Source organism: uncultured Sulfitobacter sp. (assembly GCF_947500075.1).
Classification (GTDB): domain Bacteria; phylum Pseudomonadota; class Alphaproteobacteria; order Rhodobacterales; family Rhodobacteraceae; genus Sulfitobacter.
This window is the reverse complement of record NZ_CANMQS010000004.1, coordinates 390,205-447,875: the sequence shown is the minus strand read 5'-3', so window position 1 is coordinate 447,875 and position 57,671 is coordinate 390,205. Positions and strand designations below refer to the sequence as shown.

Sequence of the window (57,671 nt, the reverse complement as noted above, 5' to 3'; positions counted from 1 at the left end):
GTCTGAAACCCAAAGAGGCTGGAGATGGCTGTGGTGATCGGTTTGCCATCGGTGATGGTCAGCGTGCGGGCAAAGACGACTTCTACCCAGGAGAACATGAAGCAGAAGAAAGCCGCCGCGCCGATGCCCGGCGCAATCACCGGGATCAGGTGTTTGATGATGAAACCGGGCGTGGAATACCCATCAAGGAAGGCTGTTTCGTCCAGCTCTTTCGGCACGCCCCTGATGAAACTTTCGAGTATCCAGATGGCAATCGGCACGTTGAACACGCAATGGGCCAGTGCCACGCCGACGGGGGTGTTCAGCATGTCGATCTGCGCAAAAAGCAGGAAGGCCGGCAGCGACAGCACCACAGGTGGCGTGACGCGAAAGGCCAGCAGCGCAAAGAACGTCGCACGGGCGCCACGGAACGGGAACCGGGCGAAGGCATAGGCGGCAGGCAAGGCGACGATCAGCGTGAGGGCCACGTTGAGAGAGACGTAGATGGTGGAGTTGAGGAACGACGCCACCAGCCGGTCCGTGCGGAAGATGTTGGCGTAGTTCAGCAGCGTCAGGCTGCCTTTGGGAGCCGTCTCATGGTGCAGCGTAGACAGAAAGCTCAGCACGATCACCTGCACCAGCGGCAGCAGGATAAACACCGTCAGCGCCAGAAATCCAAAGGTCCCCAAGATGCGCTTGAGGGTCATCCCGCGTCCTCGCGCCGGGCGGAGAGCAACCGCCAGAAGGCGTGCACGATCAGCAGCGTGATGGCGAAATAGATCACCGACCGGGCAGCAGCGGGACCGTAGTTGAAGGCCTTGATCTCTTCCCCCAGATCAAGGGACAGGAAGGTGGTCGCCCCGCTTGGCCCGCCTGCATTGATGCCGAAGGCTTCGGTGTAGATCATGAAACTGTCCATGAACCGCAGCAGCAGCGCCATGGTCAGGGCCCCCGTGAGTTTGGGCAATTCAATGAACCGGAACACCTGCCAGCGGCTGGCACGGTCGATGGCGGCGGCCTGGTAGTAGGCAGGCGCGATGCCTGCAAGGCCAGAGCACGCAAGGATCGCCACCAGCCCGACCCAATGCCAGGTATCCATCACCACCAGCAGGAGCCATGTGTGCACCGGGTTGAACTTGTAATCAAAGGGGATGTCGAAGGCGGTGATCAGCTGACCGATGGCCCCTGTCTCAGGGTTGATCAGGCTCAGCCAGATGGCGGGGATCATGTTCCAGGGCACCACCAAGGGCACGGCCAACAGGATCAGCCCCAGCGACCGCACCCAGCCGCCGCGCGGCAGGGACAGGGCAATCAACAGCCCCAGCGGGAATTGCACGCAGATCACCACGGTTGAGAACAGCAGGCTGCGCATCAGGCTGTCGTAGAACCGCTCTGACGTCAGGATGCTGACATACCATTCGCCCCCCACCCAGAATTTGTTTTCGAGCGAGAAGATATCGAAGAACGAATGATAGGCGTTGATCGCCAGCGGGATGCCGCCAACCAACAGCAGCAATACAGCCGCCGGCGCGATGTAGAGCCATGCGCGTGCGTCGCTGGTCATTGCCCCTCCCCCGTTAGCTGGCGATCCAGTTGGCCACCTGGGCCTGTTCAGCCGCGCTCATCAAAACGCCATGTTTGGTGCGGCGCAACAGCATGTCGTCAGCGGTCTGCGCCCATTCCTGCGCGCGCAGCCATTCGGCTTCACGGGTGTAGAAAAGCCCGCCGAAACGGGGGCCGAGATCCTCCAGCGCCTCAGCGCCTTTCAACATCTCATCGGCTCGGGTGCCGTAACAGCGGGCGTAATGACGGGCCAGATCGGGCGGCAGCCACGGCCAGCGGGACTGGAACCCGGCAAACCATGTGTCAAAATCCGCATTCAGCAGATTACCGCCCGGCAAAGGCGCGTCCGCCGTCCAGGGTCGGCCCATTTGGGGAAAGGTAGTCTCCAGCTTGCGCAGTGCGGCTTCGGACAGCTTGCGATAGGTGGTCAGCTTGCCACCAAATGCCGACAGGATCGGCGCGCGGCCCGGCTGCCCGCCATCCAGCTCAAACGTGTAGTCCCGCGTGACCGCAGAAGCGCCTTTGGCCGCGTCATCGTCAAACAAGGGCCGCACACCGGAATAGGACCAGACCAGATCACCCGACGTCAGGTCGGTTTTGAAATGCGTGTTCAGGATGCCCAGCAGATAGTCGATCTCATGGTCTTCGATCTTCACCTCTTCCGGTGCGCCTTCGAAGGGGATGTCGGTGGTGCCGATCAGCGCCAGATCGTCCATATAGGGGTTCACGAAGATCAGCCGATTGTCAGGCGCTTGCAGGACATAGCCATGGTCGCCCTGCCACCAGCGCTTCATCACGATATGGCTGCCTTTGACCAGCCGGATGCGTTTGGTGGAATTGACGCCGGCGACATTGCCCAGCACCTGCTCCACCCACGGCCCAGCGGTGTTGACGATAGCGCGGGCATGGACCTCTCGCGCCGTGCCGTCAGACTGGGTCAGCTGCGCGACCCACAGATCGCCGTCACGCCGGGCGGAGGTGACGGCCGTGCGCGTCAGCACCTCGGCCCCCAGCCGTGCGGCATCCAGCGCGTTCAGCACCACCAGCCGCGCGTCATCGACCCAGACGTCGTAGTAGGCAAAGCCGTTGGGAAAGGTATCGCGCACCATCTGCCCTTCGGGGGCGCGGTCCAACCGCACGGGTTTCGTCGCGGGGATGCGTTTGCGCCCGCCCAGATGGTCATAGAGGAACAACCCAAGCCGGATCAGCCATCGGGGCCGCTGCGCAGGTGAATGCACCAGCATCAACCGCAGGGGCCACGCCAGATGCGGTGCGGCGGACAGCACAACCTCGCGTTCGATCAGCGCTTCGCGCACAAGACGGAATTCGTAGTACTCCAGATACCGCAGCCCGCCATGAATGTATTTGCCGGACCGCGAAGACGTCCCCTCCCCCAGATCATCCTTTTCGGCCAGCACCACAGACAGCCCCCGACCTGCCGCATCGCGGGCCACACCAACACCGTTGATGCCCCCACCGATGACCAGCAGATCAACAGGCGCTGCCATCACTCAGCCCTTCTTGCCGGATGTGCCTGCGGCGACATCCTTGTAGTCGTCCTGCACGCCGTAGGATCCGAACCCCGCCATGGTCTGGGCGATCTCATCCTCATTCAGCAACACAGGACCACCGATGCACAGCGACAGGTAATACTGCCGGGCAATTGTCTCCAGTTCGACCGCGCGCCACATGGCTTTGTCCAGATCCTCTCCCATCGCGATGGAGCCGTGATTGGCCAGCAGGCAGGCGGTGCGGTCTTGCAGCGCCTCAATCGCCAGTTCGGACAGGGCCGCAGTGCCATAGCAGGCAAAGGGCGCGCAGCGCACGTGGGAGCCGCCGAAAACCGCGATCATGTAATGTGCGGCGGGGATCTCCTTGCGGGCCATGGCCAGCGCCGTGCAATAGGTCGGATGGGCATGCACCACCGCCGTCATATCCGTGCGGTTCTTGAGAATATCAAAGTGAAACCGCCATTCGGTGGAGGGTTTCAGCGGCCCGTCCCAGGATCCGTATTCCCCGTCAAAGGGCATCGACGCGATCATCTCCGGCGTCAGTTGGTCATAGGGTGTGGCGGAGGGGGAAATCAGCATCCGGTCCTTGTAACGGGCCGAGATATTGCCCGATGTCCCCTGATTAAGCCCAGAGGAATTCATGAACCTGCATTGGTCGATGATCGCCTGTCTGAGATCTTTTTCTGCTTTGTCCATGGGGGCTCCTGTCAGCAAGGGTTAAGCGGTGGCGCGCCGTCAAGCCAGCGCTGGACTTCTGCTGCGACCTTGGCCGCAGCAATGCGAATGGTGGTACGCGACGCGCCGGCGATATGCGGCGTCAGCGTCACGTTGGGCAGTTTAAGCAGGGGCAGGTTCGCCGGCGTCGGCTCCACCGCGAAAGTCTCCAGCATGGCACCGCGCAGATGGCCTGCGCTCAACGCGTGATAGAGCGCATCATAGTCCATCAGCGGGCCACGCGCAGTGTTGATCAGAATGGCATCGGGTTTCATCGCCGCGATGGCATCCGCGTTGATCAAATGGCGCGTCTCTTCGGTCACGCGCGGGTGGAGGGAGACAACGTCAGACGTGGTCAAAAGCGTCTCCAGGGTACATTGGGTGATGTCCGGATCGGTGGCATGCTCTGCCGACAGTTCAACGTAAGGATCCGTGACAAGGACGCGGGTGCCAAAAGCGCGCAGCAACTGCACCACCCGGCGGCCGATATCGCCGTAACCGATCACGCCCACGGTCATCTCTGACAGTTCATCCCCCGCCATATCCGCGCGGTACAGATCACCACGGTAGACCCCACGCCGCAGCGCATCATGACCACGGGTGATGTTGCGCGTCTCGGCCAGAATGGCCCCGATGGTGAATTCCGCCACGGCAGAGGCATTGCGTCCGGGTGCGTTCACCACTTTGACACCGTGATCGGCGGCGGCTGTCATGTCGATATTGACCGGCCCACCCCGCGCGACAGCAACCAGCTTCAGCGCGGGCATGGCGTCGAACATGGTGCGGGACAGAGGGGCAAGGTGCGTCACCAACACAGGGGCGGTGCCCACGTGGGCGATCACATCCTCTGGCACGCCCATGTATTCGTGTAGGCCCGCCAGATCAGCACGCCCGGCCTTGTGTGCCATGGGCTCATCCGGCCACCCCAGATCAAGGGTCCGGCACGCCACCCGGTCGCCGCATGCCGCCTGCACAGCGTCCACAAAGAAATCCGACCGCATGAAGCGGTCCCCGATGATTGCAACCTCGGTTGTCATGTCAGTTTTTCCCGCATCTGCGCCTGCGCCGCCCAGACGGGGGACAGGGCCGCGCGTGTGGTGGTGTAGGCTTCAAAGAGGGTTTCAAACGTGTCGGCAAGCGCCGCGTCGGGAGGCTCGGGAGCCTGCAACAGCGGGCTGATCCAAGCCTCTGTTGCGGCCTGCGCATCCTCAAACACGCCCAGCGCAATCCCGGCGATCATCACAGCGCCTGCGGCTCCTGCCTCTTCCTGCGCCACCGTGCGCACGGGCACGCCCAGCGCCGCTGCCAGCATCTGTCGCAACGCAGTGGACCGCGCGCCACCGCCGCTCAGCCGGACTTCGGCAGGCATTGGACCCATTGCGGCGTAGCAATCGCGCGTTGCAAGGGCGAGGCTCTCGAACACCGCGCGCATCATCCCGCCCCAGCTTGTGGTCGCATCCAGCCCGGTGAAGCTGGCCCGCGCGGATGTGTCGGTGAAGGGTCCCCGCTCTCCCGCCGCAGAGATATAGGGGTGGTACATCGCAGCACCGGCGGGCGCGGCCATCACCTGCGCATCCAGCCCGGCCAGTATGGCATCCCGCGCCGGTTCAATGCCCTGCGCACGCATCATGTCGGCGGCAAGCCCCAGCATCCAGTCGATGTTCAGCGTTGCCGCCATGTTGGTCTGAAACTGCGCCAAAGCGCCACCGGGCATCGCCAGCGTGTAGCCCGTGCGCTCCGGGTTCAGCGTGACGCCTGCGACATCCCGCACAAACCGCAGATGCGCACCGGTGGAGCCCAGCACCGAGACGCCCGCCTGCACCTGTGGATCATAAAGCCCAGCCCCCAGCCCCGTGCAGGCAATGTCCACATAACCCAAGGAAACGGGCAACCCTTCAGGCAGGCCCGTGGCAGCGGAGGCCTCTGCCGACAGCGGATGGGTCTGCGCCGAACCATCCAGAATGGGCGGGAGAAGATGGCGCTGTTTCTCCAGACCCAAGGCTTCGAGAACGGCGCCCGAATAGTCCCGCGTGCGAAAGTCGCCGAAGGTGAAGACCCCTTCGGTCGGGTCAGTGGCGCGCACATTGGTCAGTTTGAAATGCAGCCAGTCCTTGCAATGAAACGCCGTTGCCGCGCGGTCCAGCAAGTCAGGCGCATGGGTTTGCATCCACTTGAGGTGGCTGCGCATCTGGCAGACGTTCACGCCAGTTCCCGTGGCCTGATAAATCGTGTCTTTGCCCGGTCCGCTGGCAATCTGCGCCGCTTCATCGGCCGCCCGCGCATCCAGCCACAACCAGCCGTCATGCACCGGATCGCCCGCATCATCGATCAGCCAGGTCCCGTCCCCCTGTCCGGTCACACCAATGCCGATCACGCGGCTGCTGAGGTTGGGCACCTCCTTCACCAGATCGGCCAAGACCGACGCTGTGTCGGCCCAGGTGCGCTGCATGTCCTGCTCCACCCCGCCCCCCGGCAGGGTTGTGTAGCTGTTGCGCCGTGTTGCGATGCCTGCCCGCGTGCCATCAAGCTGAAAGGCAACCGCCTTGATCACAGAAGTGCCCGCATCAATGCCAATGAGGATGTCCTTGCTCATCCCGCTGCATCCTCATCCAGCGCTCTTGCTGTGGCTTCATCCGTGATCAGCCCGGTCAGCAGACCACTGCGCAGCGCGCCCCGGATGGCTTGGTGCTTGGACGTCCCGCCGGCAATTGCCACCACCTCCCTGCCGCGCAGCGCGCTCAACGGATGCGCCATGACCCGACGATCAAACGGCGTCTCAACCGGGCGGCCATCGGCTTGCAGGAACTGCCCCAGCACTTCGGCGACGGCCCCCGCTTCGGCAAGCGTTTTGCAAGCCGCGGCCCCATCCTCCATCGCGGATATCGCGCCATAGCCGCTTTCCAGATCGCCGATGCCGACAACCGCAAGGGTGGCCTGCGCCATCCGCTCTGAAATCTCCCGCAGCATGGTCTGGGACATCATCACGGTGCGGTCTGCCTCACTGTCCACATAGAGCGGCACCGGCATCAGCCAGGCATCCGCGCCCGTGCGTTGGGACAGCATATGTATCACGTCGTAGGGGGCCGCCGCGAAGGACCGGGTCAGCCCGCCAAGCAGCGACACGAAACTGGTGCGGGTTGCCCGCTCCCGATCAGCCAAAGCATCCACCGTCGCAGCCAGCGTCCGCCCCTGACCGATGCCAATGACCTGATGCGCGCCCCGGTCAAGCACCTTGGCAAACCAGTCTGACCCGGCAGACGCCAATGCGCGCAGCGGCAAGGCCTCCTGCCCCGGTATGTCCATTGCAACGCGGCAGGTCGACAGATTGAACCGTTCTGCCAGACGGCTCTCAAGAGCAAGGCAACCGGTTTCCGCGACATCCACGGTGATCCGCACCATGCCCAGCGTCTGTGCGCGGGCGATGTGACGATGGGCGCGCGTGGTCGGCACGCCAAGACGCTTTGCAACTTCGTTCTGGGTCAACCCACCAACAAAGTGCATCCAGGCGGCACGTGCGACAATGTCGGCATCCTCCGCTCTGTTCTGCTTGACACTGGCCTGAGACATCGCTCCCCCACCCGACACTCAACCGCTCTGATTGGCGGGATTGAAATAAATTTCACCAATGGATTATTTTTCAATTTGGAGGTTCTGTCAACAACCCATCAGGACGAGTTGGACACCACGAACCGCAGACGCGCCCGGTCACTGAGGTAATGCGCCTGATAATATTCGATGGGGATCTGCGTGTCGTTCGACCCCACCGACTCGATACAAAGCGCGGCCTTGCCCTCCTCCACGCCCAGCAATTCGGCATCTTCGGCCGACAGTGACACCGCCTCAATCCAGCGCTCCGCCTGCACCAGCCGGATGCCATACTGGCGGGAGATCGTATCATAGAGCGACCGATTGCTCATCCGCAGCCCCACCAGACCCGGCACCATCCGCTCCAGCATCGCCCAGCGCACAATCGCGCGCGGCGCACCATCCACGCTGAGCACGCGGTCGATGATCACCACCGGCTCGCTTGAGCCGATCTTCAGAAACCGTTGCATCCGGTGGGTGGGCAGGATCACCTGCTGGCGCAGGATGCGCCGTGTGACATCATGCCTTTTCTCCGCCAATTCGCCGCTGAACCCCACGGTGGACCCGACAAAGCTCTGAACTTCGCGACGTCCACGCACAAACGCGCCCTTGCCCTGATGGCGATAGATCAGTTCTTCGTTGACCATCTGCGCGAGCGCTTCGCGCACCACCGTGCGGGAGACGCCGAATTGCTTGCACAGCGTTGCCTCGGATGGCAGGCGATCGTGGTCGGCAAGCCCTTTGTCCCGGATCATCGCGGACAGGTACTGTTTGACCTGAAGCCAGAGCGGCACGGCACCTGTGCGGTCCATCCTGTGTGGCGCGGCCCCTTCGTTGACCTCGTGCTTGTCCGCGACCGGCTCGTCTGGAGTGGCTGGTGGTTTCATAGCCCCGGCACCATATGTGTGTCCTTCAGGGTGGAGATGACGCTTTGCACCTCACTGTCGCGCCTGTCGTCAGACCATTTCAACGCATCTGCGGCGACGGCCGCGACGTCTTCCAGAGCGGCGCGGCTGGTGCGGCCCTCGAACCCCATCAGGGTCCGCCGCAAAACGATATCCTCAAGACGCGACACCCGTTCGGTTTGGCAGATCAGACCGATCTCCGCCGGGGTATACCCGTCCAGCGCCTCAAACCGGCGGTTGTCGCCTGCTTCAGCTTTTGCAAAAGCCTGCGCGCCGCTGCCATAGCGCGCAACCAGATCACCGCAGCGCGCCGGACTAACGCCCGTTTCCGCGGCCAGCGCCCTTGTCCATTCCGCACGTTTTGAAGGGGGTGTGGGCAGGTCTTTTGCCCCGCCTATAGGAGTATCCCCTGTGCCTTTGACACGCGGCTTACCCAGATGTTTGAGCACATCATCCACCGCTTCTTCCGCCAGCGCCCGGTAGGTGGTCCATTTCCCCCCGACCAGCGTGAAGGTCTCAAACGGGCGATCTGTTGTCCGGGCAAAATGGTCAATCCGGTGATCGCGGCTGATCGCACCTGCGGCCCCCACCTTGTTGTCCTGAAACGGCAACGGCCGAATGCCCGCCATGACAAAGACGACATCTTCCCGCCGCCACAGAACCTTGGGCAAAACAGGCCGCAGGACATCAAAGATGTAGTCGACCTCAGCTTCCGTGTATCGCGTGTCATCGGGATCATCCGTGCGAATATCCGTGGTGCCGACATAAACGTGGTCTGCATCCAGCGGCAGGGCCAGACAGGCGCGGAAATCCTTCGTCTCAAAGTACAGCATCCGGCCCTTGAGTTCCGCCAGAAGGGCAGGATTGCCGATGACCAAATGCGTGCCCCGCGTGCCCCCCATGAGCCTGCCGGAAAAGCCAAGGCCGGATTGCACCTGATCGACCCATGCACCCGCAGCATTTACGACGATCTTCGGCGTGACGGTGATCTCTTCTCCCCGCTCCCGGTCGGTCAGGGTCAACGTGCCGCCCGATTGCTTACCGGCTGCAAGATAGGGCAACGCCATGGCATCCGGGCAGTCCGCCTCCGCGTCGGCGATCAGCTCCAGCACCAGCCGTTCGGGATGACTGATCCGGGCGTCATGGAACTCCCCCACCATGATGACATCGGGTGCAAGGCTTGGCATGGCCGCCCGCGCCTTTGCGGCAGAGATGATCCGGTGCTTTGGCATCACCCGCGTTTTGCGCCCGAAGATATCGTAAAAGCGCAGCCCGAGCGCGACGGGCAAAGCCCCTTTTCGCCCCGGCGTCTTCTTCAGCTTGAAGAACCGCAAAGCTGCATCAAACGACCCGGCAAGGTAGCTTTTCAAGGGAATCCACACCGGTTGCGGGTAAACCATGTGGCGCGCGTTGTGCAGCAATCGGTCGCGTTCCAGCAACGATTCCCGCACCAGCGCGGTCTCTCCGGTTTCAAGATACCGCAGCCCGCCGTGGATCAATCGTGAGGGCGCTGCACTGGTGCCGGAGGAAAAATCACCCGCATCAACCAGTAGCGCAGGAATGCCTTGAGCAGCCAGATCCCGGTAGATCCCAACCCCGTTTATGCCGCCACCGATGATCACAATATCGGGTGCGCCACGCGCCCGCAGGCGTGTCAGCAGCTCAGACCTAGTACGCATCCCACCTTCCTTTTGACCAGCCGGACAGATCAGAACGCAGCGCCTGACCTGCCCGGCTGAGGCCTCTCTACTTGTAATGATAAGTTGTCTAACGGCAAGAGAATGTTATGCCGCGCCGCAGCGCAAATGCTTTATTTCCAAGGGCCCGATTCTGTTGCTTGACATGTTGTCGCAGTTCCTTACGCTCACTCGTAATGACAAGTTGTGGGCCGCTTTGCGACTCAACAACGGGGGGAGGAAGCCATGGGAGAGTGCGTGATCGGCATTGATGCCGGTGGCACAATGACAAAGGCCGCACTTTTCGACCTCACCGGGGCCGAGAAAGCCTGCGCCCGCAGCCGCAACGTGACATACTTTCCCACCCTCGGCTGGACCGAACGCGACCCCGATGCCATGTGGCGCGCGGCTGCCGAAGCGATCTCCACCGTTCTGCAACACTCCGGCACCGATCCGGGGGATGTTCTGGCGATCAGCGTATCGGGATATGGCAGTGGATTGTACCTTCTGGACAGTGACAACAACCCCACCCGGCCGGGTATCGTATCCACCGACGGGCGCGCTGCGGAGATGGTGGGGCAATGGGCGGTGGATGGCCGTGCTCAGGAACTCGCAATGCTCGTGAACCAGGTGCCATGGCCGGGGCAAAGCGCTGCATTGATCGCGTGGCTTCAGGACAATGAGCCTGAGGTGATGGCGAAGACGCAGACCATCACGTTCTGCAAGGACTACCTGCGCGCGCAGCTTTGTGGTGACCGCTCCACCGATTTTACCGATGCAGGTTCTGCGGCGCTGATCGACGTGGCCAAGGGCTCCTATTCAGAAGACATGTTGCGCCTTTTGGGGCTGGAACAGATGATGCCCAAACTGCCTGACATTGGCCCCTCGGACGACGTCGCAGGGTATGTCACCGCCGAGGCTGCCGCCCTGACCGGCCTCAAGCAAGGCACGCCCGTGGTACGCGGCACGGTTGATATGTCGGCTTCCGCGATGGCGTCTATGGTCACCCGGCCTGATCAGATGAGCATGGTCGCGGGCACGTTTTCCATCGCGGCAACCCTGCATGATCAAGCCCCCAAGATGGACGCGGTCCCGATGCTGCAATTCGCCTATCCGCTGGGCGGTTGGCTGGCGGTGCAGGGCTCCCCCACCTCGGCGTCCAACCTTGAATGGGTCGTGAAAACGCTGCTGCTGCACGACGACACGCTGGAAGGCATGGACAACATTTACGACACGGTCAACGCCGCCGTCGCGCGGGCCAGGGGGCAGCACACCAATGCGATGTTCTTCCCCTACCTTTTTGGCGGTCCGGAAGGCGCCCCCGCAGGACTGGTCGGGATGAGCGCGCGCACCGATCTCGACAAGACCCTGCTCGCGGTGTTCGAGGGTATCGTATTCTCACACAAGGCTGATCTGGACATCGCCCTGACGGGCAAAGACGCCGCACGGCCCGAAGTCATCCGCATGACGGGTGGTGCCACGCAAAGCCCGCTCTGGACGGAGATGTTTGCCGACATTCTGGGATTGCCGATTGAAGTGCCCAGGGGTTCAGAGTTTGGCGCGCTTGGGACCGCGATGTGTGCGGCCTCCGGTGTGGGCGCGTTTGACACGCTGTCAGATGCCGTGACTGGCATGGGCGGCATCGCCCGCCGCCACGACACCAACGCAGAGCGCGGCGCGGTCCATCTGGCCAAATACCCCCGCTACGCTGCCCTGCGCGACGCGATGGCATCAGCCATGATCGCCACCCAAGACACCGCCCCTGCCCCCGAACTGGAGATGGACCATGCTTGAACTGCGCGATGTCTCCATGAAGGTGCGCGGACGCACGCATATCTACAACACCGATCTGAAGCTGGAACCGGGCACGATGAACGTGCTGTTGGGTCCAACGCTGGCGGGCAAGACCACGCTGATGCGGCTGATGGCAGGCCTGGACAAGCCCACCACCGGGCAAGTGCTGGCCCATGGCAAGGACGTCACTGGTATGCGGGTACAGGACCGCAAGGTGGCGATGGTCTATCAGCAGTTCATCAACTACCCGTCGATGACCGTCTTTGATAACATCGCCTCTCCGCTGAAACTGATGGGCAAGAGCAAGGCAGAGATTGACGCCGCCGTGCGCAAATCAGCAGAGATGCTGCGCCTCACGGAAATGCTCGACCGCAAGCCGCTGGAACTGTCCGGCGGGCAGCAGCAACGCTGCGCGCTGGCCCGTGCCTTGGTCAAGGAAAGCGATCTGGTGCTGCTGGATGAGCCGCTGGCGAACCTTGATTACAAACTGCGCGAGGAACTGCGCGCTGAAATTCCGCGCATCTTCCGCGACAGTGGCGCGATCTTTGTCTATGCCACAACAGAACCTGAAGAGGCACTGCTGCTGGGTGGCAATACCGCAACCCTGTTCGAAGGGCGCATCACCCAATTTGGCCCCGCGACAGATGTCTACCGCCACCCCAAGGACGCCACCACCGCGCGTGTCTATTCCGATCCGCCGATGAACTTCACGCCTTGCCGCAAGGAGGGCGGGCAGCTGATCATGGCGGATGGCACCTCTGCCCCCGTGGGCGGGGCGTTTGCTGATCTGGCAGACGGGGACTATCGCGCAGGCTTCCGGCCCAACCACCTGAACCTGAACGCTGAATCCGACCAATCCATGGCGCTGACCTGCACCCTTGGCATTGCAGAGATCACAGGCTCTGAAACCTTCCTGCACCTCCATCACGGCGACGACAAATGGGTCGCGCTGGTCCACGGTGTGCATGACTTTGAGGCAGGCAGCGACATCACGCTCTGGCTCGACCCGAAACACATCTATCTTTTTGACGCAGACGGTCAGCTGGCATTGCCTGCGGCCTATGCTGCCGCTGCCTGAGGCGTCCATGGCTCGTATTGAACTCAAAGACCTTGCCCACAGCTACCTGCCCAAACCGGGCGGGGAGGACGACTTTGCCCTCAAGACCATTGATCTGGATTGGGACGATGGCGGGGCCTATGCGCTGCTGGGCGCATCGGGTTGTGGCAAATCCACGCTATTGAACATCATCTCCGGCCTGCTGGAGCCCACCCGCGGGCAGATCCTGTTTGACGGCGCGGACATGACCCACGCGCCGACCACCGCGCGTAACATCGCGCAGGTGTTTCAGTTTCCGGTGGTCTACGACACGATGACCGTGCGCGATAACCTGGCCTTTCCGCTGCGCAACCGCGGGATGCAGGCCAGCTACATCAAGGACCGTGTGCAGCAGATTGCTCAGATGATCGGCATGGACAGCCAGCTTTCGCGCAAGGCGCGCGGGCTGACGGCGGATGAAAAGCAGAAAATCTCCCTCGGACGCGGCATGGTGCGCGAGGATGTGAATGCCATCCTCTTTGATGAGCCGCTGACGGTGATCGACCCGCACATGAAGTGGGAGCTGCGCACCCAACTCAAGCAGCTGCACCGCGAGTTCGGGCACACGATGATCTACGTCACCCACGACCAGACAGAGGCGCTGACTTTTGCCGACAAAGTGGTGGTCATGCACGACGGCCGTGTGGTGCAACTGGGCACGCCGGAAGAGCTGTTTGAACGGCCTGAGCATACCTTTGTGGGCTATTTCATCGGCTCGCCGGGCATGAACCTTCTGGATGCCAAGATCGACGGGAACATGGCGACCATCGGCAGCCATCAGATTCCCCTGGGTGCCGGATACAAATCGCCCGAAGGCCACACGCAGATCGGCATCCGGCCGGAATTTGTCACCTTCACCACAGATGCCAGCGGCCTGCCCGTGCAGGTCACGCAAGTAGAAGACGTGGGCCGCCACCGGATCGTCCGCGTCGGGTTCGAGGGCAACACGCTCTGCGCGGTGCTGCCCGAAGGCACACCCCTGCCGGAGGGCACACAGCACATCGCCTTCATGCCCGAACAGATCGGCGTCTTTGCAAACGACTGGCGCGTAACGCCGCAAACCGGGGGAGCTTCCTGATGGATAAGCCACAGAACAACCGCGCATGGTTCATGGTGCTGCCCGTGCTGCTGCTGGTCGCGTTTTCCGCGATCATCCCGCTGATGACGGTGGTGAACTATGCGTTCAACGACACCTTCGGGAACAATGCGTTTTTCTGGGTCGGGGTGGAGTGGTTCAAGGAAACCCTGGAATCCGACCGCATGTGGGGCGCGCTGCAACGGCAGCTGATCTTCTCTTTCACCATCCTCGCCATCGAAGTGCCGTTGGGCATTGCAGTTGCTTTGGCCATGCCGAAGAAGGGCGTCTGGGCCTCGGTCTGTCTGGTGCTCTTTGCCCTGCCGCTGCTGATCCCGTGGAACGTGGTGGGCACGATCTGGCAGGTGTTCGCGCGCATCGACATCGGCCTGCTGGGTTATTCGCTGGGGCTGATCGGGATTGACTTCAATCTGGGTCAGAACGCCAGTGCGGCTTGGGTGTCAGTGATCATGATGGATGTCTGGCACTGGACGTCGCTGGTGGTGCTGCTGGCCTATGCCGGCCTGCAATCCATTCCGGATGCCTATTACCAAGCCGCCAAGATCGACCAGGCCAGCCGCTGGGCCGTCTTCCGTTATGTGGAGTTGCCCAAGCTGAAAGGCGTGCTGTTGATTGCGGTGCTGCTGCGCTTCATGGACAGTTTCATGATCTACACCGAACCTTTCGTCGTCACCGGCGGCGGGCCGGGTTCTGCCACGACGTTCCTGTCGATTGATCTGGTGAAAATGGCCTTGGGGCAGTTCGACCTTGGACCTGCGGCGGCGTTCTCCATCATGTACTTTCTGGTGATCCTGCTGGTCAGTTGGGCGTTCTACACGATCATGGTCAATCTTGACCGCGAAGAGGAGCGCAACGAATGAGCACCTCAACCGTACAACCCACCGACAAGGCAGGCCTGCGCCGTCTGGCCTCCTACGCGATGCTGATCGTGTACCTGCTGTTCCTGATCCTGCCGATCTACTGGCTGGTGAACATGAGCTTCAAACCCAACGTGGAGATCCTCAACCAGCTGACGCTGATCCCGCAGAACCCCACGTTGGGCAATTACGCCAACATCCTCACCGACCCCACGTGGTACATGGGCTACGTGCATTCCCTGACCTATGTGATCCTGAACACGGTGATCAGCGTGACGGTTGCACTGCCCGCCGCTTACGCATTTTCACGCTACAGCTTCATCGGCGACAAACACCTGTTCTTCTGGCTGCTGACCAACCGGATGGCGCCACCTGCGGTGTTTGTGCTGCCGTTCTTCCAGCTTTATTCCTCCATCGGCCTGTTTGATACGCACCTTGCGGTCGCACTGGCGCATTGTCTGTTCAATGTCCCCCTCGCCGTGTGGATCCTTGAAGGGTTCATGCGCGGCGTGCCCAAGGAGATTGATGAGACCGCCTATATCGACGGCTATTCGTGGTTCCGCTTCTTCACGCGGATCTTCATGCCGCTGATCTCTTCCGGCATCGGGGTGGCGGCGTTCTTCTGCTTCATGTTCTCATGGGTCGATCTGCTGATCTCCCGCACGCTGACGTCAACAGAAGTGAAGACCATCGGTGTTGCGATGACCCGTACATCATCGGCCACCGGCCTTGATTACGGCACATTGGCGGCGGCAGGTGTACTGACGATCATTCCGGGCGCGCTCGTGATCTGGTTTGTCCGCAACTACATCGCCAAGGGCTTCGCCCTGGGGAGGGTGTGATCATGACCAAGACCAACTGGACCCCCATCTACCTCGGCGCAGTTGCGGTGCTGGGCATTGCGCTTGGCCTGCTGATCATGGCTGTGCCGCGGGATGGCAGCGAATTTCTGTGGACCGATCAAATGGTGCAAGGCGGCTGGATGGCGTGGTCCTTCCCCGTGGCATTGTTCTTTTGGTGCATCGCGGCGTTGCTGACGTTCTTTACCATCCTCGCCATCCGTTTCCCTGAAACCCCGCGTGTCGGCATCCTCGGGATTGAAACCACACGCGGCGATCGGCTGTTTATCACGCTCCTCGGCTCTGCCTTTATCAACATCGCCTGGCTGGGGCTGGAATACGGCCCGCAACCCTGGGCGCTGGCCATCTGCGCGGCCTATGCCGCACTCGTTTTCTGGAAGGTCTGACACGCATCTGACCTTCCCCCATCCATTCAAGAGGCACTCGTCGGCCACTCGCACAAGAACGACGCACGTCGACGCCTGCAAAACCCGTAGTTTCACTTTTAGGGAGGACCAAAATGAAACGACTACTCAGTACAACAGCAGCGCTCTCGCTCCTGCTGAGCGGACCGGCGTTCGCGGATATGGAGGCGGCGAATGCGTTTCTCGACAACGAGATCGCCGGCCTGTCCACGCTGTCGCGCGCCGAACAGGAGGCGGAGATGCAGTTCTTCGTCGATGCTGCCAAACCGTTCGAAGGGATGGAGATCAAGGTGGTCTCCGAAACCATCACCACCCACGAATACGAAAGTCAGGTGCTGGCACCCGCCTTCACCGCCATCACCGGCATCAAGGTCACCCATGACCTGATTGGCGAAGGTGACGTGGTGGAACGTCTGCAAACGCAGATGCAGTCGGGCGAGAATATCTATGACGCCTACATCAACGACTCCGATCTGATCGGCACACACTGGCGCTATCAGCAGGCGCGCAACCTGACCGACTGGATGGCCGGCGAAGGCGCGGATGTGACCTTGTCCACGCTGGATCTGGATGACTTTATCGGGACGTCGTTTACCACTGGCCCGGATGGCAAGCTCTACCAGCTGCCCGACCAGCAGTTCGCGAACCTCTACTGGTTCCGCTACGATTGGTTCACGGATGAGAAGAACATGGCCGACTTCAAGGCGCAGTTCGGCTACGACCTTGGTGTGCCCGTGAACTGGTCCGCTTACGAGGACATCGCCGAATTCTTCACCGGTCGTGATCTCAGCCACCTTGGCCATGACGGTGACGTCTGGGGCAACATGGACTACGGCAAGAAGGACCCGTCGCTCGGTTGGCGGTACACCGATGCGTGGATGTCCATGGCAGGCATGGGAGACAAAGGTGAGCCCAACGGTCTGCCTGTCGATGAATGGGGCATCCGTGTGAACGAGAACAGCCAGCCCACGGGCTCCTGTGTCGCGCGCGGTGGTGCAACCAACTCTCCCGCGGCGGTCTATGCGATCACCAAAGCGGCGGAATGGCTTGCCAACTACTCGCCTCCTGCGGCGGCTGGCATGAACTTTGCCGAAGCGGGCGCATTGCCCAGCCAAGGCACCGTGGCCCAGCAGATGTTCTGGTACACGGCGTTCACCGCATCCATGGTGGATCCTGATCTGCCGGTGATGAACGAGGACGGCACGCCCAAGTGGCGCATGGCCCCCTCCCCGCACGGTGTGTATTGGGAAGAAGGCACCAAGATCGGCTATCAGGATGCCGGTTCCTGGACATTGATGAAATCCACTCCCGTGGACCGTGCCAAGGCCGCATGGCTCTATGCACAATTTGTCGTGTCCAAGACGGTGGACCTGAAAAAGTCCGACGTCGGTCTGACCTTCATCCGCGAGTCGACCATCGACAGCGAGCATTTCACCGAGCGCGCACCGCGTCTGGGTGGTCTGATCGAATTCTACCGCTCTCCTGCGCGTCTGCAGTGGTCGCCTACGGGCACCAACGTGCCAGACTATCCAAAGCTGGCGCAGCTGTGGTGGCAGAACATCGGTGATGCACTGTCCGGCGACAAGACCGCTCAGGAAGCCCTCGATTCCCTGTGCTCCGAGCAGGAGAAAGTGCTCTCCCGTCTGGAGCGTGCAGGCATCATGGGTGACATCGGTCCAAAGCTGAACGATGAACAGGACCCCGAGTACTGGCTCAGCCAGCCCGGTTCCCCAAAGGCCAAACTGGCCAATGAGGATGAAGAACCTGTCACCGTCGCCTATGACGAGCTGATCAAATCCTGGAACAACTGATCCGGGACGTTTGAAACCAAAAGCATTGGCGGCCTGTGTCGCCAATGCTCCCCAGAATTTCCAGCTGCCGCTGACCCTGCCCTGCACCCCGATTGATCCACCCGACAGGACCTTCCCGTCGCAGGTGCGTGGGACCGGCATGCCAATCGACCCTATTGTAGCCCCGCCGCGCGGGACACCCGACGAAACAGGAGAACAGGACCATGCCCAACCTTCACGCAGGCGACCTTCTGGTCCAGATGCTGATCGAATATGGCGTCGAGCGCATCTACGGCATGCCAGGTGGGCAAACCACCGCCCTGCATGACGCGATTTCCCGGAACGAAGGCAAAATCCGTCACATCCTGATGCGCGATGAACGCAACGCTGCTTATGCTGCGGATGGCTATGCGCGGGTGACCGGCAAGGTGGGGGTCTGTGACGTGACCGTCGGCCCCGGCACCAACCTGCTGCCTGCGGGGTTTCTGGAGGCGATGAACGCCTCGATCCCGATGCTGGGCATTGTGGGGGATGTACCGCTCGACTGGCTGTCGCTGAAGCAGAAAGGCATTGCGAGCCAAGGCTTCGATCAGGTCGCCTTCCTCAAGACCTGCTGCAAGGATGCGTTTCAGGTGCCGTCGCTCACCGCTTTCCCCGAACTCATCCGCACTGCGTTCCGCATCGCCACGGCGCCGCGCCCCGGTCCGGTGGCACTGGTCATCCCGCATGAGATTTTCGATGCCGATTGGGACCCCGATACACTGAAGGCTGTCACTGACAACCGGACGGTGCACATGCCCTACCTGCGGTCCGTCGCACCGCCCACAGGCATTCAGCAAGCCGCCGATCTGATCGCCAAGGCCAAACGGCCTGCGCTGGTCTGTGGCGGCGGCGTACATGGCTCGGATGCTGCCGCTGAAGTCACCGCTTTCGCCGACCGTCTGGGCGCGCTGGTGGCGACATCGCTGTCGGGCAAAGGGTCGGTGCCGGAAACCCGCGACTACCACGCGGGCGTTCTGAACCCGCTGGGTTCCGAAGCGGCGCTGAAGCTGGTGCCGGAGGCGGATCTGATCATCTGGTGCGGCTCCAAGGTCAGCCAGAACACCGGGCTGAACTGGACCCTGCCCACCGCCGAGCAGGCCACCATCACCATCGACATCGACCCGCTGGAACACGGCCGCACCTTCCGGCCCACCGTGCCGTTGCTGGGGGATGTGCGCGAAACCATTCTGGCCCTCGATGCCGCAATGGGCGACAGCCGCGTAGACACCAACCCCGACTGGCACAAGCGCATCGCAGAGGTGAAAGCCGACTGCACCGCCACCCGCGAAACTGAAATGGCATCTGACCAGATCCCCATCCAGCCGCCCCGCGTGATGGCAGAGATCGCCAAACGCCTGCGCGCAGATGACGTGATGGTCTCTGACGCGTCCTTCTCGGCGGGCTGGATATCGGGTTACCTGCTGGCGCAAAAGCCCGGTCGGCAATTCGTGTTTGCCCGCGGGCAAGGTGGTCTGGGGTATTCCGTCCCCGGTGCCATTGGCGCCGCCGAAGTGATCCCGAAAGGGGCCAAGGTCGTCACACTGGCCGGTGACGGCGCGTTTTCCTATACTGTGGGCGAACTGGCAACGCAGGCGCAGTACAACCAGCCCATCATCAACGTGGTCATCAACAACGGCAAACTGGGCTGGATCAACATGTGGCAAAAGCTCTACTTCGACAAAACCGTGTCGGTTGATCTGGAGCGACAAGGCAGCGTGCCCGGCTATGCGGATGCAGCCAGCGCGCTTGGGCTCAAAGGCATCTACGTCGACAAACCCGATCAGATCGGCGCGGCATTGGACGAAGCCTTTGCCCATGACGGCCCCTGTGTGGTCGAGGTCCGCATCGATGAAGACGCCACCCCGATCCATTCCTTCAAACGCCGCTTCTCTGAACCCTCCGACACCAAGCGCGCGCGGCCCGGCACCGTTTACAAGCTGCGCGAGTGGAAAGTATCACCGGACCTATGACGCCCTTTTCCCTCACCCTGCCCCCTCGTCTGCGTTTCGGCCGGGGGGAGGCCCTGGCAGCCGTGCCGGACATCCTGTCCTTTGGCACCCGGTTTGTCTTTGTCACTGGGCGCAGCCAGACACGTGCCGGGCCGCTGATGGAAGCGCTAAAGGCACAGGGCGCGACCTTGCATCATGAAACCTGCGCAGGTGAACCCGATCTGGACATGTTGGTGGCAGCATTGGCCCGCGCCCGCGACATGCAGCCTGACGCGGTGATTGCGATGGGCGGCGGTGCGGCGGTTGATCTGGGCAAAGCGCTTGCCGCCCTGATCCCCGCGCCCGATCCCGATCCGCTGGAACACCTTGAAGTGGTCGGCAAGGGCCTGCCGCTCACTGCCGCGCCGCTGCCCTGTGTTGCCTTGCCCACGACCTCCGGCACCGGATCGGAAGCCACCAAGAACGCCGTGATCAGCGTGCCTGCCGAAGGCCGCAAGGTCAGCCTGCGCGATGCCGCGATGGTGCCATCGCTTGCCATCATCGATCCTAGCCTGACCGATGGCACGCCACGCGCAGTGACGATGGCCAGCGGCATGGACGCGGTCACCCAGGTGATTGAGCCCTATCTCTCCGCCCGTGCAAACCCGGTGACAGACGCCTTGTGCCGGGACGCCATCCCAAGGGGGTTTACGGCGCTCGCAACGCTTGCAACTGCCGAGGACCCCGATGCCCGCGACACGCTTGCGCTGGTTGCGCATCTCAGCGGCATTGCCTTGGCCAATGCAGGGTTGGGGGCCGTTCACGGGATCGCCGGTGTTCTGGGCGGCCAGACAGGCGCGCCCCATGGTGCCATTTGCGGCCAGCTGCTGGCCCCGATCCTGCGCGCGGTCCGCGCTGCCGCGCAACCAGACAGCACAACGGCCCGCCGCATCGCAGAGATTGACGGCTGGTGCCTTGCCGCCCTTGGCTGCGATATCGACGGGCTGGGCACCTGGGCGCGTGACTACGGCCTGCCCGAGCCGGAGGCGCCGCTCTCTCCCGCGCTGCTGCTTGAGATCGCGGAAAGCTCCGCTGCGAGTTCATCAATGAAATCAAGCCCCGTCGCCCTGCCCGCCGCTACGCTGGTAGACGCGCTGCGCGAAGCGGGCTGGGGGTGATCCCAACGGGTTGGCGCTGCTGCATCTACGAAATGACTTCGGGGTCAGTCGTCAGGCCATGCCTCCCCCTTCTCCCGGCAGACGGCATCGTTGGCATGGATCTGCGTTCACCGCGCACCCCATGACGCCCCAATCTCAACCGCAAGGCATCTGCCACCAGGCCAACCTGTGGTGCCCGGTTGTGCGCCTGATGCACGGAGATGACGACCTCTGACAGCGCAGGAAATCCCGTCTGCCCGTCGATGACCTTGAGGCTGGCGGGAATGACCGATGCCTCCATCACCGAAACGGATGGCATTTCAAGCATCGCCTGCTCCATCAACCCGATGCTGCGGGTGGAATAGGCGATGCGCCAGGGCCGGTCGATCTGCTTGAGAGCGTCCAGCGCAATGTCCCGGCACACACAGCCTGTTGGAAACAGCACCATCGCCAATTCCGCATCCGGATCATCCACATAGGTCGGAGCGGCCACCCAATGCAACGGCTCATGCCGCGCGATCTGGCCCAGGGCTGCATCCGCGTGGTGCGTGGCAACCACCACGTCCAGATCGTCACTGTCCAGTCGTTTCAGAAGGTCCACGGCATTGTCACATGTCACCTCGAATTGCAGGCGTGGATGGTCTTTGGCGATAGCGGACAGTATGGGCGGCAACAGGTAGGTGGCATAATCATCCGGCGCGCCAATGCGCACGCGGCCTTCGGCCTCTGGCCGCTGGATGTGAGAGAGTGCCGCATCATTGGCAGCCAGAATGCGGTGGGCATAGACCAGCAGGCTCTCCCCTGCATGGGTGATGGAAACCGATTGTCTGCTGCGGTCAAAGAGCCGCTTGCCCACGATCTCTTCCAACCGCTTGATCTGGAGACTGACCGCCGATTGTGTGCGCCCCACATCGCGCGCGGCGTGGGTGAAATTCTGGTGTGCTGCAACCGCAACGAAAGCGCGCAGCAGGTCGATCTCAAGATCCCGTTTCATGGCCATACATTAGATTTTCTCATCACGTTGAACAATATAATTCGTTTCTGAAATATATAGAAACCCTCTATCCAAGGGGTGGAGGTACGTCCCATGCTCACTCTTCTGGCCCGCTCGATGTTTGAAGCCACCCGGATTAAACCCATTGGAGGGGTTGCAGCGCATACCTGCGCAGCTGCCCCGCTTCACCACCCACTCCCTCGGAAGGAACGGACAATCATGCCCCCAGACCAGCACGCCTCCAGGCGGACCTTGTTCCGGCGAATGCACAAGGGTCCGCAGGCTCTTGTGATGCCAAACGCCTGGGACGCCGGGACCGCCCGCATTCTGGCAGGGCTGGGGTTCAGCGCATTGGCGACCACCAGTGCAGGCCTCGCCTTTTCCATGGGGCTGCGCGATTCCAGTGGGTCCCTGTCTCGGGAACAGGTGCTGGATAATGCCAGATCCATTGTGGAGGCGACCGTATTGCCCGTTTCTGCCGATCTGGAAAACGGGTTTGGGGCATCCCCCGACGCCTGCGCGCAGACCGTCAAAGAGGCCGGAGACATCGGCCTGTGCGGTGGCGCGATCGAGGATGCAACCGGCGATCCAGACACCCCGATCTACGGCTTTGACCACGCCGTTGACCGCATTGCCGCTGCCGTGGCGGCAAAGACATCACCCGACTTTCTGGTGACTGCGCGGGCAGAGAATTTCCTCTATGGCCGCCCGGATCTGGACGACACGATCCGTCGGCTTCAGGCCTTTGAAGCGGTTGGCGCGGACGTCGTCTATGCCCCCGGCCTGCCGGATCTGGAAAGCATCCGCCGAGTGTGCCAATCCGTTTCCGTTCCGGTCAACGTGGTGGTCGGGCTGACAGCGGGAACCGCATCGGTGGCCGACCTCTCTGCCGCGGGTGTCCGGCGGATCAGCACGGGGGGCTCTCTTGCCCGTGCCGCCTTGGGCGAAATGGTCCGCGCCGCCACAGAGCTTCGAACAGAGGGCACATACGGATACGCGGAGCGGGCCATTTCAGATGCGGATGCCGCGCGCCACATGCGGATCAAGCCAGCAAGCTGAGGGCGCAGGCCTTACTCAAACAGCGCATCTTCGGGGTATTGGATGCTGCAAGCGGCCCCCGTGGCCCCTTGCGCCGCATCGAGCCTCTTGCGCTCAGGTTTCTTGACATCAAAGATCCCAATCCATGAAGACGACAGATCATCACCCTTGGGCATGCGCGCCGCGCCAAGTCAGCCTGCGCGTGGAGCAAGTCACCCCTAACGCTTTGATCAGAAGACAGAGCAGATCGTCGCTGCCTTGCCCGTCACCTTCGGGCTGAGATGCCGGAGGAATGGCTGGCCCAGCTGGAAAACCGGTTCACCCGGCAGCCGCCGTTGACCTACAGCACTCAGAAGCCGGAGATCTGGGACGGCATCAGCGCCTGCATGAAATGCCTTGAGCGTCCCTTACCCCTCCACCGGCGGCTGCATCATCTGCGCCACTTCCCCCTGAACAAGCTTTACAAACGCGCTGGCCATGCCGGCAAAGGGCCTGTGCGGTTTCTTCTTTTCCATAAGCCGCGCGATGGCCCGGTCGGCGGTTGCCTTGAAGCGGCGGCGGGCATCTTCATCCTCAACCTCGATCCAGTTGTTGATGGCGGCGATGATATCATTGCGGTCTTCGCGCATCTCCAGCAGATGAATGCGCCTGTCTTCCTCCAGCCAGCGGCGGTTCAGGCCCAGAATGCTGCGCGTCGCCTCCCCTTCGGGGCTGTTGTTTCTGGCCCGCACGGTGGAGGCGCCTTTGAACAGCACCCATTCAAGATGGTCCTCCGGCGTGTCATCCACCGGGTTCAGGATCAGCGGTTTTTCGTCCCTTAAATCCCCGTCCGGGGTCGTGACCCAGACATTACCCTGTGTTGGAAAGGCGTTCTTCTTTCCTGCCCGGCTTTCCGGCGCGCGCATGAGAAACTCCCTGAATTCCTCCTCCGTCTCCAGATCATCGGGGATAATCACGAGGGTGGAGCGCATCTGATTGCAATGCATGCACGACAGCACAAGGTTTTCCCAGACCATCGCAAGCCACCAATAGCCCTCATGGGCGATCCCGGCCTTGTCGGCCTCGGTCACCCCTTTCTTGGGGCGGTAGTGTTCCACATCCGTGTCCTGCGACCCTGCGATCTTGCTCTCGCAATAAACGCATTTGCCAAAGCTCATTTCCCGCAGCGCCTCGCGCACATCGGGATGGCGGTAGGCCCGGAAATCATCCCCCAGCAGCTTTTCGCCCCGCGCCATCTTGTCGGTCACCTTGCGCAGCTCGGTGGGGCCGATCTGATTGTGCATCGCCGGGTTCAGCTGGTCGGGGCATCTGGTGCGTTCGACCTTGATCATGGCTGCGGATCCGTCTCAAACAGGCTGGCAAATTCTGTCTTCAGATCCGCGCGGCGGGGCGAGCGCGCCTTTGTCGGGCGGACCTGCCGCTGCGCGTTACGCTCCTTCAGGGCTTCGGCATAGGCCTGTTCGCGCAAGGTAGAGCCCAGCACCATGCCGTCGTCCAATTCTGCGCGCAAACGCTCCAGTTCCCGCCGCTCGGTCTCTGACAGCGTTTCAATCTGTGCGGCCAGATGATTATAGCGCGCCAGCCGTGCATCGGTTTCCGGGTCCGTGGATCCCAGTCCGAAGAATTCAGACGTCAGGATCTGTTCCGCCCGCATGCCGCGGATCGACGGCAGATCACTGACCGGTTCCACATGGTCCGTCTCCGGTGCGCGGTGCAGCACGAAAACCTCCCCGTCGTACATGCCTTGCAGGCACAGGGGGTCATGGGTGGTGACGATGAACTGCACCTTGGGGAACGCGCGGCGCAGCAGGGTCATGATGCGCATCTTCCAGCGCGGATGCAGGTGCGTCTCGATCTCATCGACGAAAACCACACCGCTGGCAAATTCCAGATTGTCGAAGTGATAGAGCATCTCGCGGATGATATCAGTGACCATCGCAATGACGGATTTGAACCCGACGGAGAGGTCCTTCATCGCCACCCGCTGGCCATTCTGCGAGATGTAGATCTGGCCGGGCGTATCGGGATCATCATCGCGCTCAAAATCGTCCTCATCATCCAGCATCAGCACCTCCCGCAAGGCGCGGGCCGCGGCGAAGAATTCCGGGTCCTTGAGCGTGGTCAGCCAGTGGATCGGGTTTGCGATCATGTCCATCGGATCAAACAGGGACCGCACCCTGTAGGCGGGCGCGCGCAGACGGCGGGTCTTGCGCGAGGTGAAATAGCGGCGCGGGCCGTAGGCCAGCACAACCTTGGCGCAGTCCTGACTGCCTGAAAAAGCCGCATCACCCGCTTTGGCGTCGAGGCTGACATCAGCCGTCGAATCCAGAAACCCAAGCTGGACACACATGCTGTCCGCCGTCTGGTCCCAGAAATAGGGATCAGGCCGGTGGATCAACCCCATGGGCGAGATATCCTCGTCCTTCAACGCCTGATCCAGTTCTCCGGCTTCCCGCGCGCCAATCACGGCCAGCGCCATCGCCTCCAGCACAGATGACTTGCCCATGGCGTTTTCCCCCAGCAGCAACATGCAGGGAGACTGCTCTGTATCCGGCACCTTGTCAGGCAAGGCAAAGGCAATGCTCCGCAGGGCCTTGAAGTTGTCGATCTTGACCCGCGTGATGGGTTTGAGCGCGTTGGGCAGGGTTTGGACGTTTGGGGTGCGATTATGCTTTTTGAATTGGCCTGTTGCTTTCCCCACCCCAACCTTAGAGCGAATCCCCGAACTGCTAGTCTTGTAGCTCACAGGCTCACTGGTTTCTTTTTCATCGTGAGGCGTCCAGAGGATCGTTTGATCCTTCAGATCGTTGACGAAGGCGGTTCGTCCGTCCGTGCCAAGTTCCTCAAAGGCTGTCAGGAACCCCACAACTCCATCAAAAACCATGGACCGGTTGGCAGCGAATTCGAAAATGGCCCATGTTGCGGCCCCTGAGTGCGGCGGCAGTGGGTCCGGTGTATCCGGATCCCGCAGCGCCCCTGCCAGCGTATCACTTTCTCCGTGCCACGACGTCAGATCAGCAAGCTGTTGGGCCACATCCCTGACCGCATCACGCCGCCGATAGAAAAGCTCGCTCCGGTTCAGCTCAAGCGTATCCATCGTCGCGCGCCCGCTGCTTGTCTTCCACGAGATCGCGCCGCCAACATTGAAAATCAGATGCTGCTGCGGGTGATAGAAACACGGGTCCAGCATCAGCTCGCCTTCGGTCTCGCGCAGAACCGCGACTGGCATTGAGGGTTCCCCGCGCGTGTTCTCAACGTAAAAGAGGTTGCCCTTGCGGCGCGCGCACTCCGGGCAGAGCCACAGCAGGTTCTCCCAATCATACATCAGCCAGGCATAGGCCAGCAGTTCCGTGTTCCCTTTCTCATCCTGCGCCAAGGCCTGCGGCCGGTGCCGGCCAATCACCCCGCCAGAGCCGTCCGGGTCAAACGGCGCCTCACTTTCGCAATAGGCACATTGATGATGAAACTGCGCGGCCATCGCCTGCTGAAATTCGGCGTCGTCATCCAGCCAATAGGGCTCCGGGGCGCGGCGTGTGCCGCCTTTGGAGTAGGTCTGCTCAATGAAGGCCTGCACATCCATCCGCGCCTGCTCCGCACGGTCACCAAACAGGATTTCCGGCGGTGTCAGAGCCTCACGTTCAATAAATCGCATCCCCGCCCCCTACTGCAAAATCCGCAACGCCCGGCGCAGCTCTGAGATATGATGCGGCACCTCCACGCGGCCCGTTTCCGTGCCCTTGTCCAGCGCCCAATAATTGTTGTGCGAAAAGAAGCTGCGTTTGTGCCCTGCGGCGACCCCGCCCTGCCCGTCCAGCTTGGGCAGGACCGCAATGTCGCGCACCCCTTGCAGGGTCGTGCCGTCCATTTCCAGCCCGAACACATCCGCCACCGGGCCTGAGATCAGATCCCCGGTCAGAATCGCTTTCTCCTCGGAGTACAGGTTCGTCCAGCGCGTATAGGCAAAAAGCGCTGCATGATGCGGCACGCGGCGCTCTTCGGGTGTGCGGTCCTTGTGCCCCGCGTAGGTGAAATGCCGCAGCTTGGTGGTCCCGTCGTATTCCAGCACCGGGGGGCAGGTCGGCAGCAGACGGGCCTCCTGCCGCGCGCGCAGGTCGTCGTGGCTTTCGGCGGTCAGGAATTCCGCATGAGCCAGCGGCGCGCCGAGGGTGACAAAATCGCTGATGATCCACGTGCTGCCCTGCGATTTCGCTTCGGCCAATGCCTTGCCCTGCTGCGCCTGATACGCGTCCAGATCAAGGCCTCCTCCACCTGCGGCGGCCGCGCGGATCATCTCCTCCAGCGCATGGCGTTCCGGCTGGCGCATGTCCTTGGGCGTGCCGTCATCCAGCACGCGGTTGTGCTGCGCATAGAGCATCGCAAGGATGTCATAGGCCACGATGGTCCCCAGCGAATGCGCCACGACGACGATGCGCTCGTAATCGCCGGATGTGATCAGCCGGTCCAGCAGATCAACACCGGTCTGCCGTATCCTATGCCGCTTTTCCACATTCGGCGGCAGCGCTTTGACATAGCGTGCAACATCACCGAACCGCCGGATCAGAACCGCCGACACAAAAGCGGAGGCCACCGCCCCCAGCAGCGCCGAAACAACCGCAACCCACGGCTTGGGATCCTCTGCCTTCGGCCACAGCCCCCAAAGGGTCAGGCCCCCGATCACCAGCGTCAGGAACCACAACACCACCCAGGCATGAAAGACCCGCTTCGGCACCCGTGTCGCTGGATTGCGAAACAGCAGATCCTTGATCCAGGTCTGCACATGCTCCCAGGTGGTGCCTTCCATCATGTGGGCCCAGTAGTATTCGTAGAAATCCGTGTAGTTCCCGGCGTTGTCCCGCTCCGTCGTGATGCGCCGGAGTTCGGTTGAGGAATTGCGGCTGTCGGGTTTGGCCCAGGACACATTCCCCCGTCGCGCCCCGCCGGTATTGGGGTCTGGTCTGGCCGGGTCAATCAGGCTGGTGTCCGTGGTCCAGACAGAGGTGACAAAGGAATTCAGGGTCTGCATGGGGATCTGTTCCCCCATGCCATGCAAGATCACAACGGCTTGCTTCATTGCATGCCTCCATGGAAAATCGCTTAAAAATATGCACGCAATGGTAGCAACGGGGCGAATTGGCGCAAGGTTTTTTGCGATTGCAGCGGGGTCACGCCCACAAATCGGTGGAAACAGAGTGTTTCTGGTGAAGGTGCAGCGCCGTTATCGCGGTTCACAAGACCTGGAGCCGCCTGAAACACCATTTGCACCTGTCGCACGTGCAGCATACCTTCCGCACCATGACCACTTCCCTCCCCCGCGTCCTGATCACCGGCACCGCTGGCTTTATCGGTTTCCACCTGGCCAAGCTCCTGCTCGCCGAAGGGTTCCGCGTGCAGGGCTATGACGGCATGACGGACTACTACGACGTCACGCTGAAACAGCGCCGCCATGCGATGTTGCTGCAAGACCCCAACTTCTCAGCCGAAGAAGGGATGCTGGAGGATCAGGAACAGCTCGACCGGTTGATGGATGACTTCAAACCGGAAGTCATCGTGCATCTGGCAGGACAAGCCGGTGTCCGCTACAGCCTTGAAAACCCACGCGCTTATCTGGATTCCAACGTCATCGGCACCTTCAACGTCATGGAAGCCGCCCGGCGGCTGGAGGTCAAACACCTGCTGATGGCGTCCACCTCCTCCGTCTATGGCGCCAACACCGATATGCCGTTCAGCGAACAGGACAAAGCCGACACCCAGCTGACCATCTACGCCGCCACCAAGAAGGCCAATGAGAGCATGGCCCATGCCTATGCCCATCTGTGGCACCTGCCCACCACGATGTTCCGGTTTTTCACCGTCTACGGCACCTGGGGTCGGCCTGATCTCGCGCTTTACAAGTTCGTCGATGCGATCCTCGATGATCGGCCCATCGACATCTACAACCACGGCGACATGTACCGCGATTTTACCTATGTGGACGATCTGGTGCGCGGCATCCGGTTGCTGATGGATGCGGTGCCGGAGCGGCCTGCCGCGCCCGAGGATATCCCCGAATGGGACAATCTTTCTCCCGCCGCACCCTACCGGGTGGTGAACATCGGCAATTCCGACAAGGTGCGGTTGCTGGACTTTGTCGATGCGATTGAAGACGCTTTGGGCAAAAAGGCAGATCGCAACTACATGGAGATGCAGATGGGCGATGTGCCTGCCACATGGGCGGATGCGACGCTGTTGCAGGAATTGACAGGCTACCGGCCCCAGACCGACTTCAAAGACGGGATTGAACAGTTTGTTGCGTGGTTCCGGGAGTATTATCGGAAATGACCCTGTCCGCTGTCAAAGGGAAGATCGCCATCATCGGGCTGGGGTATGTGGGCCTGCCGCTGGCTGTTGAATTTGGCAAGCAACGCACGACCGTGGGCTTTGACATCAGCGCGGCCCGCATTGCTGAGCTGCAAGAGGGCGCGGACCGCACGCAGGAGACCACAGCGGCGGAACTGACAGAGGCCACGCATCTCAGCTATACCACCGATCTGGCTGACATCGCCGATTGCACCATCTACATCGTCACGGTCCCCACGCCCATCGACGCCTACAAACGTCCGGACCTGACGCCGCTGATCAAGGCGTCAGAGACCGTGGGAGCGGTGCTGAAGCAGGGCGATATCGTCATCTATGAAAGCACCGTCTATCCCGGCGCCACGGAAGACGATTGCGTGCCGGTGCTGGAGCGCGCCTCGGGCCTCAGGTTCAACACCGACTTCTTCTGTGGCTACAGCCCCGAGCGGATCAATCCCGGCGATACCGCGCACCGGTTGCCGAATATCCTGAAGGTCACCTCCGGCTCCACGCCGGACATCGCGGCTCAGGTTGATGCGCTTTATGCCCAGATCATCACCGCGGGCACCTACAAGGCGCAAAGCATCCGTGTGGCTGAGGCCGCCAAGGTGATCGAGAACACCCAGCGTGATCTCAACATCGCGTTGATCAACGAGTTGGCGATCATCTTCAACAAGATGGATATCGACACGCAAGCCGTGCTGGACGCGGCAGGCACCAAGTGGAACTTCCTGCCCTTCCGCCCCGGTCTGGTGGGCGGTCACTGTATCGGTGTGGACCCCTACTACCTGACGCACAAGGCCGAGGCGATGGGCTACAACCCGCAGGTCATCCTCGCCGGGCGGCGGATCAATGACGGCATGGGCGCCTATGTGGCGGGACGGATGATCAAGGCGATGCTGCGCCACCGGATCGAGGTCGCCGGCGCGCGCATTCTGGTGCTGGGGCTGGCGTTCAAGGAGAACTGCCCCGACCTGCGCAACACCCGCGTGGTGGATGTGGTGGCTGAGTTGCAGGAGTACGGCGTGCAGGTGGATGTGCACGACCCTTGGGTTGATGCAGCAGAGGCGCGGGAGGAGTACGGGCTGGCGCTGGTGGATGCGCCTTCAGAAGGGTCCTACGACGGCGTTGTGCTTGCCGTGGCCCATGACACGTTCCGAACAGGTGGTGCAGCACGTCTCCGGGCGTTCGGGAAGCAGACCCATGTATTTTGCGATCTGAAGTCCGTGTTTGGGGTGGAAGAAAGCGAGTTGCGGTTGTGAGGGAGTTGGAACGCACGTCGCAATTCCCGCATGTTGATGCACGCGGCGGGGAACAACATAAACCACTCTAAGCTCTCATCGCTTCTTCAAAACGACTGCCGCCCAATGCTGTCCGATGAAACCTGCGGTCGCTCCTTGCATATTTCAGATACAGAATGGTCAGGCCCCCTTAATCTCGGACCGCTGGCGTCAAAACCGCAAAGGTTCAATGGCGTGAGGCATGCAGCGACGAACGGGTTCATTGCAAATGGCTCACGCCATTGAAATGAAGCGGTTTTGTCGTCCTTTCCTCGCCCGGCAACACATGCAGAGCATGTGTGAGAGGGGATTTGACGGATTTTCCCCGTGATCCACTGCCCCGCAGGGTATTGCGCAGCGATGTCCCGAGAGGGGGCGTTATATCCGCCTGAAATTCAACAAGAGTTCCTGCGCGCATGTGCCTTGTCACGAGAAAGTCTGTCAAACCAGTGGTACGAGATCAAGGGGTCCTGACCGCTATGTCTTTTTCCGCCGCCATAGGCGAAACTATTTTCCAAAAGGAACACCACTGCAAATGGATATGCCTTGTTCAAGGTTAGACCGCTGTCAACAGATACGCGGTAGCTGTTCTCCCACCAAGGTATCCACCAAACGCTGGCCGCCAAAGAGAGTTTTCATGATCACCCGCGCTGGTGGTCCTGAGGTCGCGCGCCCGATCACGGTTGCATCACATCCCTCCGGCATGGCCCGCATAGCAGCCAACGCCGCATCGACCTCGTCTTCTGGCACGAACATCACAAGCGTGCCTTCGTTGGCAAGGTAAAGCGGATCAAGGCCCAGCACCTCGCAAACACCTTTAACTTCCGCACGCAATGGCAAGGCGGTTTCTTCGATCACAATCCCGACCTTTGCTGCCGCTGCCATCTCGTTCAAACAAGACGCGACACCACCCCGTGTAGCGTCGCGGGCAGCACGGGTATTTGGTGCAACAGCCAGCACCGCTTCCATCAAACCATTCAAGCTCTGACAATCCGAGGTAATGTCCGTATTCAACGCCATATCCCCGCGTGCCGCCAAGATCGTGGCCCCATGATCCCCAAGTACACCGTTGACGATGGCGACATCACCGGGCCGGATTTGATCTGCGGCCAGATGGCGGTCCGCAGGGATGACACCAACGCCCGAGGTCGTCACAAAAACCTTGTCCGCGGCACCGCGCTCAACCACCTTGGTATCGCCGGTCACAATGCGCACGCCTGCTTTGTCCGCTTCCGCCTGCATGGAGGCTACAACCTGACGCAGCAGGTCAAATTCGCACCCTTCCTCAATGATGAACGCCGCCGAGAGCCAAAGGGGCTTGGCACCGCCCACGGCGAGATCATTGACCGTGCCGCAGACCGCGATCTTGCCAATGTCACCGCCGGGAAACACCGGCGGGGAGACCACAAAGCTGTCCGTGGTGAAGGCGAGTTGCGCACCTGCCTCGCGCAACGCATCCGACGTCAGCCGCGCCTGATCCTCATCACCCGCAGGCTGAAACACATCCGTAAAGATCTCTTCGATCAGATCGCGCATGGCCTTGCCACCGCCACCATGCGCGAGGGTGACCCGTTCGCCGCGCAGGCGCGTGGCTTTGATGGGTGCTGTCATGTTCATTCCGCCGCCTCCAACACGTCATCGGCCGCGCTGTATTGATAATACGCCGCACAGGCCCCTTCGGAGCTGACCATCAGCGCACCAAGTGGCATTTCCGGCGTGCACCCGGTGCCGTACTGAGGGCATTGCAAAGGTTTGATGCGGCCCGTCATGACCTGACCGCAAGCACAGCCTTCCGGCTCTGTCACCAGACGCGGACCGGCACCATAGCCAACAGAGAATTTCTCCTCCGCATCATAGGCTTGGTACGCGTGGCGGATGCGCAGACCACTGGCGTCAATTTCCCCCAGCCCGCGCCATTCAAACGTCGGGCGTGGCTCATAAACATCTTCAATCGCTGCAATGGAAATCGGATTGCCATGCTCCGGCACCACGCGGGCATACTGGTTTTCGACCTCCGCCCGGCCATCGCGGATCTGACGCAGCACCATCAGCACCGATTGCAGCAAATCCAGCGGCTCAAAACCGGCAACGACGATGGGCTTGCAATAATCGTCGGCGATGAAATCATAGGGATGCGTGCCGATCACCATTGACACATGGCCCGGCCCCACAAAGCCGTCGAGCATCATGTAAGGGTCATCCAACAGCGCCTTGATCGGCGGCGGCACCCTGATGTGATTGCAAAAGACACTGAAATTCCCCAGTTTCTCTCGTGCTGCCTGCTGAATCGACAGCGCTGTGGACGGGGTCGTCGTCTCAAACCCCAAGCCAAAGAACACCACTTGGCGCTCAGGATTGCGGCGTGCCAGCTCCAGCGCATCCAGCGGGGAATAGACCATGCGAATATCCGCCCCATCGGCCTTCGCCTGCATCAGCGACTTGCGCGTTCCCGGCACGCGCATGGCATCGCCAAAGGTCGCAAAGATCACCTCTGACCGTTCAGCAATCTCGACACATTCGTCGATCCGGCTCATGGGCAGGACACAGACCGGACAGCCGGGGCCGTGGATAAACTCGATCCCATCAGGTGTCAGCCGGTCGAGGCCATAACGAAAGATCGCATGTGTGTGCCCGCCGCAGATCTCCATGATGTGTACCGGTTTCTCCTTGGTCGCCCCAATCTCGGTGACAACATCCTTGATCGCGCGCAGCACATCTTGCGCGGCAACCGGATCGCGAAATTCTTCTACATATCTCATGACATCACCTCTGTTACGGGGCTTTCAGCAAGCGCGGCATCGCCCTGCGCCATCGCCTCCAGCGTTTCCTGCGCCTCGCCCAACCCGCGCAGCGCTTCCAGCGTTTTTTCCGCCTCATCTGCGTCGATAATGCTCATTGCAAAACCCACATGAATCAGCGCCCACTCACCGACCAGATCAGACAATGCTGCTGGGGCTACACAGGCCACGGACACCTCGCGCCGCACGCCTGAAACATCGGCCATGGCCATCAGACGGTCCGCGTCCGTGATTTCGACAATCTGTCCCGGTATGCCCAGACACATGGTTTACTCCTCCTGCGAATTGTTTTGTTTGCTTGGTTGTTCGACACCGTAACGGTCGAGTTTTGAACGCAGCCCCACGCGGCTGAGACCAAGCTCCTCCGCGGCACGGCTCTTGTTCCATTTCAGCCGCGTGAGGGTCTCACGCAGGATCCGCGCTTCCATCACCTCGATACGGTCTTTCAGGGTGCCTTCGGCGGCCATCACGTCCGCAGCTGCCGGATCGGGCCGCGCGCTGACGGATGGATCCGCCTGCAAGATGTGACGCGAAATCAGCTCTGGTCCCAGACGTGCGTCCTTCGAACGGATCAACATCCGCGTCAGCTCATTCGACAGTTCCGGCAGATTCCCGGGCCAATCGTAGTTGCCCAGAAACTCCAGCGCGAGGTCGGTCAGGCCTTCGATGGGTTTGCTGTGTTCTTCGGCCAACGCGCTGAGCCGATGATTTGCGAGGATGGCCAGGTCCTCCACACGGGCGTGCAGGGGATGCAGGGTCAGTTCTGTTGTGGCAAGCGCGTAGTAGAGATCTTGACGAAAGTCCCCAGCCGCCACGACGGCGGCCAGATCACTGTGGCTGCCGGTCATCAGGCGCACATTTGTGGTCAATGTCTCTGACCCACCGACCGGTTCAAAACTGCCTTCGGTGGCGACCCGGAGCAACGTCAATTGCATCTGCGGGCTGAGCGTATCAATCCCGTTCAGGAACACGGTGCCCCGCGATGCCTTTTGCAGCAATCCAATCTTGTTGTTGCGCGTGCCGGGGATAACGCCCTTTTTGGCCCCCAACAGCTCTATCTTCAAAAGGTCATCCGGCAGGCCCGCACAATTCAATTCGTAAAACGAATGTTCCGACCGCAGCGACGCATAATGCATGGCGCGCGCCATCGCGTCCTTACCTGTCCCGGCCTCGCCCGAGATCAGGACCGGCACATCAAAGCTCGCAAACTGTCGTGCCAGTTCGACCGTGGCGTTCATCGGAGAATTTGCCGCCCTCAGAATTTTCTCAAACCCAAAACCTTCGCGCAGCGTGCGGCGGCGGGCCTCCACCTTGTTCTCTGCCGTCTTGCCCATGAAACGCATTTCCAGCGAAAGCCGGTCGTGATCACGGCTCAGCTGAAACAACTGTGCTGCATTCTTGGCGGCAATCACCAATTGATCCGGGTGCCAGGGTTTGGTCACAAACTGATAGATGCCCGCATCGTTGATCGCGGCAATCATATCGTTGGCTTCAGTGTAACCGGTGATGATGATCCGTACCGTTTCAGGCCAGCGGGCACGCACATCGGCCAAAAACTCAACACCCGTGCGCCCCGGCATGCGGTGATCGCAAAAGATCGCCTGAACGTAGTTTTCCTCCATCAGGCGCATCGCCTCATCCGCGTTGAGCGCGGTCAGACAATCAAAGTCATCCTCCAGCGCCATGCGCATCGCGGCGAGGGAATGTTCCTCGTCATCAACCAGCAAAAGCGTTGGAAGGTGGGTCATTGTGCCGCCTCTGGCACCACCTTGTCGGCAAGATGCGCGCGGAGCCAAGCGAGCCAGTCGGCCATCCCCTCACCAGTGCGCGCGGACAGGCGGATGATCTCAATGCCCGGATTGACCCGGCGCAGGTTGGTTTCATAGAGATCCAGATCGACGTCACAGTGCGGCGCCAGATCGATCTTGTTCAGGATCGCCAGACGCGCGGCAGTGAACATATCGGGGTATTTCAGCGGCTTGTCCTCCCCTTCCGTGACGGACAGGATCGCGACTTTGCCATCTTCGCCCAGATCAAAGGCGGCAGGACACACCAGATTGCCCACATTTTCGATGAACAGCATCGCGCCATCCGGAAGATCAAGATGCTCCATCGCGTGGCCCACCATGTGACCATCCAGATGACACCCTTTGCCGGTATTCACCTGTACCGCTGGGGCACCCGTCGCCCGAATGCGGTCAGCGTCATTTTCGGTCTGTTGGTCCCCTTCGATCACGCCAAGCGGCATATCACCCAACGCCTCAATGGTTTTGCACAGCAGCGTCGTTTTGCCTGATCCGGGGGAGGATACGAGGTTGACCGCAAATACCCCTTTCCCCGCCAGCACCGCGCGGTTGGCATGGGCATAGCTGTCGTTCTTGCTGAGGATGTCGGTTTCAATCTCGATCAACCGCTCTTGTGACATGCCAGGCACCTCGACGCCTGCGGGTCCGTGGCCGTAATGGTGATGCCCATCAACGTCATGATGGTGGTGGTCATGATGGTGTGCATGACCATGGCTGTGGCCCGCGCCATGCACTTTGGTTTCACCATCGCTACATCCACAAACAGTACACATTTTAAGCGACCTCCAAGTCTTTGATTCTCATTTCATCGCCGCCCTGCGGCATCAGCTTGCCACCACCACAGGTCGGACAGGGATCCAGCCTGTCGGCGATCTCCACCTCTTTCATACAGTCGTAGCACAGCGCCCGACCGGGCAGTTCCAGCGTCACCAGTTCGGCCCCTTCAGCGGGCGAGCCGCGCATGACCACATCAAACGCGAAATGCAGCGCATTGATCTCAACCCCGGCAAAGCGGCCCACTTCGACGCGCACCCGTTTGATCCGGCTGACGTTGTGCTGGCGGGCCTGATCCTCGATCACACCGCGCATCCCTTCGCAAAGCGACATCTCATGCATGTGCGGCCTCCTCCCTGCCCAATGAGGCGAGCGTTACCGGAAAACAGGGGTCGAGAATAGACAGAAGCACGGACGCGTGCGTATCCGAATGTGCTTCGGGCAGAGACGCTAATGCGTGATCCAGCACGCCATTTGGCATCAGCAAATGATCTGTAGGTGTGATGCGGTCAAACGCGGTCACAACACCATTTTCGACCTGCGCCTTGACCCCATAAAACCCGCGCGCCGCAGGGACCACAGCACGGCCCGCGCTGAAGTCTGGCGCGGGCAAGCGGTGATCCAGACAGGCGTCTACATCGCAGGCCAAACCCACCGCCGACCACAGTGGACCACGGCCCCAGACCTCTTCAATGCCGACCATCACAGGATGCTGCGCGTGACGCGCCGCAACCGAGTTTTCCTGCGGTCCGGCGTCGAACATCGTCTGCGCGGTCACCAGCGGCAACGCCGGGCGCACCGCCTCAGAGGGGCCAAAGGATTGGCTGATCGCCCGCAGAACCGGTGCGATACCGCTGTCAGAGCGTAGAAAGGCGCTGAATGCTTCGAACGATACCGGCATCTCGCCCTGTGACCCAAACAAGGCTTCGCGCAGGTTCGGGCCACCCGCGCTCCAGTCACGTGGCAAGGTCACCGGCAGCGCGGACACCTGACCCGGCCACCGGAGACACAGCTTGAACACGTGTTCCTTGAGGATCTCAAGGCGCAGCGCATCCTGCCACCCGTCCTCTTGCGCGACACCGAATGCCGCGCGGGCGGCGATCCCCTGAGCCACACGGCACAGGTTAAACAGGCGCGGCAAAAGCGCTGCGGCCTCTTCAGCCGGTTGGCCTATGACCATCTGGGCCACGGGCAACCCTTCAACCGGGAGTGCCCTAAGATCTGAGGATATGCGCGCAGACGCCATCGCTTTAGTCCTGCTCTGCCAAGCCAGCGGTGATCACGGCGCGGCGCGATGGTTCATCCGACAGGGCTGGTGGCTCAGGCTCTGGCGGTGCAAGCGCCGCTTCTCGTGCGGCTTTAATGTCTGCCGCGCGGTCGGTCTCCGCCTGATTTTCCGCATCAAAAAGCGCGACCATCACAGCGGCGGCAACTTCTTGTGCCTGCATCTGCGACTTAAATTCACCCATCGGCGAAAACAGCGAACAGGCTTTGTAGCCGCCAATCATCTCGCGCGTGTTGTGAATGAACTCGTACTCCCCAGACGGAAAGGCAATCAATTCCTTGGCCCCGGGTTCAAGCGCTGACCAATCCTCGTCCGCAGCGGGCAACTGTACCAAGTTCATGAACCAAGGCGAGATCAGAACACCCAAAGGGCGGCCATCAATCATCTCAAACCCGACCGCCTCAACCGTCAGCAGTTTGTTGACCATCGGCACATCGCGCATCTTGGAATGCCAGATTTCCCGGAAATCCGCGACCAGCCGCGCGGTAACATCTTCAATTTCTGCCGCCTCGACTGCCGCGGTGGAACCCGGATCCTCAAGCACCATGAATTGTTCTTTGGGCGCGCTGCAATTGGGGCAGGACCAATCGTGCGGCAGGTCCATGAACGCGGTGCCCGGCTCAACCTGGCGATAGTCATCCCCCTCCGCCGGATCATAGGGCGACCAGCAGATCTTGCATTCCATAATGGCCTGTGCGCTGATTTTGTCAGTGGCCCCCAGAAAGCTGCCTTCAAAGCGGTTTGTCACCTCGTTCATCGGATTGCCTCCAGCACGCTGAGCAAACGCTTGCCGCTGTCGGCCAAATCCTCGCGTGCGGCGATGGCAACTTCGGGCACGGTGGTCACTTCGAAGGTGTCGAGGATCAGCGTGTCCATGGAGTTAAAGAACTGCACGCGCCAGACATGGGGCATGGCCGTCGCGGTGATCCGGCAGTTGCCATAGCCACGCGACAGGATCGTCACAGCCCCCTCGCCCACGGCCTGATCGAGCCAGACAAGGTCCTCTTCGGTATGAGGCAAGAGCGACAGGTTGATCACATGCAACGGCGCGGCGGGGTCAAAGTCAGCGGATTTATCGCGCAACTCGATCAGCATCGGGGGCGCATTGATCACACCCGGCATCAATGGAGCCGTCTCCCCCATCGCGGCGCGCTTGGGGGCAAAGGCGTCTTGGGACACGCACGCCGGGATTTCGGCCACTTCGATCAGTTCACCCGCGCTGCTGTTCAGGGTCCAGATGCCGGCGAACACGCTTTCCTGCACAGCAACGGCGGGAATGCTGCGCACTTTTGCTGCGACCTCTCCACTGCCCAGTGTCTCGGCAATCAGATCACGGTTCGTCTTGTCGAGCGTCCCCAGATCAAACTGGCGCGTTCCGCCACTCTTCGCGATCTCTTGTGCCGCCGCAGCAACTTCGCTCAGTAAAGCCAATGCAGGCGCAATCTCCGTCTGATCAAGATCGTCCACTTCGGGCAGACGGGGCGAATATGTACGCATATCCTGCGGCAGCGGCATATATTCCAGCTTTTCGTCATTGGTATCAAGCGGTTGTGAACCGGGGCCAAAGCCCGTGGGGGGCATCATGAAAGGGTTGGTCATGGTCTAGGTCCTTATTCAGCCGCCATCGGCAGGGCGAGGATTTGGGTGATGCGTTCGATGTATTCTGACCAGTCGCGCACCTTTGGAATGCCGCCGATCATCTCCCCCTCGTGGTAGAAAATGACACTCGGTGTTTTGCGCACTTTGGTTGTCTCGCGCAGCTCTTCTTCGACACTGTCCGATGCGACAGCGCAATCAAACCGACCTTGAAACGCCTGACGCAGCTCAGGGAGAATGACCGCCACATCAGGAGTCTCAAGGTTGCGGGCAATGTCGCCCGGGACAAAGATCGCGTGATATCCGGCCCCTTCTGTAAACGCGGCGACATCGCACATGGTGTGCAATTCGCGGTAGCCAAATTCCGTCGTCAAACGGGTGATCAATGGATGTGTCATGTCTGTCCTCAACCTGTTGTCGCACCGGCATCGAGGGCCGCTTGCAAATGGGCGGGCAACTGCGGCCCGGCGTTTTCGAGATCGGCAAAGGCGTCGCCCAGATCGCCGCCCTCCATCAGAGACTGCAGTCCCGCAAGTGCAGCACCGATCTTTTGTGCCTCATCCGCTGTGATGATCTCGCGCGCTGCACCAAGAAACGTGAGCAGCCAGTCGCCGACTTCAGCATCGGGAGTAAGCGACAGATCAATCAGTTCGACATGCCGACCGTTGGTCGTCGTCGCCGCGATGCCATCAATGCCCGTGATCTGCATGGGGATACCGACGCACATGGACTATTCCGCCGCCGGAAAGAAACGGTCATCACCAGTGCGGCAGGCGTCTTCTTCTGACGGACGTCCAGCTTCATACGCATGGTGCATGATGGATGCGTCGGCCAGAAATTCGCTATGGGTCCGGCCCGGTTTGGCCACAACGCCCATCTGCGCCAGCTTGGTGATTGCCACTTTGATCGCCGGCTCGATCTGGGCTGCAACCACATCGCGCAGGCCGCCACCGTAGTCTTCCAACTCCTCCGGCTGGCATCCGATCAGCAGCAAAGTCTCAGGACAGTAGCCCATCAGCTGCGCGGTCGCGATCACGTCCTGAAATCCGGTTTGGTGTAGGGACATCTTCTTGGCCCCCATGAAACGCGGCACCTCATCGCCTTCGACAATCTTCATGGTGCCGGGGGTAAGCCCGTAATCAACGGCGTCAAAGACGACAAGAATATCTGCTTCTTCCAAGAACGGCAGCAGGTAGAGCCCCTGCGTCCCGCCATCCAAAAGCGTGACACCTTCAGGCAGCGCCCAGGTCTGCGCCAGTTGCTCCACACAACGGACGCCAAATCCCTCGTCCGCCCACAGGACATTCCCGATCCCAAGGACCAGCACCCTATCCGACATTGATACCCCTCCCTAAAGAGCGGTTATTTGGCTTCCAATCCGCTCTGAAAACGAGGTTATCTTGGCAATTCATTCAAAGGCAGAATTTTGTACACTTTTTCGATGATCGCTTAAATATTTGTTTTAATTACTTATTATTGAATACCGTAGTATGCTATACGCATCTCGCCGATCAATCATATTGCATCTAACCCCAAAAATGGATAGTAACTATCCAACAGAAAAAGCGGGCGCATTGCACCCGCTTTTCCTCAAGTCTCTGAAGCCAGTAATCAGTTCGGATCGTCATCCTTGAACGTCCGGGTCCCCGAGATCATCGTCGACACCACCGACTGACGCGACATGATATCTTCGCGCACGGCGGCGTAGATGTGGATGATGATGAACACTACGATCGCCCACATGCCAAGGTGATGGATCGAATGCATCGCTTGACTGCCGCCGACAAAATCAAGCGCTGGCCCGAATATCGTATCGAGAATGCCGTCCCGCCCGACCCCTTCGGAATAGAGCGCGAAACCGGTCACGATCATAAAGCTCATGCCCACGGTCATGAAAAAGAACATCGCGATCTGCGCGAGCGGATTGTGCCCGACGTACTTCTTGGGTTTCTTTTCCATAAACATATACCACTTCGCCTCGCCCCAGACTTCGCGCCACCACTTCCCATTCAATAGCGGCAGTTTGAACATCTGGCGCGCATGTGAATTGCCAACGAATGCCCAATAGATCCGGCCAAAAAAGCCAACCGTCATGATCATGCCTGCCGCGAAATGGGCAAAGCGGATGTAGCCGAACACAAACTGATGCGTGGCCTCCGCAATGATCATCGTGGGCGGCGGCGATCCGATCAGGTAACCCGTGACACAAAGCACCAAAATCGCCAGCGCATTGATCCAGTGCCACAGCCGCACAGGGGCTTCATAGACATAAACCGACGAATTGCGTGTGATCGTCGCCAGGTCCGCGTCCGTGGCATCGCCGGTCAGCGACGGCCCGGATGCTGTGTCAGGATCGACCGCGCTCACGACGCCCACCGCTGATAGAGCACCGCACCAAGCACGACAGAGATCAACGCGAGCCCCAAAAGAGGGCCTGTGTGGCTCACCGCGTGCAGGCTTTCAGGGACTGGAGCATGACCACCGTGAGCCAGGCTCATACTCGGGAGAAGTGCCAAAAGTGTTGCGATCTTTTTCATGTTTTTCCCTTTCTCAGCGGACTTTGACAGTGGTCAATTCGTCACCGTCTGGTGACATTACATGGGTGGAACAGGCCAGACAGGGATCGAAACTGTGCAACGTGCGCAGGATCTCGACTGGCTCTTCCGGGCGCTCCATCTTGGTGTTCATCAGGCTTGCCTCGAAGGCACCGATGTTGCCCTGACTGTCGCGCGGTGATCCGTTCCAGGTGGTCGGCACGACGCATTGGTAGTTCTCAATGCGTCCGTCCTTGATCCGAACCCAATGCCCCAGCGCGCCGCGCGGTGCTTCAGTCATGCCAACACCTTTGGCTTCCTTCGGCCAGGTCTTGGGGTCCCATTTGGCAACATTCGCGGTGCTCTCGTCGCCGTTCTTGATGTTGGTCATCAGCTTGTCAAAGAAGTGCTTTTGCAACCGCCCGCAATACTCGCTTTCCAACGCCCGTGCCGCCGTGCGCCCCAACGTTGAGAACAGCGCTTCTACCGGCAAATCCATCGTGCGGAGCAATCCATCGACCTGATCCTTGATCTCTTCATGCCCCTTGGCGTAGCCCACGATGTAACGGGCCAGTGGACCCACCTCCATCGCGTGACCCTTCCAACGTGGTGCCTTGATCCAGCTGTATTTCGCCCCTTCATCAATCTGTTTGATGTTGGTGCGCGTGCCTTTAAGGTTCGGGCCCAGTTCAAACTTGGCTTCTGTTTCTCCATCCCAAGGATGCAGACCTTTGCCCTTTTCGGCGTATTCATACCAAGAGTGATCGACAAATTCCTGAATCTGCTCAGGATCGCGGACGTCCACATCGTGAACAGTCGTCATATCCCCATTCACGATCGCACCACGCGGCAGATACATCTGCTCGGGCGAGAAATCGTTCGGGTTCTCAGGGATATCGCCATAGGCAAGGCACGCCTGCGACGACAACCCGCCGCCATAAAGCCAGTTCTTGTAGAACCCGCCAATCGCAATCACATCCGGCAGATAGACGTTGCGGTTGAACTCCGCTGTCTTGTCGATGATCGAGCTGACAAGGTTCAGCCGCTCCATGTTGATCGCCCCGGTGGCCCCGGTCGAATGCACGTTGATCGGGCACGGCACGCCGCCCACCAGCCAGTTTGGGTGCGGGTTCTTGCCGCCAAAGATCGTGTGAACTTTGACGATCTCCTTTTGCAGATCGAGCGCCTCAAGGTAATGGGTCGTCGCCATCAGATCCGCTTCGGGCGGCAAAAGATAGGCGGGATTGTCCCAATAGCCGTTCTTGAACAGCCCCAGCTGACCACTTTCCACAAACTGTTTCAGCCGGTTCTGGACGTCCCGGAAGTATCCCGGTGAAGACAGCGGATGACTTGGCGATACCGATTGCTGCAACTCGCTCGTGGCTTTCGGATCGGCACGCAGCGCGTTGATCGGGTTCACCCAATCCAGCGCATGTAGGTGGTAGAAATGCACAACATGGTCATGAATTTCGAGGTTCAGCTGCATCATGTTGCGGATGGAATTCGCGTTGTCGGGAATCGTGATGCCGAGCGCATCTTCAACCGCGCGCACAGAGGTCAGCGCGTGTGTCCCGGTGCAAACGCCGCAAATGCGTTCGGTAAAGGCCCAGGCATCGCGTGGGTCGCGCCCCTTGAGGATGACTTCAAGCCCGCGCCACATTGTGCCAGTGGACACAGCATTGCGGATATAGCCGTCTTCATCGACATTCACTTCGCAGCGCATGTGGCCTTCGATCCGGGTCACCGGGTCAACGACGATGCGCTGTCCCGTGTCGTCAAGATTGAAGCCGTTGGGTGTCTGGACAACCATTATCAGGCCTCCTCATTTGTCGGGGTTGGTTTCTTTTGAGCTTTGTTCTGAGCAGATTTGAGGGCGGAGACGGCTGCGTGAGCGGCCACGCCTGCCCCGACAACGCCAGCAGCGGCAAACCCGATCTGATCCGCGTTCGCCTCCACCCCGAATTGGGTCAGGTCCGTCACCCGGTCATAGAAGGTGCCCTGATCCCAGAACCCGTCTTCGGAACAGCCGATGCAGCCGTGACCTGATTGAATGGGGAAACTGACGCCCTCATTCCAGCGGATCGTGGAACAGGCATTGTAGGTGGTCGGCCCTTTGCAGCCCATTTTGTAAAGGCAATAGCCCTTGCGCGCGCCGTCATCGTCCCATTCCTCAACAAACTGGCCTGCATCAAAATGCGGACGGCGGTAGCATTTGTCGTGAATGCGCTGCCCATAGAACATCGCGGGGCGGCCCTGACGGTCCAGCTCCGGCATACGGTCAAACGTCAGCATGTAGGTGATCACCCCAGTCATCACTTCGGCAATCGGCGGACAGCCGGGCACCTTGATGATCGGCTTGTCGGTGATGACCTTGTGCACCGGTGTCGCCTGCGTCGGGTTCGGCTTGGCCGCCTGCACACATCCATAGGACGCGCAGGCGCCCCAACTGATCACAGCTTTTGCATCCTTTGCCGCCATCTTGAGCTTTTCGACAAAGGGCTTGCCACCCGAAATACAGAACATGCCGTCCTCGTTCAGCGGCGGGTTGCCTTCAACGGCCAGAATGTACTGTCCTTTGTATTTCTCAATCGTCTCCATCATCGCGGCTTCGGCCGCGTGCCCGGCGGCCGCCATCAGCGTGTCGTCGTAATCCAGACTGATCATCGACAGCACAACATCCTTGGCCAGCGGATGCGCGGAGCGGATGAAGCTTTCCGAACAACAGGTGCACTCAAGGCCATGCACCCAGATTACCGGCGTGCGTGGCTTGGTCTCCATCGCATGGGCAATCTGCGGCACGAAGGCCGGGCCAAGGCCCAGTGCCGACGCCGTCAGCGAACAGTATTTCATGAAACTGCGGCGGGTGATCCCCTGCGACCGCATCACGTCGTAAAATGTTTCTATGTCAGCCAAGGCCAGCTCCCTTCTTGCCAGTGTCACACCGGTCAACGGCACGACGGAGGTTGTCCACCGCAGTATGCGAAGAGATGTTGTGGGAGCGCCAAGGAATAGGGCGCATTCAGGAGTTTTAATTTTTCAGCATATAAATCAACGCACTAAATGCGTTATTGCGCCATCGCAGAACCGATCAACTGACTGCCAATTGACCGTTGGCACGGCAAGGTGGCCAGTCGCTTACCGGTCCGCTAACGCTTGTGCTGCGGCAATCACGGCCTGTCCCAAGGCCAATCCACCATCGTTTGCAGGCACCTTTTGATGGATCAAGACCGGCACATCACCCAACGCCCGGATCGTGAAATCCAACAGCAAAGCGTTCTGAAAACACCCGCCTGACAGCGCAACCGATTTGGCCGAACCGCTTTCGACCAAAGCACGTGCAGGCGCCGCAAACGCTTCTGCCACCCCCGCATGAAACCGCGCGGACATAATCGCTGGATCACGCCCCGCCGCGACGTCCGCCGCAATCGCCTGAAACAAGGGCGCGGTGCTCAGGTCTGCACCAAAAGGATAGGGATCGTCAAACGGACCGGACGCCATTGCTTCCATCCGCATTGCCGCCTCGCCCTCGAAACTCTGCGCGCCCGCTTGCACCCCAATGACCGCCGCCACCGCATCAAACAAACGCCCTGCCGAGGAAGACGCCACGGTGTTGATCCCCGCCTGCGCGGCCTGACGCAGGATCCCGACCGGTTGGTCCGCAAAAAGGTGATCCGCAACCGCAGACAATCCCGCGAGATCCAGCCGCGCGACTGCATTGCGCCACGGTTCGCGCTGTGCCGCATCCCCGCCGACCAAGGGAGCCGCCTCCAGATGCGCCACCCGCTCATATCCGACATAACTCCCAAGCAGCAGCTCCCCGCCCCAGATCGTCCCATCGGACCCAAGGCCCAAACCATCCAGAATGATGCCCGCCACCGGCCCGTCATCGCGCGCCCAATTGTTCTCGGCCAGACAGGCCGCCAGATGCGCGTGGTGATGCTGAACTTCGACAAGCTGACCCTCTATCGCACGGGATCGCGCATGTTCGGACGACCGATACCCCTCGTGCAGATCACAGGCAAAAACCTCGGGCGCATGATCAAACAACCCCGCATAATCCGCATCCGCCTTGATAAACTCATCCCAGGTCAGCGCATCGTCCAGATCCCCGAGATGATGTGACAGCAGCGCCTGCCCGTTCTTGATCAGGCAGATCGCAGACTTCAGATGCGCGCCAAAGGCCAGAACCTGTGGCGGATCTTCGAACCCAGTGGGCAGCGGCAGTGTTTCAGGCACCTGTCCCCGCGCGCGGCGCAGGACTATGGGCCCGTGATCCGTGTTGCGCATCACGCTATCGTCCAACCGGCGCGCGATGTCGCGGTCGTGCATGAGATAGCCATCCACAAGCGGAGCCAATTTCTCCCGCGCCTCATCATTGCCGATCACCTGCGGCTCGCCAGACAGGTTCCCCGATGTCATCACCAAAGGCCGGTCCATCGCATCGAGCACAAGATGGTGCAGCGGCGTATAGGGCAGCATCCACCCCAAAAGCGCCTGCCCCGGTGCCAGGGCTTCAGGGAGCGCTGCTCGCTTTTTCAAAAGTACAATGGGGGCTGCCGCCGCGCGCAGCGACTCCCAATCCGCCTCACTGGGCGCGGCAAATTTCTCCACCTGTGCGTCGGTGCCCATCAAGGCGAGCGGCTTGCCGGGCCGATGCTTGCGCGCGCGCAACACTTCAATGGCCTCCGCATTTGTCGCGTCACAACACAGGTGGAAACCGCCCAAGCCTTTGATCGCCAGAATGCCCCCCTGCCGCACACAAGCTGCCGCCTCAGCGATGGCATCCTCACGCCGCGCCCCAGCGTTTTCGAACCAAACCTGCGGACCGCAGGTGGCACAGGCCACCGGCTGCGCATGAAACCGGCGATCTGCCGGGTCGGCATATTCTGCGGCGCAGGCCGGGCACATCTCAAAACCGGCCATCGTCGTCTGCGCCCGGTCATAGGGCAGCCCGTGCAGGATCGTGAAGCGTGGCCCGCAATGGGTGCAATTCGTAAACGCATACCCCCGTCTACGCGGATCATCGGCCCGGATATCTGCAAGACAGGCATCACAGGTCGCCGCGTCTGGTGCCACGCGTGTCTCGGCGCCACGACCCTGGCTTTGTACAATCTCAAAACCCGTCGGCAGGGTGTCAAAGACGAACGGCTCAACCTCCACTGCATCCACCCGCGCAAGCGGTGGTGCCTCATCCCGTATCGACGCAACAAAGGGATCAGGATGAGCAATCAAAGCATGGATCAACACGCCTTCTGGATCGTTCAGCACCTCACCGACGGCGTCAAACCGCTGTGCCAACTGCCAGATAAACGGGCGGAACCCCACGCCCTGCACCTGACCGCGCACCCGAATGCGCAGCCCCTTGTTCAATGGACTGTGCAGACCATGCAGGGATCAAAACTGCGCACGATGTGTTGCACGCTCAGCGGGGTGTCTTCCTCCGCGCCTACCTCGGCTCCGACCAAGGCGGCTTCCACCGGGCCGGGGGTTCCATGGGCGTCGCGCGGGCTGAAATTCCATGTGGTTGGCGCGATGATCTGATAGCTCGCGATCTTGCCCGCCTCAATGCGGATCCAATGCCCCAGGGATCCGCGCGCCGCCTCGACCAGCCCTTCACCTTGGCCTTCACGCGGCACCGGCACATCATCCATGAAAGAGGCCTCTGGCCTGATCTGTGCCACCCACTCTTCCATCATCATCTGAGTGCGCGCCACTTCCAGCAGCCGCCCCGCCACCCGTGCCAAGACGTTTGACCCGTCTACCGCCAGATCCAAAGCCGCCGGATGCCCATCCACGACCTGGCGCGCAAAGGCACCCGTTTCCATCGTCTGCCCCGCCATGCGCGGGGCCTTGCACCAGCTATAGGCGGGGTCGCGCATGTCTTCATCTGGTGTCGTCTGCCCCTGACGCGGATGGGCGTCGTCCCCCAGCATCCACGCGTGGCTGAGGTCCTCGCGGATGCGGTCGGTATCCATCGGTGACAGCGTACCGTTTTCCCACACACCGGGACCAAAGCTGCGCCCTTCAGGCAGCGGATAAGCCCCAAACGACAGATACCGCCCCGGCCCCTGCCCCGTCTCGCTCAAGCGCAGGTCAGAGGCGATTTCCATGAACAGCCCCGCATCACCGCGTGACCAACCGGTGATTGCCTCCGCCGTCGACAGCGCTGCGAACGCCTCAACAGGTGCGCCAAACAATACCGTTTCCAGATAGCGCCGAAACGCTGCAAGGGTCGAGCTCATGCGGATGCGGTCGCGCACCGTTGGCGCGCGGGTGACGCCGCCGGGCTGGATCGCCAACGTATGTGGCCACTTGCCCCCCAGTAACCCAACGATGTGCAACAACTGCGCCCGCGCCTCGATGCAGGACCGCACGGCGGAGCCCTCCATCGCCGTGAACCGCGTCACGGCCCGGTCATGCCAATCGCGCCCAGCATAGGCCGGACGTGCGAAATCAGCACAAAAGAACAGGTTGAAATGCGTGAGATGATCACAGACATTTTCGATCCCGTGCATGATTGCCGCGACCAGAGCGCCCTGCGGCGCGGGCGCGAGGCCTGCCGCCGACCCAAGCGCTGCGGCCGCCGCCGAGGATTGGCTGATCGAACAAATCCCGCAGATGCGGGGTGTGATGGTCAGCGCATCAATCGGGGCCTTGCCCAGCATCATCGGCTCAAACCCACGATACATCGGTGAATTGGCATAGGCGCTGGTGACCTTTCCCTCCTCGACCTCCAGCCGAATTTCGAGATCGCCCTCAACCCGGTTGAACGGACCGACCAGCAAATTGCGCGTGTTCATTGTTTTCCTGACTTGATACTTGGCACGACCTTGACCCGGTCTGCGACCGCGTTCTCCGCCAACCGCTTGGGTGTCGCGGCCTTCGACAAGGAGGCGAGAGCCATGAACCATGCTTTGGGCATGTCGGACGGCAACCCGATGGGAATACCTGCAAACTTGGGCGTCTGCGTGAAAGGATGGTTCGGCTCTTCAAACTCCGGTGCGGTGCAATTGATGCAGGGGTATCCCGCCCGCGTGCAGGACCCACCCCCATTCCAGCCTCTGATGTTGCAATCGCCCGAGGCTTGCGTGCCGACACAGCCCAGATGCTCCATCATGCAGCCCATCTGGCTCAGCTCTTCAGCACTCGCCTTGTATTCATAAAATTCGTTTTTGGGACAAGCGTGGTGCACCAGATTTTCAGCGTAAAACAACGGTCGCGCCAATGCATCCAGATCAGTCTCTGCCAACTCTCCTGCGGCCAACAACAGCAGCGTTTCCGTCACCCAATCGGGATGCGTCGGACAGCCCGCAACATTCACCACCGGCAGCCCGCTCTTGGACCGGAAACGCGCTGGCAAGGCCCCGCCCGGTTGATGCCCGTCATATTGCACACCAATCGCGCCAGCTGGATTACCGCCCGCCGATGTCACCCCGCCATAGGTGGCACACGTCCCGACCGCGACCACATGATTTGCGCGTGGCGCAAGGCTTAGCACCCAATCGAGCATCGACCGCCCCGTGCCCGACAGCATCTGAAACTTCCCCGTGCCCTTAGGCCCCGTCAGGATCGACCCTTCGACACAGAGCACATCCAGCGGCAGCGCACCGCTCTCCACATCCGCCAAAATCCGGCGCACTTCGCTGCCGGTTTCCTGAGACAAGGCCGGGTGCCACAAAAACGAAATCCCCGCCCCCTTCAGCAGGTCAAATACCCCGGGGCCCTCGGCACAAAGCAGTGACATCGTGCACCCGCCACATCCCGCCGACTGCAACCACAACACGTTCAAGTCGCACCTCCTGCGGGCAGGGTCAGCTCAAAACACGTCCCCTCAGGCCCCGTATCGAAGAGGATCAGCGCCCCGCCATGTTCCTCTGCAATCTTGTGGGAAATCGAGAGGCCCAGCCCCGTGCCCTTGCCCACTGGCTTGGTGGTAAAGAACGGATCAAAAACCGATGGCACTGCCTCTGTCGGCACGCCGGGACCGTTGTCCGCCACATGCAACAGGACCGTATCGTCCTGCTCAAACACCAGCAGGTGGATCTGCGCGTCTTCCTTCTCCGCCAGCACGTCCACCGCATTCTGCACAAGGTTCATGACGATCTGCTGAACATGACCGGGATTGCCCAATGCAAGCCGCGTCGCTCCACCTTCAAAGGAGACTTTCACCGGCGTCTTTGTCCCCCGGATCACCCAATCCGCTGCCGTGCGCGCCGTCGTCATCAGATCAAAGCTCACCGTTTCGCCAGATCCTTCCGCACTCAGCCTGCGCAGGTCCTCAACGATATCGCGCACCCGTTCGGCACCATCCTTGGCCCCGTCAATCGCACCGCGCAAGTTCTTGAGCGTCCGGTCCAGCTTCAGCTCTTCGCGCAGCGCAATCAGCGCGTTGCGGTCCGCCCCCGATTGCACCGCTTCAAAATACGTCTCGAAGCGTGAAGTGTATTTCTCAAGCGCATGCGTGTTGGCGTAGACAAAGCTGATCGGGTTGTTCAACTCATGCGCCACACCGGCGACCAGACGCCCTAGTGACGCGAGCTTTTCGTTGCGCACCAGATGGCCCTGCGCTTCTTTCAGCGCCGCATGGCTCGCCTCCAGATCGGAATAGGCACTGCGCAACTCACCGACCGGGCGCCCGACCAGCACCGCACCGCGACTGCGGCCCCGTTCATCCAACCGCGGCCCCACGCTCAGCTCCAGTGGCGTCGGACCCGCATCTGTCATCACGTCAATCTCGAGCGTGACGGCCTCTTGTGAGGCAATCACCTGATCAATCACACAGCGCAATTTTTCGCGCATCTCATCGACCACAAGATCGTCCACCATCGCACCGGGGTGCGCCAGGTGTTTGGGCCCCAGCACGCGGTCAATCGCTCCGCCCGTGCGCTCAATGACATACTCTTGGTCCACCACCACCAACAGATCAGACACCGATGACAGCACCGACGCCATAAACCGCCGCAATTCATCAAGCTCTGCGTTTTGGGCCTCCAACTGTTCCTGATAGGCCACCAACTCGGAGTAGGTGCGATCGACAGCGCTGATCACGTCGCTCCATGCGGCATCACTGAAAGTCCCTGTCCGATCATGTGCTTCTGGTATCATCTGGATGCCCAACCTTTGATTTAACCGTAAGCGAAATTGCGCTATCTAGGCAATCATTCCATTGCTCTGAAACTCAAAGGCCGCCCGCAGCGAAAAACTGATGGAACGCATTATGCAGGCAGAGAGCGAGACCATGACCCCGATTTACGAATGGTGAAATCGTAGCACTCGAGCGTGGAAAAGCCGTCTTGACCGAACAACTGGCAAAACAGGCAGAGCCGCAGGGGAGTTTTGAGGAAAAACCAGAACCTGCGCTGACGTTCCTCGCAAACCCTTGGAAACTATGGGAAACAGGTCATGTTGCCCTGCGACGCACGGTACTACGTTATGCACTAACGGGCCCCCTCACATACTGTCGAAATACAGGGGCTAGAACTCCGGAATATTCCTTGCCGTTCAAAGCCTTAGGGGGACTTCAGAAGGGGGAAGTCTTTTGTGGTGCGGGCGGTGGGACTCGAACCCACACGGGGCTACGCCCCAACAGATTTTAAGTCTGGTATGTCTACCATTCCATCACGCCCGCATGGGCTGCACCATAGCCCAAGCGCGGGTGGTGTAAATGCTCAGATGTCCTTGCCCTTCGGCCCCAGCGGCGCGCCTTCGGCCAGCAGGGCTTTTTCGGAGAGCCAGGGATTGTTTTCAACCGCGATCAGCATCTGTTCGCGGGCCTCTTCGATGCGGCCCAGGTTCATCAGGGTCAGCGCCCTGCCCGCTTGTGCCGCGATATGCAGGGGCTGAAGCGACAGCGCGATATCCAGATCGACCAGCGCCTTGTCATGCTGACCGCTGAGGAAATACAAATACGCGCGCTGGTTGAACCCTTCGGCATAGGTCGGACAATACGCCGCCAGCCGGTCAAACTCCCGCAGCGCCCCCACGAAGTCCGACACTTCGCGCCTGCGCATGCCTGCATCCAGCGCCTGTTGCGCCCGTTCATCAGGCGCTTGCAGCCACAGTTCCCACATCTCGGCCGACACGCGCCTGCCTTCGGTGAAATTCGGCGCGGCCTGTGATTTGGCAATCAGGTTGAGCATGTCGCGCTGGGTGTCTTTCGGCTCCGGACAGGCGGCAAATGCGGGTATGGCGAGGGTGGCCAGCACGGCAGAGAAGATGAGATGTCGCATGCCCCAAAGGATGGCACGCAAGCGGCTCAGGTCAAGCCTCCACCCCTAGGACAGTTTCCTTGACCGCTTCCATCGCAACATAGGTTGAAGTGCTGGCAACATGCGGCAGGGTCGAAATCGTCTCTCCCAGAAACCGGCGGTAGGTGGTCATATTCTGGGTGCGCACCTTGAGCAGATAGTCGAAATTTCCTGCGATCATATGGGCTTGCTCGATCTCCGGCTGCCGCGCGACCGCCGCGTTGAAAGCGCGCAGCGCGGCCTCTCGCGTGTCGCTCAACCGGACTTCGACAAAGGCGACGTGGTCCAGCCCCAACCGGATCGGGTCCAGCAGCGCGCGGTAGCCCAGAATAACGCCGGTTTGCTCCAACCGCCGCAGGCGCGCCTGGGTGGGCGATTTGGACAGACCGATGCGGCGGGCCAGATCCGCCACCGTGATCCGCGCGTCTTCCGCCAGCACCTGTAGAATCGCCCGGTCAAAGCGGTCGAAGTTCCGCAGGTCATTTGGGACCTCTTCCATCCATATTTCCGATCAAACGCCTAATTATTTGTCGATGTTAAGGCCAAATGGCTTTCATGGATAGTGTAATCTAACCATATCACCCATCGGAGGAAGCCATGCCCCGCGACACAGCCCACGACCTGCGCCACCAGATTGATACCTTGACCTATGCCGATCCGGAGGCGGTTCTGGCGGATCTGATCGACACAGCTGCCCTCACGACCGACGACAGAGCCGCGATTTCGGCCTCTGCCGCTGATCTGGTGCGCCAGATCCGGTCCAGCACTGCGCCGGGGCTGATGGAAGTCTTCCTCGCCGAATATGGCCTGTCCACCGACGAAGGCGTTGCGTTGATGTGTCTGGCGGAGGCGCTTTTGAGGGTGCCGGATGCCGACACGATGGATGCGCTGATTGAGGACAAGATCGCGCCGTCCGATTGGGGCCGCCATCTGGGCCATTCCACGTCAAGCCTCGTCAACGCCTCGACCTGGGGGTTGATGCTGACAGGCCGGGTGCTGGACGATGATCAACCCGGTCCTGTCCGCCATCTGCGCGCCGCCATCAAACGGCTGGGGGAGCCTGTGATCCGCACAGCAGTGTCGCGTGCGATGAAGGAAATGGGGCGGCAGTTCGTCCTGGGAGAGGACATTAACGCCGCCATGCAACGTGCGGAAGGCATGGAGAAAATTGGTTTTACCTATTCCTACGACATGTTGGGCGAAGCCGCGCGGACTGAAGCCGACGCAAAACGCTATCACCTGAGCTATTCCCGCGCGATCTCCGCCATCGCGACGGCGTGCACCCACAAGGACATCCGCCAGAATCCCGGCATCTCAGTGAAGCTCTCCGCGCTGCATCCACGGTACGAAGTCGCGCAGGAAGAGGCCGCGATGACCGATCTGGTGCCCCGCCTGCGGGCACTTGCCCTGCTGGCGAAATCAGCGGGCATGGGTCTGAACGTCGATGCCGAAGAGGCGGACCGGTTGTCGCTGTCGCTCGACGTGATTGACCGGGTGATGTCGGAGCCTGCGCTGGCCGGTTGGGACGGGTTTGGTGTGGTCGTGCAGGCCTATGGCCCCCGCGCCGGGGCGGTGATCGACGCGCTTTATGAGATGGCGCAACGCCATGATCGCAAGATCATGGTGCGGCTGGTCAAGGGCGCCTATTGGGATACGGAGATCAAACGCGCCCAGGTCGAAGGCATTGATGGCTTCCCGGTCTTTACCCGCAAGCCTGCAACGGACGTGTCCTACATCGCCAACGCACGGCGGCTTTTGGGCATGACGGACCGTATCTATCCGCAGTTTGCCACCCATAACGCCCACACGGTCGCCGCCATTCTTCACATGAAGGCTGACCCGCAAGCCTATGAATTCCAACGGCTTCACGGAATGGGGGAGACGTTGCACAAACTGGTGATGGCACAGCACAAGACCCGCTGCCGCATCTATGCGCCGGTTGGTGCGCACAAGGATCTGCTGGCCTATCTGGTCCGCCGCCTGCTGGAAAACGGCGCGAACTCCAGCTTTGTGAACCAGATCGTGGATGAGGACGTGCCGCCGGAGGTTGTCGCGGAGGATCCGTTTGCCAAACTGCAAGACGCCGCCATCACCATCCCCAAAGGTCCGGAGGTCTTCAAACCGCAACGCGCCAATGCGCGCGGTTTCGATCTGACCCATGCGCCGACGCTGACGCGCATTGACACCGCCCGTGCGCCGTTCAAGGACCAGCTATGGGAGGCAGCACCCCTGCTGGCCAAAGGCGATGCGCATCCCGAAGCCGCAGAATCAGTGGCAAACCCCTTCCGGCCCGACCATCCGGTCGGCACCGTCCATCCTGCCTCACTCATGGATGTGGCCGATGCCTTTGACGCGGCCCAGCCATGGGATGCCCCGCTGAAAGAGCGCCGCGACGTGTTGCTGAAAGCGGCAGATCTGCTCGAAGACGCCTATGGGGAGATCTTTGCCCTGCTGGCGCGCGAAGCGGGCAAAGGCCTGATGGATTGCGTAGCCGAACTGCGCGAAGGTGTTGATTTTCTGCGCTACTACGCCGCGCAAGCCACCAACGCGCCCGCGGCGGGCATCTTCACCTGCATCTCACCCTGGAACTTCCCCATGGCGATCTTTACCGGCCAGATCTCTGCTGCTTTGGCTGCGGGCAACGCTGTGCTTGCGAAACCTGCCGAACAGACTCCGCTGATTGCGGATCTGACGGTGCGGCTGCTGCATGAGGCGGGCGTACCCCGCAGCGCGCTGCAACTGTTGCCGGGTGGCGGCGCGGTCGGTGCAGCCCTCACAGGCGATCCGCGTCTGGGCGGCGTGGCTTTCACCGGCTCGACCGCTACTGCGTTGAAAATCCGCACCCAGATGGCCAAGCACTGCGCCCCCGGCACACCGCTGATTGCGGAAACCGGCGGGCTGAACGCGATGATTGTCGACAGCACAGCGCTGCCTGAGCAGGCCGTGCAGGCGATTGTCGAAAGCGCCTTTCAGTCTGCGGGGCAGCGTTGCTCTGCCCTGCGCTGCCTCTATGTGCAGGAAGACATTGCCGACACCCTGACAGAGATGCTGGTGGGCGCGATGGACGCCTTGCGGATGGGGAACCCCTGGCATCTGTCCACTGATGTGGGCCCGGTGATTGACGAAACCGCCCGCAGCGGCATCGCCGCTCACATTGAAACCGCCCGGTCGGAGGGCCGCATCATCGCCGAACTGCCAACGCCGAATGGCGGCACCTTCATCGCACCCACGCTGATTTCGATCCAGAGCATTGGCGATCTGGAGCGGGAGATTTTCGGCCCGGTCCTGCATCTGGCGACCTTCAAATCCTCCGAGTTGGACAAGGTGATCCACGACATCAACGCCACCGGTTATGGCCTCACCTTTGGGCTGCACACGCGCATTGATGACCGGGTGCAGTATGTCTCTGAACGGATCGAAGCCGGGAACATCTACATCAACCGCAACCAGATTGGCGCCATCGTCGGCAGTCAGCCGTTTGGCGGTGAAGGTCTGTCCGGCACGGGGCCGAAGGCAGGCGGGCCGAACTATCTCCCACGCTTCAGCGCACCAGATGAACAAACGGCTACAACAGCTTGGTCAGAAACACAAAAAACGCTTCCGTTCCTGCCGCCACACAACGCGGAGACGCCGATTGAAACCCTCTCGATGCCTGGCCCGACGGGGGAATCAAACCGCCTCTCCACATTGCCCCGCGCGGCCCTGTTGTGCATGGGGCCGGGCCCTGAAGCGGCCGCTGCCCAAGCGCGCGCCGTCGAGGCGCTCGGCGGGCATGCGATCAAGGCCACCGGTCAGATTGACCCCGCGTTGCTGACGGATGCACCCGACTATGGCGGCATCCTGTGGTGGGGCGACACCGACACCGCCCGCGCCATCGAACAGGCACTGGCCCGGCGCCACGGTCCCATCCTGCCCCTGATCTGCGGCTTGCCCGACATGGCCCGCGTCCGGGCTGAGCGGCACGTCTGCGTGGATACAACAGCCTCCGGTGGCAACGCCGCACTCTTGGGGGCTGCGACCTAGAGTAACCAACCCAAAACCTGAGGCACTCAGGATTTGGGTTGGCTGCTCTAACAGACCTTGACGCTGGGTGAGCAATCACCCAGCGTGCGCCCATGTTTCCGATCCGCGATCACAACCCGTCCGGGCGCACGCCCTATGTTACCTATGTCCTGATGGCGCTGAACATCGGCATTTTCCTGAGCTATCTCGCCCTGCTGTCCGACCCGCGTGCGATTGGCGCATTCTACTACGAATGGGCGCTTTTCCCCGCGCGGGTCAGCAGCGGTCAGGGGTTCGAGGGGCTGTTCACGTCGATGTTCCTGCATGGCGGCTGGATGCATCTGGCGGGTAACATGCTGTTTTTATACATCTATGGCGATAACGTGGAAGATGAGATGGGGCATATCCCCTATCTTATCTTCTACCTTCTGGCAGGGGTTGCCGCAGGTCTTGCCCAGGTGGTGTTTGAACCTTCCTCCATGGTGCCCATGGTCGGCGCATCCGGCGCGATTGCCGGGGTCATGGGGGCCTATCTGCTGCTCTACCCCAAGGCCAAGGTCGATATTCTGATCATCTTCATCGTGTTCTTCCGCATCTTCCCAATCCCTGCGTGGATCATGCTGATGCTTTGGTTCGGGATGCAGTTCATCGGAGGCATCGGGGCGAACCCGGACGAAGGCGGGGTCGCCTATTGGGCCCATGCGGGGGGCTTTGTTGCGGGTATCCTGCTGGCGCTGCCTCTCTGGCTCAAACGCGGCGGGCCTGCGTTCTGGGAGCGTACCGAAGGACACCCGCCCCACCCCGAAGCCACCTATGACGCGATCGAAAGCCGCATACCAAGGATCAAACGCCGATGACTGATGCCACGGATATCACTGCCCGCTGCCATTGTGGCGCGGTTGTACTGTATGCCCACCTGCCCCGCGGGCTGGGCGATGTCAGCCGCTGCACCTGCTCGTTCTGTGCCCGCCGTCAGGCCGGTGCCGTGATGGCCACCGCCACAACCGTAATAGTGGTGGAAGGGGCGGACAACCTCACTCTCTACACCTGGGGCACCCATGCGGCGCAGCACTACTTCTGCAAGACCTGCGGCATCTACACCCACCACCAGCGCCGCTCAGACCCCAGTGAATGCGGGATCAACATCGGCTGCATTGACGGTGTGAACACTTGGGAGCATGAGCCCATTCGCTGGACCGACGGCGTCAACCACCCGTCAGATCAGTGACTTAGCCACGCACCAGCTTCGCAAGCGCCCCGAACATCGGCTCATTCGCGCAGATGATAGAGCCGTCTTCGAGCACGTCATCGCCCTTGTCCAGCCCCTCAACCATGCCGCCCGCTTCCTTGACGATCAACATGCCTGCCGCCAGATCCCAGGCGTTCAACCGACGCTCCCAAAACCCATCAAACCGGCCCGCCGCAACCCACGCCAGATCAAGCGAGGCGCAGCCAAGCCGCCGCACCCCAGCGGACCCCGGCAGGACGCGGCCCAATTCGTGGAAGGTCTGCGGCAGATCAGAGCGGCCCGCGAAGGGCAACCCGGTGGCAAACACACACTCCAGCATCCGCGTGCGCCCGGACACCCGCAACCGCGTCTCGTTCATGAAGGCACCTGCGCCTTTTTCCGCAAAGAACAGCTCATCCTTGGTGGGATCATAAACGACCCCCGCCACCACCTGCCCCTTATGCTCCAACGCGATGGAAACGGACCAGTGGGGCATCCCGTGCAGAAAATTCGTCGTGCCATCCAGCGGATCGACAATCCAGCGGCGCGTGGGGTCTTCGCCGTCCTCGGCACCGCCCTCTTCGGCCAGCCAGCCATAGGAGGGACGCGCGCGCTGCAACTCTTCCTTGATCATCTTTTCGGCGGTCAAATCGGCCTTGGAGACAAAATCCCCCGCGCCCTTGACCGACACCTGAAGGTTCTCCACCTCGCGAAAGTCCTTGAGCAACCCCCGCCCTGCCTTGCGCGCGGTTTTCATCATCACGTTGAGGTTAGCGCTGCCGACCATGGGGAGTGTCCTT

General features: G+C 60.9%; 51 protein-coding genes and 1 tRNA gene (1 of these 52 running past the window's edge). 15 read left to right on the top strand and 37 right to left on the bottom strand.

From position 1 onward, the window contains the following. The 9 genes from Q1A91_RS15065 to Q1A91_RS15025 form a co-directional block, all read right to left on the bottom strand. Positions 1-686 carry the 5' portion of a carbohydrate ABC transporter permease gene (locus Q1A91_RS15065; protein WP_299879039.1) on the bottom strand. The gene continues 109 nt to the left of window position 1, outside the view, so the window shows 686 of its 795 coding nt (coding positions 1-686); it begins with the start codon at positions 684-686; its stop codon lies beyond the left edge, outside the window. Then, positions 683-1,543 (bottom strand): carbohydrate ABC transporter permease, encoded by an 861-nt coding sequence (locus tag Q1A91_RS15060; RefSeq protein ID WP_299879036.1) that lies wholly within the window; start codon positions 1,541-1,543, stop codon positions 683-685. The genes Q1A91_RS15065 and Q1A91_RS15060 overlap by 4 nt, the downstream gene beginning before the upstream one ends. 13 nt (positions 1,544-1,556) lie before the next feature. Further along, complete coding sequence (locus Q1A91_RS15055; RefSeq protein ID WP_299879032.1) at positions 1,557-3,050, bottom strand: glycerol-3-phosphate dehydrogenase; 1,494 nt, start codon at positions 3,048-3,050, stop codon at positions 1,557-1,559. A gap of 3 nt (positions 3,051-3,053) precedes the next feature. Further along, entirely contained in the window at positions 3,054-3,749 is a 696-nt protein-coding gene (locus Q1A91_RS15050) for a class II aldolase/adducin family protein (protein WP_299879029.1), read from the bottom strand. A gap of 11 nt (positions 3,750-3,760) precedes the next feature. Beyond that, on the bottom strand, positions 3,761-4,804 hold the full coding sequence (locus Q1A91_RS15045; RefSeq protein WP_299879026.1) for a 2-hydroxyacid dehydrogenase: 1,044 nt from the start codon (positions 4,802-4,804) through the stop codon (positions 3,761-3,763). Continuing rightward, the gene (locus Q1A91_RS15040) at positions 4,801-6,360 is read right to left on the bottom strand and encodes an FGGY-family carbohydrate kinase (RefSeq protein WP_299879023.1); all 1,560 of its coding nucleotides are present in this window, start codon (positions 6,358-6,360) and stop codon (positions 4,801-4,803) included. Before Q1A91_RS15040 ends, Q1A91_RS15045 begins: the two co-directional genes overlap by 4 nt. Further along, on the bottom strand, positions 6,357-7,334 hold the full coding sequence (locus Q1A91_RS15035) for a sugar-binding transcriptional regulator (RefSeq protein WP_299879020.1): 978 nt from the start codon (positions 7,332-7,334) through the stop codon (positions 6,357-6,359). Before Q1A91_RS15035 ends, Q1A91_RS15040 begins: the two co-directional genes overlap by 4 nt. Before the next feature lie 98 nt (positions 7,335-7,432). Beyond that, positions 7,433-8,239 (bottom strand): GntR family transcriptional regulator, encoded by an 807-nt coding sequence (locus Q1A91_RS15030; protein WP_299879017.1) that lies wholly within the window; start codon positions 8,237-8,239, stop codon positions 7,433-7,435. Next, entirely contained in the window at positions 8,236-9,936 is a 1,701-nt protein-coding gene (locus tag Q1A91_RS15025) for a glycerol-3-phosphate dehydrogenase/oxidase (protein ID WP_299879014.1), read from the bottom strand. The genes Q1A91_RS15030 and Q1A91_RS15025 overlap by 4 nt, the downstream gene beginning before the upstream one ends. Positions 9,937-10,179: 243 nt before the next feature. Here Q1A91_RS15025 and Q1A91_RS15020 point away from each other — a divergent pair, with 243 nt between their 5' ends. The 9 genes from Q1A91_RS15020 to Q1A91_RS14980 all read left to right on the top strand — a co-directional run bounded on the left by Q1A91_RS15020 (position 10,180) and on the right by Q1A91_RS14980 (position 20,978). Then, the gene (locus Q1A91_RS15020) at positions 10,180-11,727 is read left to right on the top strand and encodes an FGGY-family carbohydrate kinase (protein WP_299879011.1); all 1,548 of its coding nucleotides are present in this window, start codon (positions 10,180-10,182) and stop codon (positions 11,725-11,727) included. After that, a complete protein-coding gene (locus Q1A91_RS15015; protein ID WP_299879008.1) occupies positions 11,720-12,805 on the top strand; it encodes an ABC transporter ATP-binding protein in 1,086 nt (361 codons plus the stop codon). Before Q1A91_RS15020 ends, Q1A91_RS15015 begins: the two co-directional genes overlap by 8 nt. 7 nt (positions 12,806-12,812) lie before the next feature. Beyond that, positions 12,813-13,901, top strand: a complete 1,089-nt coding sequence (locus tag Q1A91_RS15010; protein WP_299879005.1) for an ABC transporter ATP-binding protein — start codon at positions 12,813-12,815, stop codon at positions 13,899-13,901. Next, complete coding sequence (locus Q1A91_RS15005; RefSeq protein ID WP_299879002.1) at positions 13,901-14,779, top strand: carbohydrate ABC transporter permease; 879 nt, start codon at positions 13,901-13,903, stop codon at positions 14,777-14,779. The genes Q1A91_RS15010 and Q1A91_RS15005 overlap by 1 nt, the downstream gene beginning before the upstream one ends. Positions 14,780-14,838: 59 nt before the next feature. Beyond that, positions 14,839-15,618, top strand: coding sequence for a carbohydrate ABC transporter permease (locus tag Q1A91_RS15000; RefSeq protein WP_299879476.1), 780 nt, complete (start codon positions 14,839-14,841; stop codon positions 15,616-15,618). Between the two features lie 2 nt (positions 15,619-15,620). After that, positions 15,621-16,022: a DUF2160 domain-containing protein gene (locus Q1A91_RS14995; protein ID WP_299878999.1), complete on the top strand. Its 402-nt coding sequence runs from the start codon at positions 15,621-15,623 to the stop codon at positions 16,020-16,022. A gap of 113 nt (positions 16,023-16,135) precedes the next feature. Beyond that, positions 16,136-17,851: an ABC transporter substrate-binding protein gene (locus tag Q1A91_RS14990; protein WP_299878996.1), complete on the top strand. Its 1,716-nt coding sequence runs from the start codon at positions 16,136-16,138 to the stop codon at positions 17,849-17,851. Positions 17,852-18,054: 203 nt separating this feature from the next. Then, positions 18,055-19,842 carry a thiamine pyrophosphate-binding protein gene (locus Q1A91_RS14985; RefSeq protein WP_299878993.1) on the top strand — a complete coding sequence of 596 codons (1,788 nt, stop codon included), beginning with the start codon at positions 18,055-18,057 and terminating at the stop codon, positions 19,840-19,842. Continuing rightward, the gene (locus Q1A91_RS14980; protein ID WP_299878990.1) at positions 19,839-20,978 is read left to right on the top strand and encodes an iron-containing alcohol dehydrogenase; all 1,140 of its coding nucleotides are present in this window, start codon (positions 19,839-19,841) and stop codon (positions 20,976-20,978) included. Before Q1A91_RS14985 ends, Q1A91_RS14980 begins: the two co-directional genes overlap by 4 nt. Before the next feature lie 25 nt (positions 20,979-21,003). Here the strand turns inward: Q1A91_RS14980 and Q1A91_RS14975 are convergent, their stop codons facing one another. Next, the gene (locus tag Q1A91_RS14975) at positions 21,004-21,951 is read right to left on the bottom strand and encodes a LysR family transcriptional regulator (RefSeq protein WP_299878987.1); all 948 of its coding nucleotides are present in this window, start codon (positions 21,949-21,951) and stop codon (positions 21,004-21,006) included. 219 nt (positions 21,952-22,170) lie between these two features. On the opposite strand from Q1A91_RS14975, the gene Q1A91_RS14970 reads away from it, so the two are divergent. After that, complete coding sequence (locus Q1A91_RS14970; protein WP_299878984.1) at positions 22,171-23,010, top strand: oxaloacetate decarboxylase; 840 nt, start codon at positions 22,171-22,173, stop codon at positions 23,008-23,010. Between the two features lie 11 nt (positions 23,011-23,021). Here the strand turns inward: Q1A91_RS14970 and Q1A91_RS14965 are convergent, their stop codons facing one another. The 4 genes from Q1A91_RS14965 to Q1A91_RS14950 all read right to left on the bottom strand — a co-directional run bounded on the left by Q1A91_RS14965 (position 23,022) and on the right by Q1A91_RS14950 (position 28,060). Beyond that, positions 23,022-23,165, bottom strand: coding sequence for a hypothetical protein (locus tag Q1A91_RS14965; protein ID WP_299878981.1), 144 nt, complete (start codon positions 23,163-23,165; stop codon positions 23,022-23,024). A 231-nt stretch (positions 23,166-23,396) separates the two neighbouring features. Then, the gene (locus Q1A91_RS14960; RefSeq protein WP_299878978.1) at positions 23,397-24,320 is read right to left on the bottom strand and encodes an HNH endonuclease; all 924 of its coding nucleotides are present in this window, start codon (positions 24,318-24,320) and stop codon (positions 23,397-23,399) included. Continuing rightward, complete coding sequence (locus Q1A91_RS14955; protein ID WP_299878975.1) at positions 24,317-26,641, bottom strand: AAA family ATPase; 2,325 nt, start codon at positions 26,639-26,641, stop codon at positions 24,317-24,319. Before Q1A91_RS14955 ends, Q1A91_RS14960 begins: the two co-directional genes overlap by 4 nt. Positions 26,642-26,650: 9 nt before the next feature. Continuing rightward, positions 26,651-28,060: a hypothetical protein gene (locus Q1A91_RS14950; RefSeq protein ID WP_299878973.1), complete on the bottom strand. Its 1,410-nt coding sequence runs from the start codon at positions 28,058-28,060 to the stop codon at positions 26,651-26,653. A 221-nt stretch (positions 28,061-28,281) separates the two neighbouring features. On the opposite strand from Q1A91_RS14950, the gene Q1A91_RS14945 reads away from it, so the two are divergent. Next, entirely contained in the window at positions 28,282-29,307 is a 1,026-nt protein-coding gene (locus Q1A91_RS14945; protein ID WP_299878970.1) for an NAD-dependent epimerase/dehydratase family protein, read from the top strand. Then, positions 29,304-30,584, top strand: coding sequence for a Vi polysaccharide biosynthesis UDP-N-acetylglucosamine C-6 dehydrogenase TviB (gene tviB, locus Q1A91_RS14940; protein WP_299878967.1), 1,281 nt, complete (start codon positions 29,304-29,306; stop codon positions 30,582-30,584). Before Q1A91_RS14945 ends, tviB begins: the two co-directional genes overlap by 4 nt. Positions 30,585-31,169: 585 nt before the next feature. Here tviB and hypE read toward each other — a convergent pair. The 22 genes from hypE to Q1A91_RS14830 all read right to left on the bottom strand — a co-directional run bounded on the left by hypE (position 31,170) and on the right by Q1A91_RS14830 (position 52,140). After that, complete coding sequence (hypE, locus tag Q1A91_RS14935) at positions 31,170-32,213, bottom strand: hydrogenase expression/formation protein HypE (protein ID WP_299878964.1); 1,044 nt, start codon at positions 32,211-32,213, stop codon at positions 31,170-31,172. A gap of 2 nt (positions 32,214-32,215) precedes the next feature. Further along, positions 32,216-33,361: a hydrogenase formation protein HypD gene (gene hypD / locus Q1A91_RS14930; protein ID WP_299878961.1), complete on the bottom strand. Its 1,146-nt coding sequence runs from the start codon at positions 33,359-33,361 to the stop codon at positions 32,216-32,218. Next, complete coding sequence (locus Q1A91_RS14925; protein WP_299878958.1) at positions 33,358-33,666, bottom strand: HypC/HybG/HupF family hydrogenase formation chaperone; 309 nt, start codon at positions 33,664-33,666, stop codon at positions 33,358-33,360. Before Q1A91_RS14925 ends, hypD begins: the two co-directional genes overlap by 4 nt. A 3-nt stretch (positions 33,667-33,669) precedes the next feature. Next, complete coding sequence (locus Q1A91_RS14920) at positions 33,670-35,148, bottom strand: sigma-54 dependent transcriptional regulator (protein ID WP_299878955.1); 1,479 nt, start codon at positions 35,146-35,148, stop codon at positions 33,670-33,672. Next, positions 35,145-35,978, bottom strand: a complete 834-nt coding sequence (gene hypB / locus Q1A91_RS14915) for a hydrogenase nickel incorporation protein HypB (RefSeq protein ID WP_299878953.1) — start codon at positions 35,976-35,978, stop codon at positions 35,145-35,147. Before hypB ends, Q1A91_RS14920 begins: the two co-directional genes overlap by 4 nt. 1 nt (position 35,979) lies before the next feature. Next, positions 35,980-36,321 carry a hydrogenase maturation nickel metallochaperone HypA gene (hypA, locus tag Q1A91_RS14910; protein ID WP_299878950.1) on the bottom strand — a complete coding sequence of 114 codons (342 nt, stop codon included), beginning with the start codon at positions 36,319-36,321 and terminating at the stop codon, positions 35,980-35,982. Continuing rightward, positions 36,314-37,168 (bottom strand): hydrogenase expression/formation protein HupK, encoded by an 855-nt coding sequence (locus Q1A91_RS14905; protein ID WP_299878947.1) that lies wholly within the window; start codon positions 37,166-37,168, stop codon positions 36,314-36,316. Before Q1A91_RS14905 ends, hypA begins: the two co-directional genes overlap by 8 nt. A gap of 61 nt (positions 37,169-37,229) precedes the next feature. Continuing rightward, the gene (hybE, locus tag Q1A91_RS14900; RefSeq protein WP_299878944.1) at positions 37,230-38,021 is read right to left on the bottom strand and encodes a [NiFe]-hydrogenase assembly chaperone HybE; all 792 of its coding nucleotides are present in this window, start codon (positions 38,019-38,021) and stop codon (positions 37,230-37,232) included. Beyond that, positions 38,018-38,863 (bottom strand): hydrogenase expression/formation protein, encoded by an 846-nt coding sequence (locus tag Q1A91_RS14895; RefSeq protein WP_299878941.1) that lies wholly within the window; start codon positions 38,861-38,863, stop codon positions 38,018-38,020. The genes hybE and Q1A91_RS14895 overlap by 4 nt, the downstream gene beginning before the upstream one ends. Before the next feature lie 11 nt (positions 38,864-38,874). Then, positions 38,875-39,258, bottom strand: a complete 384-nt coding sequence (locus tag Q1A91_RS14890; RefSeq protein WP_299878938.1) for a hydrogenase accessory protein — start codon at positions 39,256-39,258, stop codon at positions 38,875-38,877. Between the two features lie 8 nt (positions 39,259-39,266). Further along, positions 39,267-39,587: a HypC/HybG/HupF family hydrogenase formation chaperone gene (locus tag Q1A91_RS14885; RefSeq protein WP_299878935.1), complete on the bottom strand. Its 321-nt coding sequence runs from the start codon at positions 39,585-39,587 to the stop codon at positions 39,267-39,269. Between the two features lie 3 nt (positions 39,588-39,590). Beyond that, entirely contained in the window at positions 39,591-40,199 is a 609-nt protein-coding gene (locus Q1A91_RS14880) for a HyaD/HybD family hydrogenase maturation endopeptidase (RefSeq protein WP_299878932.1), read from the bottom strand. A gap of 272 nt (positions 40,200-40,471) precedes the next feature. Continuing rightward, positions 40,472-41,188: a Ni/Fe-hydrogenase, b-type cytochrome subunit gene (gene cybH / locus Q1A91_RS14875; RefSeq protein WP_299879473.1), complete on the bottom strand. Its 717-nt coding sequence runs from the start codon at positions 41,186-41,188 to the stop codon at positions 40,472-40,474. 222 nt (positions 41,189-41,410) lie between these two features. Then, positions 41,411-43,204: a nickel-dependent hydrogenase large subunit gene (locus Q1A91_RS14870; protein ID WP_299878929.1), complete on the bottom strand. Its 1,794-nt coding sequence runs from the start codon at positions 43,202-43,204 to the stop codon at positions 41,411-41,413. A gap of 2 nt (positions 43,205-43,206) precedes the next feature. Then, complete coding sequence (locus tag Q1A91_RS14865; protein WP_299878926.1) at positions 43,207-44,307, bottom strand: hydrogenase small subunit; 1,101 nt, start codon at positions 44,305-44,307, stop codon at positions 43,207-43,209. A 222-nt stretch (positions 44,308-44,529) separates the two neighbouring features. Further along, a complete protein-coding gene (hypF, locus tag Q1A91_RS14860; RefSeq protein WP_299878924.1) occupies positions 44,530-46,764 on the bottom strand; it encodes a carbamoyltransferase HypF in 2,235 nt (744 codons plus the stop codon). Beyond that, positions 46,761-48,194, bottom strand: a complete 1,434-nt coding sequence (locus tag Q1A91_RS14855) for a nickel-dependent hydrogenase large subunit (protein ID WP_299878922.1) — start codon at positions 48,192-48,194, stop codon at positions 46,761-46,763. Before Q1A91_RS14855 ends, hypF begins: the two co-directional genes overlap by 4 nt. After that, entirely contained in the window at positions 48,191-49,183 is a 993-nt protein-coding gene (locus Q1A91_RS14850; RefSeq protein WP_299878920.1) for a HupU protein, read from the bottom strand. The genes Q1A91_RS14855 and Q1A91_RS14850 overlap by 4 nt, the downstream gene beginning before the upstream one ends. Then, complete coding sequence (locus Q1A91_RS14845) at positions 49,180-50,499, bottom strand: ATP-binding protein (protein WP_299878918.1); 1,320 nt, start codon at positions 50,497-50,499, stop codon at positions 49,180-49,182. Before Q1A91_RS14845 ends, Q1A91_RS14850 begins: the two co-directional genes overlap by 4 nt. A 436-nt stretch (positions 50,500-50,935) precedes the next feature. After that, positions 50,936-51,022 (bottom strand) — tRNA-Leu (locus Q1A91_RS14840). A gap of 40 nt (positions 51,023-51,062) precedes the next feature. Then, complete coding sequence (locus Q1A91_RS14835; RefSeq protein ID WP_299878915.1) at positions 51,063-51,623, bottom strand: hypothetical protein; 561 nt, start codon at positions 51,621-51,623, stop codon at positions 51,063-51,065. 31 nt (positions 51,624-51,654) lie between these two features. Then, positions 51,655-52,140, bottom strand: a complete 486-nt coding sequence (locus Q1A91_RS14830) for an Lrp/AsnC ligand binding domain-containing protein (RefSeq protein ID WP_299878913.1) — start codon at positions 52,138-52,140, stop codon at positions 51,655-51,657. A gap of 98 nt (positions 52,141-52,238) precedes the next feature. Here Q1A91_RS14830 and putA point away from each other — a divergent pair, with 98 nt between their 5' ends. The 3 genes from putA to Q1A91_RS14815 all read left to right on the top strand — a co-directional run bounded on the left by putA (position 52,239) and on the right by Q1A91_RS14815 (position 56,871). After that, positions 52,239-55,664: a bifunctional proline dehydrogenase/L-glutamate gamma-semialdehyde dehydrogenase PutA gene (gene putA / locus Q1A91_RS14825; RefSeq protein WP_299878911.1), complete on the top strand. Its 3,426-nt coding sequence runs from the start codon at positions 52,239-52,241 to the stop codon at positions 55,662-55,664. 92 nt (positions 55,665-55,756) lie between these two features. Continuing rightward, positions 55,757-56,500, top strand: a complete 744-nt coding sequence (locus tag Q1A91_RS14820; RefSeq protein ID WP_299878908.1) for a rhomboid family intramembrane serine protease — start codon at positions 55,757-55,759, stop codon at positions 56,498-56,500. Continuing rightward, on the top strand, positions 56,497-56,871 hold the full coding sequence (locus Q1A91_RS14815) for a GFA family protein (protein WP_299878905.1): 375 nt from the start codon (positions 56,497-56,499) through the stop codon (positions 56,869-56,871). The genes Q1A91_RS14820 and Q1A91_RS14815 overlap by 4 nt, the downstream gene beginning before the upstream one ends. A 1-nt stretch (position 56,872) precedes the next feature. On the opposite strand, the gene Q1A91_RS14810 is transcribed toward Q1A91_RS14815, so the two are convergent. Beyond that, the gene (locus tag Q1A91_RS14810) at positions 56,873-57,658 is read right to left on the bottom strand and encodes an inositol monophosphatase family protein (RefSeq protein WP_299878902.1); all 786 of its coding nucleotides are present in this window, start codon (positions 57,656-57,658) and stop codon (positions 56,873-56,875) included. Positions 57,659-57,671: the final 13 nt, after the last annotated feature.

Excerpts from the sequence above, each read along its gene's own strand:
- Q1A91_RS14895 (WP_299878941.1), bottom strand. The coding sequence starts at position 38,863 with ATGACCAACCCTTTCATGATGCCCCCCACGGGCTTTGGCCCCGGTTCA.
- Q1A91_RS14835 (WP_299878915.1), bottom strand. The coding sequence starts at position 51,623 with ATGCGACATCTCATCTTCTCTGCCGTGCTGGCCACCCTCGCCATACCC.
- Q1A91_RS14950 (WP_299878973.1), bottom strand. The coding sequence starts at position 28,060 with ATGAAGCAAGCCGTTGTGATCTTGCATGGCATGGGGGAACAGATCCCC.
- Q1A91_RS14890 (WP_299878938.1), bottom strand. The coding sequence starts at position 39,258 with ATGACACATCCATTGATCACCCGTTTGACGACGGAATTTGGCTACCGC.
- hypB (WP_299878953.1), bottom strand. The coding sequence starts at position 35,978 with ATGTGTACTGTTTGTGGATGTAGCGATGGTGAAACCAAAGTGCATGGC.
- Q1A91_RS15030 (WP_299879017.1), bottom strand. The coding sequence starts at position 8,239 with ATGAAACCACCAGCCACTCCAGACGAGCCGGTCGCGGACAAGCACGAG.
- Q1A91_RS14995 (WP_299878999.1), top strand. The coding sequence starts at position 15,621 with ATGACCAAGACCAACTGGACCCCCATCTACCTCGGCGCAGTTGCGGTG.
- Q1A91_RS14970 (WP_299878984.1), top strand. The coding sequence starts at position 22,171 with ATGCCCCCAGACCAGCACGCCTCCAGGCGGACCTTGTTCCGGCGAATG.
- putA (WP_299878911.1), top strand. The coding sequence starts at position 52,239 with ATGCCCCGCGACACAGCCCACGACCTGCGCCACCAGATTGATACCTTG.
- Q1A91_RS14925 (WP_299878958.1), bottom strand. The coding sequence starts at position 33,666 with ATGTGTCTGGGCATACCGGGACAGATTGTCGAAATCACGGACGCGGAC.
- hybE (WP_299878944.1), bottom strand. The coding sequence starts at position 38,021 with ATGAACGAGGTGACAAACCGCTTTGAAGGCAGCTTTCTGGGGGCCACT.
- Q1A91_RS15060 (WP_299879036.1), bottom strand. The coding sequence starts at position 1,543 with ATGACCAGCGACGCACGCGCATGGCTCTACATCGCGCCGGCGGCTGTA.
- Q1A91_RS15020 (WP_299879011.1), top strand. The coding sequence starts at position 10,180 with ATGGGAGAGTGCGTGATCGGCATTGATGCCGGTGGCACAATGACAAAG.
- Q1A91_RS14820 (WP_299878908.1), top strand. The coding sequence starts at position 55,757 with ATGTTTCCGATCCGCGATCACAACCCGTCCGGGCGCACGCCCTATGTT.
- tviB (WP_299878967.1), top strand. The coding sequence starts at position 29,304 with ATGACCCTGTCCGCTGTCAAAGGGAAGATCGCCATCATCGGGCTGGGG.
- Q1A91_RS14955 (WP_299878975.1), bottom strand. The coding sequence starts at position 26,641 with ATGCGATTTATTGAACGTGAGGCTCTGACACCGCCGGAAATCCTGTTT.
- Q1A91_RS14815 (WP_299878905.1), top strand. The coding sequence starts at position 56,497 with ATGACTGATGCCACGGATATCACTGCCCGCTGCCATTGTGGCGCGGTT.
- Q1A91_RS14855 (WP_299878922.1), bottom strand. The coding sequence starts at position 48,194 with ATGAACACGCGCAATTTGCTGGTCGGTCCGTTCAACCGGGTTGAGGGC.
- Q1A91_RS14960 (WP_299878978.1), bottom strand. The coding sequence starts at position 24,320 with ATGATCAAGGTCGAACGCACCAGATGCCCCGACCAGCTGAACCCGGCG.
- hypA (WP_299878950.1), bottom strand. The coding sequence starts at position 36,321 with ATGCATGAGATGTCGCTTTGCGAAGGGATGCGCGGTGTGATCGAGGAT.
- Q1A91_RS15025 (WP_299879014.1), bottom strand. The coding sequence starts at position 9,936 with ATGCGTACTAGGTCTGAGCTGCTGACACGCCTGCGGGCGCGTGGCGCA.
- Q1A91_RS14830 (WP_299878913.1), bottom strand. The coding sequence starts at position 52,140 with ATGGAAGAGGTCCCAAATGACCTGCGGAACTTCGACCGCTTTGACCGG.
- Q1A91_RS14885 (WP_299878935.1), bottom strand. The coding sequence starts at position 39,587 with ATGTGCGTCGGTATCCCCATGCAGATCACGGGCATTGATGGCATCGCG.
- hypE (WP_299878964.1), bottom strand. The coding sequence starts at position 32,213 with ATGACAGCACCCATCAAAGCCACGCGCCTGCGCGGCGAACGGGTCACC.
- Q1A91_RS15040 (WP_299879023.1), bottom strand. The coding sequence starts at position 6,360 with ATGAGCAAGGACATCCTCATTGGCATTGATGCGGGCACTTCTGTGATC.
- Q1A91_RS14845 (WP_299878918.1), bottom strand. The coding sequence starts at position 50,499 with ATGATACCAGAAGCACATGATCGGACAGGGACTTTCAGTGATGCCGCA.
- Q1A91_RS15000 (WP_299879476.1), top strand. The coding sequence starts at position 14,839 with ATGCTGATCGTGTACCTGCTGTTCCTGATCCTGCCGATCTACTGGCTG.
- Q1A91_RS14990 (WP_299878996.1), top strand. The coding sequence starts at position 16,136 with ATGAAACGACTACTCAGTACAACAGCAGCGCTCTCGCTCCTGCTGAGC.
- Q1A91_RS14870 (WP_299878929.1), bottom strand. The coding sequence starts at position 43,204 with ATGGTTGTCCAGACACCCAACGGCTTCAATCTTGACGACACGGGACAG.
- Q1A91_RS14945 (WP_299878970.1), top strand. The coding sequence starts at position 28,282 with ATGACCACTTCCCTCCCCCGCGTCCTGATCACCGGCACCGCTGGCTTT.
- Q1A91_RS14985 (WP_299878993.1), top strand. The coding sequence starts at position 18,055 with ATGCCCAACCTTCACGCAGGCGACCTTCTGGTCCAGATGCTGATCGAA.
- Q1A91_RS14920 (WP_299878955.1), bottom strand. The coding sequence starts at position 35,148 with ATGACCCACCTTCCAACGCTTTTGCTGGTTGATGACGAGGAACATTCC.
- Q1A91_RS15055 (WP_299879032.1), bottom strand. The coding sequence starts at position 3,050 with ATGGCAGCGCCTGTTGATCTGCTGGTCATCGGTGGGGGCATCAACGGT.
- Q1A91_RS15050 (WP_299879029.1), bottom strand. The coding sequence starts at position 3,749 with ATGGACAAAGCAGAAAAAGATCTCAGACAGGCGATCATCGACCAATGC.
- hypD (WP_299878961.1), bottom strand. The coding sequence starts at position 33,361 with ATGAGATATGTAGAAGAATTTCGCGATCCGGTTGCCGCGCAAGATGTG.
- Q1A91_RS15045 (WP_299879026.1), bottom strand. The coding sequence starts at position 4,804 with ATGACAACCGAGGTTGCAATCATCGGGGACCGCTTCATGCGGTCGGAT.
- Q1A91_RS14975 (WP_299878987.1), bottom strand. The coding sequence starts at position 21,951 with ATGAAACGGGATCTTGAGATCGACCTGCTGCGCGCTTTCGTTGCGGTT.
- Q1A91_RS14965 (WP_299878981.1), bottom strand. The coding sequence starts at position 23,165 with ATGCCCAAGGGTGATGATCTGTCGTCTTCATGGATTGGGATCTTTGAT.
- Q1A91_RS14810 (WP_299878902.1), bottom strand. The coding sequence starts at position 57,658 with ATGGTCGGCAGCGCTAACCTCAACGTGATGATGAAAACCGCGCGCAAG.
- Q1A91_RS15010 (WP_299879005.1), top strand. The coding sequence starts at position 12,813 with ATGGCTCGTATTGAACTCAAAGACCTTGCCCACAGCTACCTGCCCAAA.
- Q1A91_RS15015 (WP_299879008.1), top strand. The coding sequence starts at position 11,720 with ATGCTTGAACTGCGCGATGTCTCCATGAAGGTGCGCGGACGCACGCAT.
- Q1A91_RS15005 (WP_299879002.1), top strand. The coding sequence starts at position 13,901 with ATGGATAAGCCACAGAACAACCGCGCATGGTTCATGGTGCTGCCCGTG.
- Q1A91_RS14880 (WP_299878932.1), bottom strand. The coding sequence starts at position 40,199 with ATGTCGGATAGGGTGCTGGTCCTTGGGATCGGGAATGTCCTGTGGGCG.
- Q1A91_RS14980 (WP_299878990.1), top strand. The coding sequence starts at position 19,839 with ATGACGCCCTTTTCCCTCACCCTGCCCCCTCGTCTGCGTTTCGGCCGG.
- Q1A91_RS15035 (WP_299879020.1), bottom strand. The coding sequence starts at position 7,334 with ATGTCTCAGGCCAGTGTCAAGCAGAACAGAGCGGAGGATGCCGACATT.